Source organism: Arthrobacter burdickii (assembly GCF_030433645.1).
Classification (GTDB): domain Bacteria; phylum Actinomycetota; class Actinomycetes; order Actinomycetales; family Micrococcaceae; genus Arthrobacter_D; species Arthrobacter_D burdickii.
This window is the reverse complement of the sequence record NZ_JAROCG010000001.1, coordinates 1-57,671: the sequence shown is the minus strand read 5'-3', so window position 1 is coordinate 57,671 and position 57,671 is coordinate 1. Positions and strand designations below refer to the sequence as shown.

Annotated in this window: 41 protein-coding genes and 3 tRNA genes (1 of these 44 running past the window's edge); 27 read left to right on the top strand and 17 right to left on the bottom strand. The window is 69.2% G+C overall.

Going from position 1 to position 57,671, the window contains the following annotated elements; genetic code table 11:
• Window positions 1–518, top strand: partial view of a phosphoenolpyruvate carboxykinase (GTP) gene (locus P5G52_RS00220; protein WP_301223992.1) — the end only. It extends 1,366 nt beyond the left edge of the window; the window shows 518 of its 1,884 coding nt (coding positions 1,367–1,884); the start codon falls outside the window, past its left edge; its stop codon occupies window positions 516–518.
• Window positions 519–626: 108 nt separating this feature from the next.
• Here P5G52_RS00220 and P5G52_RS00215 read toward each other — a convergent pair whose 3' ends face one another.
• On the bottom strand, window positions 627–2,033 hold the full coding sequence (locus P5G52_RS00215) for a phosphomannomutase/phosphoglucomutase (RefSeq protein ID WP_301223991.1): 1,407 nt from the start codon (window positions 2,031–2,033) through the stop codon (window positions 627–629).
• 94 nt (window positions 2,034–2,127) lie between these two features.
• Between P5G52_RS00215 and P5G52_RS00210 the strand changes: the two genes are divergently transcribed.
• Window positions 2,128–4,242: a RecQ family ATP-dependent DNA helicase gene (locus tag P5G52_RS00210; protein WP_301223990.1), complete on the top strand. Its 2,115-nt coding sequence runs from the start codon at window positions 2,128–2,130 to the stop codon at window positions 4,240–4,242.
• Window positions 4,243–4,337: 95 nt separating this feature from the next.
• On the opposite strand, the gene P5G52_RS00205 is transcribed toward P5G52_RS00210, so the two are convergent.
• A tRNA-Ser gene (locus P5G52_RS00205) sits at window positions 4,338–4,425 on the bottom strand.
• A 132-nt stretch (window positions 4,426–4,557) separates the two neighbouring features.
• On the bottom strand, window positions 4,558–6,645 hold the full coding sequence (locus P5G52_RS00200) for a prolyl oligopeptidase family serine peptidase (protein WP_301223989.1): 2,088 nt from the start codon (window positions 6,643–6,645) through the stop codon (window positions 4,558–4,560).
• 89 nt (window positions 6,646–6,734) lie between these two features.
• On the opposite strand from P5G52_RS00200, the gene P5G52_RS00195 reads away from it, so the two are divergent.
• Window positions 6,735–8,780 (top strand): FAD/NAD(P)-binding protein, encoded by a 2,046-nt coding sequence (locus P5G52_RS00195; RefSeq protein WP_301223988.1) that lies wholly within the window; start codon window positions 6,735–6,737, stop codon window positions 8,778–8,780.
• Between the two features lie 125 nt (window positions 8,781–8,905).
• Here the strand turns inward: P5G52_RS00195 and P5G52_RS00190 are convergent, their stop codons facing one another.
• Window positions 8,906–13,447: an ExeM/NucH family extracellular endonuclease gene (locus P5G52_RS00190; RefSeq protein WP_301223987.1), complete on the bottom strand. Its 4,542-nt coding sequence runs from the start codon at window positions 13,445–13,447 to the stop codon at window positions 8,906–8,908.
• Between the two features lie 367 nt (window positions 13,448–13,814).
• Window positions 13,815–13,902 (bottom strand) — tRNA-Ser (locus P5G52_RS00185).
• Window positions 13,903–13,961: 59 nt separating this feature from the next.
• Between P5G52_RS00185 and P5G52_RS00180 the strand changes: the two genes are divergently transcribed.
• Together P5G52_RS00180 and P5G52_RS00175 are read left to right on the top strand one after the other, a co-directional pair.
• A complete protein-coding gene (locus P5G52_RS00180; RefSeq protein ID WP_301223986.1) occupies window positions 13,962–14,936 on the top strand; it encodes an NAD(P)H-quinone oxidoreductase in 975 nt (324 codons plus the stop codon).
• Between the two features lie 149 nt (window positions 14,937–15,085).
• On the top strand, window positions 15,086–15,919 hold the full coding sequence (locus tag P5G52_RS00175) for a carbon-nitrogen hydrolase family protein (RefSeq protein ID WP_301223985.1): 834 nt from the start codon (window positions 15,086–15,088) through the stop codon (window positions 15,917–15,919).
• A gap of 265 nt (window positions 15,920–16,184) precedes the next feature.
• Here P5G52_RS00175 and P5G52_RS00170 read toward each other — a convergent pair whose 3' ends face one another.
• Window positions 16,185–17,885, bottom strand: a complete 1,701-nt coding sequence (locus P5G52_RS00170; protein WP_301223984.1) for a flavin monoamine oxidase family protein — start codon at window positions 17,883–17,885, stop codon at window positions 16,185–16,187.
• On the bottom strand, window positions 17,882–19,387 hold the full coding sequence (locus tag P5G52_RS00165) for an amino acid permease (protein WP_301223983.1): 1,506 nt from the start codon (window positions 19,385–19,387) through the stop codon (window positions 17,882–17,884). The genes P5G52_RS00170 and P5G52_RS00165 overlap by 4 nt, the downstream gene beginning before the upstream one ends.
• 108 nt (window positions 19,388–19,495) lie before the next feature.
• On the opposite strand from P5G52_RS00165, the gene P5G52_RS00160 reads away from it, so the two are divergent.
• Window positions 19,496–21,112, top strand: a complete 1,617-nt coding sequence (locus tag P5G52_RS00160; RefSeq protein WP_301223982.1) for a PucR family transcriptional regulator — start codon at window positions 19,496–19,498, stop codon at window positions 21,110–21,112.
• Here the strand turns inward: P5G52_RS00160 and P5G52_RS00155 are convergent.
• Window positions 21,109–22,203: an FUSC family protein gene (locus tag P5G52_RS00155; RefSeq protein ID WP_363321852.1), complete on the bottom strand. Its 1,095-nt coding sequence runs from the start codon at window positions 22,201–22,203 to the stop codon at window positions 21,109–21,111. The genes P5G52_RS00160 and P5G52_RS00155 overlap by 4 nt on opposite strands.
• A gap of 119 nt (window positions 22,204–22,322) precedes the next feature.
• Here P5G52_RS00155 and P5G52_RS00150 point away from each other — a divergent pair, with 119 nt between their 5' ends.
• From P5G52_RS00150 to P5G52_RS00130, 5 genes are all read left to right on the top strand, one after another.
• Complete coding sequence (locus P5G52_RS00150; RefSeq protein WP_301223981.1) at window positions 22,323–22,574, top strand: hypothetical protein; 252 nt, start codon at window positions 22,323–22,325, stop codon at window positions 22,572–22,574.
• Between the two features lie 146 nt (window positions 22,575–22,720).
• On the top strand, window positions 22,721–24,997 hold the full coding sequence (locus tag P5G52_RS00145; protein WP_301223980.1) for a carbon starvation CstA family protein: 2,277 nt from the start codon (window positions 22,721–22,723) through the stop codon (window positions 24,995–24,997).
• Window positions 24,997–25,209, top strand: a complete 213-nt coding sequence (locus tag P5G52_RS00140) for a YbdD/YjiX family protein (protein ID WP_301223979.1) — start codon at window positions 24,997–24,999, stop codon at window positions 25,207–25,209. Before P5G52_RS00145 ends, P5G52_RS00140 begins: the two co-directional genes overlap by 1 nt.
• Before the next feature lie 123 nt (window positions 25,210–25,332).
• Window positions 25,333–25,950: a bacterial proteasome activator family protein gene (locus P5G52_RS00135; protein WP_301223978.1), complete on the top strand. Its 618-nt coding sequence runs from the start codon at window positions 25,333–25,335 to the stop codon at window positions 25,948–25,950.
• Between the two features lie 7 nt (window positions 25,951–25,957).
• Window positions 25,958–26,413, top strand: coding sequence for a hypothetical protein (locus tag P5G52_RS00130; protein WP_301223977.1), 456 nt, complete (start codon window positions 25,958–25,960; stop codon window positions 26,411–26,413).
• A 22-nt stretch (window positions 26,414–26,435) separates the two neighbouring features.
• On the opposite strand, the gene P5G52_RS00125 is transcribed toward P5G52_RS00130, so the two are convergent.
• Entirely contained in the window at window positions 26,436–27,995 is a 1,560-nt protein-coding gene (locus tag P5G52_RS00125) for a hypothetical protein (protein ID WP_301223976.1), read from the bottom strand.
• A 121-nt stretch (window positions 27,996–28,116) separates the two neighbouring features.
• On the opposite strand from P5G52_RS00125, the gene P5G52_RS00120 reads away from it, so the two are divergent.
• Together P5G52_RS00120 and P5G52_RS00115 are read left to right on the top strand one after the other, a co-directional pair.
• Window positions 28,117–28,956: an aldo/keto reductase gene (locus P5G52_RS00120; protein WP_301223975.1), complete on the top strand. Its 840-nt coding sequence runs from the start codon at window positions 28,117–28,119 to the stop codon at window positions 28,954–28,956.
• A gap of 216 nt (window positions 28,957–29,172) precedes the next feature.
• The gene (locus P5G52_RS00115) at window positions 29,173–29,415 is read left to right on the top strand and encodes an acyl carrier protein (RefSeq protein WP_301223974.1); all 243 of its coding nucleotides are present in this window, start codon (window positions 29,173–29,175) and stop codon (window positions 29,413–29,415) included.
• A gap of 109 nt (window positions 29,416–29,524) precedes the next feature.
• On the opposite strand, the gene P5G52_RS00110 is transcribed toward P5G52_RS00115, so the two are convergent.
• The 4 genes from P5G52_RS00110 to tmk form a co-directional block, all read right to left on the bottom strand.
• A tRNA-Thr gene (locus tag P5G52_RS00110) sits at window positions 29,525–29,600 on the bottom strand.
• Window positions 29,601–29,710: 110 nt separating this feature from the next.
• Window positions 29,711–31,300, bottom strand: coding sequence for an alpha/beta hydrolase (locus P5G52_RS00105; protein ID WP_301223973.1), 1,590 nt, complete (start codon window positions 31,298–31,300; stop codon window positions 29,711–29,713).
• Window positions 31,297–32,490, bottom strand: coding sequence for a DNA polymerase III subunit delta' (locus P5G52_RS00100; RefSeq protein ID WP_301223972.1), 1,194 nt, complete (start codon window positions 32,488–32,490; stop codon window positions 31,297–31,299). The genes P5G52_RS00105 and P5G52_RS00100 overlap by 4 nt, the downstream gene beginning before the upstream one ends.
• Window positions 32,487–33,134 carry a dTMP kinase gene (gene tmk / locus P5G52_RS00095; protein ID WP_301223971.1) on the bottom strand — a complete coding sequence of 216 codons (648 nt, stop codon included), beginning with the start codon at window positions 33,132–33,134 and terminating at the stop codon, window positions 32,487–32,489. The genes P5G52_RS00100 and tmk overlap by 4 nt, the downstream gene beginning before the upstream one ends.
• A gap of 79 nt (window positions 33,135–33,213) precedes the next feature.
• Here tmk and P5G52_RS00090 point away from each other — a divergent pair, with 79 nt between their 5' ends.
• A complete protein-coding gene (locus P5G52_RS00090; RefSeq protein WP_301223970.1) occupies window positions 33,214–34,398 on the top strand; it encodes a trans-sulfuration enzyme family protein in 1,185 nt (394 codons plus the stop codon).
• 116 nt (window positions 34,399–34,514) lie between these two features.
• Window positions 34,515–34,841 carry a DUF2516 family protein gene (locus P5G52_RS00085; protein ID WP_301223969.1) on the top strand — a complete coding sequence of 109 codons (327 nt, stop codon included), beginning with the start codon at window positions 34,515–34,517 and terminating at the stop codon, window positions 34,839–34,841.
• A 4-nt stretch (window positions 34,842–34,845) separates the two neighbouring features.
• Here P5G52_RS00085 and P5G52_RS00080 read toward each other — a convergent pair whose 3' ends face one another.
• Window positions 34,846–35,646, bottom strand: a complete 801-nt coding sequence (locus P5G52_RS00080) for a class I SAM-dependent methyltransferase (protein ID WP_301223968.1) — start codon at window positions 35,644–35,646, stop codon at window positions 34,846–34,848.
• A 139-nt stretch (window positions 35,647–35,785) separates the two neighbouring features.
• Here P5G52_RS00080 and P5G52_RS00075 point away from each other — a divergent pair, with 139 nt between their 5' ends.
• The gene (locus tag P5G52_RS00075) at window positions 35,786–36,532 is read left to right on the top strand and encodes a phosphoglyceromutase (protein WP_301223967.1); all 747 of its coding nucleotides are present in this window, start codon (window positions 35,786–35,788) and stop codon (window positions 36,530–36,532) included.
• A gap of 95 nt (window positions 36,533–36,627) precedes the next feature.
• On the opposite strand, the gene phoU is transcribed toward P5G52_RS00075, so the two are convergent.
• Window positions 36,628–37,287: a phosphate signaling complex protein PhoU gene (gene phoU, locus P5G52_RS00070; protein ID WP_087073018.1), complete on the bottom strand. Its 660-nt coding sequence runs from the start codon at window positions 37,285–37,287 to the stop codon at window positions 36,628–36,630.
• 170 nt (window positions 37,288–37,457) lie between these two features.
• On the opposite strand from phoU, the gene P5G52_RS00065 reads away from it, so the two are divergent.
• Window positions 37,458–38,681 (top strand): sensor histidine kinase, encoded by a 1,224-nt coding sequence (locus tag P5G52_RS00065; RefSeq protein ID WP_301223965.1) that lies wholly within the window; start codon window positions 37,458–37,460, stop codon window positions 38,679–38,681.
• Entirely contained in the window at window positions 38,678–39,358 is a 681-nt protein-coding gene (locus P5G52_RS00060) for a response regulator transcription factor (RefSeq protein WP_301223964.1), read from the top strand. The genes P5G52_RS00065 and P5G52_RS00060 overlap by 4 nt, the downstream gene beginning before the upstream one ends.
• A gap of 191 nt (window positions 39,359–39,549) precedes the next feature.
• Here the strand turns inward: P5G52_RS00060 and P5G52_RS00055 are convergent, their stop codons facing one another.
• Window positions 39,550–40,080, bottom strand: a complete 531-nt coding sequence (locus tag P5G52_RS00055) for an AsmA family protein (protein WP_301223963.1) — start codon at window positions 40,078–40,080, stop codon at window positions 39,550–39,552.
• Between the two features lie 257 nt (window positions 40,081–40,337).
• Here P5G52_RS00055 and P5G52_RS00050 point away from each other — a divergent pair, with 257 nt between their 5' ends.
• From P5G52_RS00050 to glgX, 6 genes are all read left to right on the top strand, one after another.
• Window positions 40,338–40,820 (top strand): CarD family transcriptional regulator, encoded by a 483-nt coding sequence (locus P5G52_RS00050; protein ID WP_028280415.1) that lies wholly within the window; start codon window positions 40,338–40,340, stop codon window positions 40,818–40,820.
• A 70-nt stretch (window positions 40,821–40,890) separates the two neighbouring features.
• Window positions 40,891–41,655, top strand: coding sequence for a 2-C-methyl-D-erythritol 4-phosphate cytidylyltransferase (ispD, locus tag P5G52_RS00045; protein WP_301223962.1), 765 nt, complete (start codon window positions 40,891–40,893; stop codon window positions 41,653–41,655).
• Window positions 41,656–41,761: 106 nt separating this feature from the next.
• Complete coding sequence (gene ispF, locus P5G52_RS00040; RefSeq protein ID WP_301223961.1) at window positions 41,762–42,292, top strand: 2-C-methyl-D-erythritol 2,4-cyclodiphosphate synthase; 531 nt, start codon at window positions 41,762–41,764, stop codon at window positions 42,290–42,292.
• 26 nt (window positions 42,293–42,318) lie between these two features.
• The gene (gene cysS, locus P5G52_RS00035; RefSeq protein ID WP_301223960.1) at window positions 42,319–43,794 is read left to right on the top strand and encodes a cysteine--tRNA ligase; all 1,476 of its coding nucleotides are present in this window, start codon (window positions 42,319–42,321) and stop codon (window positions 43,792–43,794) included.
• A 122-nt stretch (window positions 43,795–43,916) separates the two neighbouring features.
• The gene (gene rlmB, locus P5G52_RS00030) at window positions 43,917–44,900 is read left to right on the top strand and encodes a 23S rRNA (guanosine(2251)-2'-O)-methyltransferase RlmB (protein WP_301223959.1); all 984 of its coding nucleotides are present in this window, start codon (window positions 43,917–43,919) and stop codon (window positions 44,898–44,900) included.
• Complete coding sequence (glgX, locus tag P5G52_RS00025) at window positions 44,897–46,996, top strand: glycogen debranching protein GlgX (protein WP_301223958.1); 2,100 nt, start codon at window positions 44,897–44,899, stop codon at window positions 46,994–46,996. Before rlmB ends, glgX begins: the two co-directional genes overlap by 4 nt.
• A gap of 87 nt (window positions 46,997–47,083) precedes the next feature.
• On the opposite strand, the gene glgP is transcribed toward glgX, so the two are convergent.
• Window positions 47,084–49,696 (bottom strand): alpha-glucan family phosphorylase, encoded by a 2,613-nt coding sequence (gene glgP / locus P5G52_RS00020; RefSeq protein ID WP_301223957.1) that lies wholly within the window; start codon window positions 49,694–49,696, stop codon window positions 47,084–47,086.
• A 135-nt stretch (window positions 49,697–49,831) separates the two neighbouring features.
• On the opposite strand from glgP, the gene P5G52_RS00015 reads away from it, so the two are divergent.
• Genes P5G52_RS00015 through glgB form a run of 3 tightly spaced genes read left to right on the top strand, consistent with a single transcriptional unit; the run spans window position 49,832 to window position 57,449 of the window.
• Window positions 49,832–51,871: an alpha-1,4-glucan--maltose-1-phosphate maltosyltransferase gene (locus tag P5G52_RS00015; protein ID WP_301223956.1), complete on the top strand. Its 2,040-nt coding sequence runs from the start codon at window positions 49,832–49,834 to the stop codon at window positions 51,869–51,871.
• Entirely contained in the window at window positions 51,871–53,640 is a 1,770-nt protein-coding gene (treS, locus tag P5G52_RS00010; RefSeq protein ID WP_301223955.1) for a maltose alpha-D-glucosyltransferase, read from the top strand. Before P5G52_RS00015 ends, treS begins: the two co-directional genes overlap by 1 nt.
• Window positions 53,637–57,449, top strand: a complete 3,813-nt coding sequence (gene glgB, locus P5G52_RS00005; RefSeq protein WP_301223954.1) for a 1,4-alpha-glucan branching protein GlgB — start codon at window positions 53,637–53,639, stop codon at window positions 57,447–57,449. Before treS ends, glgB begins: the two co-directional genes overlap by 4 nt.
• Window positions 57,450–57,671 lie beyond the last annotated feature (222 nt).

The following is a 57,671-nucleotide window of genomic DNA, read 5'->3' as shown; positions in this document are numbered from 1 at the left end:
GCATCTTCATGGGTTCCACCCTCTCCTCGGAGACCACGGCCGCCGCCGCCGGGGAAGTGGGCCGGGTCCGCCGGGATCCGATGGCGATGCTGCCCTTCATCGGGTACGACGCCGGGGACTACCTGCGTCATTGGCTGACCCTCAGTGCGGCGGCGGACCAGTCCCGCCTGCCCAAGATCTTCCTGGTCAACTGGTTCCGCCGCACCGCATCCGGCGGGTTCGCCTGGCCCGGGTTCGGCGACAACTCCCGTGTGCTGAAGTGGGTCATCGAACGCCTCGAGGGCACCGCGGACGCCGTCGAGACCCCCATCGGGTACGTCCCCACCGGGGATGCCCTGGACCTCACCGGCCTGGACATGACCCCTGCCGAGGTAGAGGCCGCCGTCCATGTCGACGCCGTCGAATGGGCCCAGGAACTCCAGGCCATCGAGGAGTGGTACGGCCGCTTCGGCGAATCCCTGCCCGAGGAGCTCAAGGGCCAGCTCGAGGAACTCAAGGAACGCTTCCACACCGTCTGATCCAGTGGGCTGATCCGGCCAGGGATCCGGCTTCCGGAGACGCGAAAGGCCCCTTCCATGCGGAAGGGGCCTTTCGCCGTTCTGGCGCGTTCGGCCGTCCCGGGACGGCTATGCGCGGATCACGGCGAGGACGCGCTGGACGAGGTCCTCGAGCGTCTCCGGGTCCACGGCCTCGGCATTGAGGCGGAGGTAGGGCTCGGTGTTCGAGGGGCGGAGGTTGAACCACCAGTTGCCGTGGTCGGGAGTGAAGGTGAGGCCGTCGAGGTCGTCGACCACCACGCCGTCCTGCTCGAACTCGGCACGGGCGCGGGCAATCGAGCCCTGGAGGTCCGCCACCTTCGAGTTGACCTCGCCCGAGGAGAAGTAGGGTTCGTACTCGCGCCCGAGCTCCGAGAGCGGGCCGTCCTGCTCGCCGAGGGCGGCCAGGACGTGCATGGCGGCCAGCATGCCGGTGTCGGCGTTCCAGAAGTCACGGAAGTAGTAGTGGGCCGAGTGCTCACCGCCGAACACTGCGCCCTCCTTGGCCATGACGGCCTTGATGAAGGAGTGGCCCACGCGGGTGCGGACAGGGCGGCCGCCGTCGTGCCGGATCAGTTCCGGGACGGCCCGGGAGGTGATGAGGTTGTGAATGATCACGGGCTCGGACTCGCCGGCAGCCTGCGCACGCGCGATCTCCCGGCGCGCAACCATCGCGGTGATGGCGCTCGGCGAGACCGGCTCACCCTTCTCGTCGATGATGAAGCAGCGGTCCGCGTCACCGTCGAACGCGATCCCGATGTCCGCCCCGTGCTCGACGACGGCCGCCTGCAGGTCGCGCAGGTTCTCAGGCTCCAGCGGGTTGGCCGGGTGGTTGGGGAACGAGCCGTCGAGCTCGAAGTAGAGGGGGACGATCTCGAACGGCAGGGCCGGCAGGAGGCGGTCGCCGAGGACGGCGGGAGTCGTCAGGCCCGCCATGCCGTTGCCGGCGTCGACCACGACCTTGAGCGGCCGGGACGAGGAGAGGTCCACCTGGGTGCGGAGGAACCGTGAATACTCTTCGAGGATGTCCCGCACGCTGGTCTCGCCCCGGACCTCGACGGCCGGGATGGTGCCCTGCGCGAGGTAGCGTTCGGCCCGTTCCTGGACGTCCTTGAGGCCGGTCTCGGACGAGACGGGGACCGCTCCGGGGCGCGTCATCTTCATGCCGTTGTACTGGGCGGGGTTGTGGCTGGCGGTGAACGTCACGCCGGCCGCGTTCAGGGTGCCGCTGGCGTAGTACAGCTCGTCCGTGGAGATGAGGTCGAGGAGGACGACGTTCGCACCGCGCAGGGTGGCACCTTCCGAGAAGGCCTTCGAGAATTCGGGGGACGACGGGCGCATGTCACCGCCGACGAGGACGGTTTCCCCTGCGAGTTCCAGCGAGTCCACGAAGGCTGCTCCGACCGCGCGGACCGAGTCCACGGTGATGGTCTCGCCGACGATGCCGCGGACGTCGTACGCCTTGAAGGATGCAGAAAGATCGAAGGTTGTATTCACGTTCCGAAGTGTATCGGGTGGTGTCGCGGCGCGGGCCGTCCACAGGGGAGACCCGCCCGCAGGGAGTGGGGGAGGCGGCTGGGATACTGGGGAAATGTCGCCGACCACCACACTCAACGAGCAAGCAACCTCCCTCCTGCACACCCTCGTCGGGTCACCGGACGCGCAGTTCCACGAGGGGCAGTTCGAGGCCATCGAGGCCCTCGTGGAGGGCGGGCGGCGTGCGCTCGTCGTCCAGCGGACGGGATGGGGCAAGTCTGCCGTGTACTTCGTGGCGAGCCTGCTGCTGCGCGCGCGGGGTGCGGGTCCCACACTGATCGTCTCGCCGTTGCTGGCTCTCATGCGGGACCAGGTCGCCGCCGCGGCACGGGCAGGTGTCCGCGCGGAAGCGATCAACTCGGCCAACCAGACCGAGTGGCAGGACATCACCGCCAAACTGGAGGCCAACGAGGTGGATGTCCTCCTCGTCTCGCCCGAGCGCCTCAACAACCCGTCCTTCCGGGAGCTGCACCTGCCCGAACTCATGCGGCGCACCGGCCTGCTCGTCATCGACGAGGCGCACTGCATCTCCGACTGGGGACACGACTTCCGGCCGGACTACCGGCGCCTGCGCGAACTGATCCTGGGGCTCCCGCAGGGCGTTCCCGTGCTGGCGACCACGGCGACGGCGAACTCCCGCGTGGTGAAGGACGTCGAGGAGCAGCTCGGGGCAGGCGGCACGGACGTCTTCACGCTGCGCGGCGAGCTGGCGCGCAAATCGCTGCGGCTCGGGGTGCTCCGCCTGCCGAGTCCGCGGTCACGCCTCGCCTGGCTGCTGACGCACCTGTCCGACCTGCCGGGCAGCGGCATCATCTACGCCCTGACGGTCTCAGCTGCGGAGGACACCGCGCGCCTGCTGCGCGAGAACGGGCATGCCGTCCGCGCCTACACGGGCCGCACGGACCCGGCAGATCGCGAGGCCGCGGAGTCGGCCCTCAAGAACAACGAGGTGAAGGCACTCGTGGCGACGAGCGCCCTCGGCATGGGCTTCGACAAGCCCGACCTCGGCTTCGTGGTGCACCTCGGCGCCCCGTCCTCGCCGGTCGCCTATTACCAGCAGGTGGGACGCGCCGGCCGCGGGACGCCGAACGCCGATGTCCTGCTGCTGCCCGGCGCGGAGGACCGCGACATCTGGGAGTACTTCGCCACCGCGTCGATGCCCTCCCAGGATGCCGCGCTGCGGGTTCTCGACGCACTGGAACCCGGTGTCGTCCTGTCCACGCCGGCGCTCGAGACACGGGTCAACCTGAAGCGCTCGCCCCTCGAACTCCTCCTCAAGGTGCTCGACGTCGACGGCGCGGTCCGCAAGGTCACCGGCGGGTGGGAGAGCACCGGTACGTCCTGGACCTATGACGCCGAGCGGTACCGCCGCATCAGCGAGGCCCGCGTCGTGGAACAGCGGGCGATGCTGGATTACGAGAACACGACGGGTTGCCGGATGGAATTCCTGTCGAGGTCCCTCGACGATCCCGCCGCGACGCCCTGCGGTCGCTGCGACAACTGCGCGGGCCCCTGGTACTCCGACGAGGTGGCACACGAGGCGTCCGATTCCGCGAGCCAGGCGCTCAGCAGGGTGGGCGTGGAGCTGGAGCCGCGCGGCCAGTGGCCCAGCGGCATGGACAAGCTGGGAGTGCCCCTCAAGGGGAAGCTCAAGCCGGGCGAGGTCAGCCTGTCCGGTCGGGCCCTGGCCCGCCTGACGGACCTCGGCTGGGGCAACCGGCTCCGGGAGCTGATGGCGGACGCGACGCCCGACGCGCCGCTGGATCCGTCGATCGTCGAGGCCGTGGTGCGGGTCCTGGCGCAATGGGGTTGGGACGAGCGGCCCGTCGCCGTGGTCAGCGTGCCGTCACGGCGGCGTCCGCAACTCATCGGATCCCTGGCGCAGGCGCTCGCCGGGGTGGGGCGGATTCCCTACCTGGGGCAGTTGACCACGCCGCACGGCTTCCCGCAGGGCCAGCCCGGAGGCAACAGCGCGTTCCGCCTCGCCTCCGTCTGGGACCATTTCGCCGTTCCACCGGAGGGTGCCGCCTGGTTCGCAGCGAACCCCGGACCCGTCCTGCTCGTGGACGACTTCGCCGACAGCCGGTGGACCATCACCGAGGCGGGCAGGGCCCTGCGTGCTGCAGGAGCCTCGGGTGTGCTTCCGTTCGCCCTGGCGCTGAAGGCCTAGCCGGACGGGTTGCGGTGCGACGGGGCTGGTGTGGCGGGGCCGTTCCGGCAGGGTCCGGAACGCAAAGGACCCCCTGTTTCCAGGGGGTCCGTTCGCGGAGACGGGGGGATTTGAACCCCCGGTAGGCTTTAGGCCCACACTTCATTAGCAGTGAAGCCCATTCGGCCGCTCTGGCACGTCTCCATCGGCTATCTCTAGCCTCCCAAGGTTACCCAGAAGGGGAGGGCAAGAGCAAAACGCCCCGTCCGGTCCCGGCCGTGCCGCGCAAGCGCCGGCAGGACGGCCCCGGCAGGACGGCGCCGGCAGAGCGATCCGTCAGAGCGAGCCGGTGAGTGCCCGCCACAGGAACTCGAAGCTCATGGCGTGCATCCTCGCCGCTTGCCGGTTGTCGGACGCTCCGGCATGTCCACCCTCCAGCGCCTCGTGGAACCAGACGTTCTGGACGCCCAGGTCCTTCATCCTCGCCGCCATCTTGCGGGCCTGCACGGGGCCTACCCGGTCGTCACTCGTCGCCGTCCAGATGAGGGTCTTGGGATACGCCACGTCGTCCCGGAGGAGGTGGTAGGGCGAGAACGTCTGCACGTACTCCCATTCCTCGGGCTTGTCGGGGTCGCCGTACTCGGCGATCCAGGAGAACCCGGCAGACAGCTTCGTGTAGCGGCGCATGTCCAGCAACGGAACCCCGCATGAGATCGCGCCGAACAGGTGCGGGTACGTGGTGAGCATGTTGCCGACGAGCAGCCCTCCGTTGCTCCGGCCCGTGCAGCCCAGCAGTGCGGGCGAGGTGACACCCCGCTGCACCAGGTCGCCGGCGATGGCGGCGAAATCCTCGTAGGCGCGGTGGCGGTTGGCGTGCAGTGCGGCGGAATGCCACCGCGGTCCGTACTCTCCTCCACCCCGGATGTTCGCGAGGACGTAGACGCCGTGCCGGCCGTCCTCCGTGGTGCGTTCGAGCCAGCCCCGGCCGATCACGCCGCTGTAGGCGGGGGTCATCGAGTGCTCGAACCCGCCGTAGCCGGACAGCAGGGTGGGGTTGCCGCCGTCGAGCTGCAGGTCCTTCGGCGCGATCTGGAAGTAGGGAACCCGTGTGCCGTCGCTCGATACCGCGAAGTGCTGCTCGACGCTGAACCGGTCCTCGGCGAAGTAGGACGGTGAGGACTTCACGGCGGTGGAATCTCCGCCGATGGTGCCGCGGTACAGCGTCGACGGGGTCAGGAAGCCTGTGGCGACGAGCCAGTAGTCGTCGCCGGCGTCGTCGTCCTCGTCGTCGACCGCGTACGCGTCCACCGAGTGGAGGGGCGGGCAGGCGTCCAGGAGGTCGGCGGCCCAGTCCCTCGCCGGGTCGATGATGCGGATCTCCGAGGACACGTCGTGGAGCAGGTTGAGCAGGAGATGGTTCCGTGTCCAGCTCCAGGACTGGAGGGACGTCGAGGCGTCCGGGGCGAAGACCGTCACGAAGGAGCGGTCCCCGCCGAGGAAGGACGCGAGGTCGATGACGAGCAGGGATCCCGCTCCGTACGTGCTGCCTGCGGCGGTCCAGTCCGTGCGGGGCCGGACGATCAGCCATTGCCGGTGCAGGGAGATGCTGGCGTCCTCGGGGACCTCGATGAGGCGCCACCCGCCGTCCTGCCGCAGGTACGTCCGGCGGGTGTAGAAGTCGATGGTGTCGACGGCGAGGTCACGCTCGAAGCCGGGCGTCGGATCGTGCACGACGAGGGCCATCATGTGGTCCTGGTCCACCTCGAAGTACTGCTCGGCCGACGCGAGGTCTCCGCCGCGCGGCAGGATCCGGACGGTCCGGGGGTAGGAGCTGGACGTCATGGAGCCCGGACCGAAATCCGTGCCGACGTACAGGGCGTCCGGGCCGGCCCAGCTGATCCGGCTCTTCGCCGTCGGGATGTCGAAGCCGTCGTCGACGAAGGCCAGCCTGCCGAGATCGAACTCGCGGTAGCGCGTCGCGTCCCCACCGTCCGGGGAGAGGGCGACGAGGACCCGTTCGTGGGGTGCGCCCTCAGCCGGACGAAGGAAGAGGGCGCCGGCCCACACCCACTCGGTTCCCTCGGTGGCGCTCAGCGCGTCCACGTCGAGAAGGAGTTCCCACGCGGGGTCCTCCGAGGCGTAGCTGTCCCACGTCGTCCGGCGCCAGATGCCCTGCCGGTGCTCGGCGTCCCGCCAGAAGTTGTAGTAGAAGTCGCCGTGCTTGCCCGCCATCGGGATGCGGTCAGTGGAGTCGAGCACCTCGAGGATGCTCCGCTCCCGCTGCTCGAAGTCCGGTGTCACGAGGGCGTCCTCGGTCAGCGCGTTCTCGGCGCGCACCCACTCGAGCTGCCGGTCGCCGTAGATGTCCTCGAGCCAGAGAAAGGGGTCGTCCGTTGTCGCGGTGGTGTCCGTCGCGTGCGTCATGGGCCCATCCTATGCAGGGCCCGGGAAGCACAGCACTGCGCAGAGGTCCCCCGGCCGGGGGCAGCGGCCGAGTTGGATAGTCTTGACGGGTGAAGAACCAGGAGGCAACGCAGGTCGCCGTCGTCGGAGGCGGGCCCCGCGGCACCTCGGTGGTGGAGCGACTGATCGCGAGGCACAGGGCTCTCGGTGACGCTGCTCCGGACATCGTCGTACACCTCATCGAGCCCCACGAGCCCGGTCCTGGACACATCTGGAGGACCGACCAGTCACGGCTCTTCCTGATGAACACTCCGTCCCTCTACCCCACGGTGGTACCCGTCGGCTCCGTCGCCGGGAGTATCGCAGCAGGACCGGTGGCGGTGTCCTTCGACGAGTGGCGCGTTCGTGCCACGGAAGGACTCGTTCCCGGCCTCGGCGACGCGGACGTCGAGGAGTGCACGAGGCTCACCTCGAGGGACTTCCCGAGCAGGGCGCTGTACGGGCGGTACCTCACCTGGGTGTTCGGGCAGGTCGTGCGACAGGCCGGTCCCGGGGTCAGCGTGATGCATCACCGCAAGGAAGCCGTCGGCATCGGGCCCGCCGGTGACGACGCCGGTGCAGATACCGGTGCAGATACCGGTCACGATGCCGGTGACTCCAGCCGCGGCGCGGCCGAAGCGGATGGGACGAATCGTAGCGGCGCTGCAGCCGGGGCTGCGCGTCGCTGGCGGATCATCCTCGACGACGGGTCACAGCTCGAGGTCGACGACGTCGTCCTGGCTGTCGGCCACCTCGCCGCCACCCTCACCCCCGAGCAGGAGAAGCTGCAGGACGCTGCGGCCCGCTACGGGCTGCAGTACTGGGCGCCCGCTGTTCCGGCGGACGTCGCCTGGCACCGGCTGCCCGCCGGGAAGACGGTGCTGATCCGCGGGCTCGGGCTCAACTTCTTCGACGCCATGATCCAGCTGACGGAGGGCCGTGGGGGACGGTTCTCGCAGCGGGACGACGGCCGGCTGGACTACGAGGCATCAGGCAGGGAGCCACGGCTCGTCGCGGCCTCGCGGCGCGGAGTGCCGTATCGGGCGAAGGCCGAACTCGACTCCTACATCCCGCGCAGCGTCACACTGCGCTTCTGCACACCCGACCGCGTGCTCGCCTTCCGGAGGTCGGGCGTCCAGCCAGGCTTCGATCACGACATCTGGCCCCTGCTGCACCGCGACGTGCTGTGGGCCTACTACTCGACGCTCTGCCGTACCGAAGAACGGGCGCTCCAGTCCTGCGACGCGTTCCTCGAGGAACTCGACGGGGCCCTTGCCCTGGAGGGCTCCGGGTGGGAAGCAGCAGCCGGTGCCGTCGTCGCGCGCCGGGTACCGGAGGCCCTGCGCCTGGACGTCGAAGCCCTCGCGCACCCGTTCGCCGGGCGCCGCTTCGAGGACGGCGAGGAGTTCTCCGCGGCCGTGCTCGCCTACCTCGACGCCGATGCCGCCGGTTCGGCCCGGGGCGAGGACGACCCGCTCAAGATGGCGATCGGCGCCATGAACGCCGGCCGGTCGGTCATCAAGCAGGCCGTAGCGGACGGCGGCATCTCCGCGACGTCCTGGGACGCGGAACTGCGGGGATGGTTCGAACCGCTGGTCGAGGGTCTCGCGAGCGGGCCGCCACCGGTGCGCATCGCCCAGCTCGCGGCGCTCGTCCGTGCGGGGATCGTGCGCTTCGTCGGGCCGAACCCGAGTTTCGGCTTCGACCCGGACGAGGGACTCTTCCGCGCCACGTCTCCCTGGGTCCATGGCGATTCGTTCTCGGGGCGCTACCTCGTGGAGGCGATGATGCCCGCCAACCGGGTCTCGACGAGCCTGTCCCCGCTCATGCGCAGCCTCCTGGCCACGGGCACCGTCCGGCCCAGGACCTCGATGGCCGAAGACGGGGTCCCGGTGACGTCAGCCGGGCTCGACGTCACCGCGCCTCCCTACCGCGCCGTCGACCGTACCGGCAAGGAACAGGAATCACTCTTCGTGATCGGTCTCCAGCTCGCATCGGTGCAGTGGGGGACGGCCATCGCGGCGGAGGCAGGAGCACCCCTGGAGGCCGGTGGCAGGACCCTGCTGGACGCCGACGCGATCGCCGGCGCCATCCTGACGCGGGCCGCAGCCGCCTGACACGCACCCTGCGGGAACCGGACGCGGCGCGACGCTCCCGAATGCGGGTCCGACGCCGAAAAAGGGGACCTTCACCATGCGGTGAAGGTCCCCTTGATTCTGCGGGCCGGAGCCCCGCGACCTACCTAGCCCTCGAGGCAGCGGTGGTAGTTCGCCAGGTGCGCACGGTAGCTCGCCCAGCTGCCGCTGTTCGCGCCCTCGGACGGCAGGGCCGGCTCGGAGCAGGCAGGCTTGCCCGGCTTGATGGGCTTGCCGGGCTTCTCCGGCTTGCCCGGCTTGGGCGGTTCGACCGGAGGAACCGCTTCGACCGCGACCGGAAGGGTCACCGTCGTCCCGCTGGGTGCCGCCGTCAGGACGATGCGTCCCTGCCCGCTCGCAGTGGCCGGAACGGTGAGGTCCACCGTGGCACTCCCGCCGGTGACGGGGACGGAACCCAGCGGCGTCGTGGTGCCATCGGCGGCCACGAAGCCGGCAGCCAGCGTGGTGTTTGCCGGGCTGCCGAGCGACGTCAGGTCCAGCTTCGACACGGTGAACGACACGGCGGCGCCTGCCTTCACGGTGGTCGGAGCGCCCTGCACCTGGACGCTGCGACGGTCGAAGGACGGCGACAGCGGGCTGTTGGCCCGGATGTAGTCGATCCAGGCGTCACGGTCCACCAGGCCGGACTCACGGGTGTCGGCTCCTTCACGGAACACCGTGAAGTTGTCGCCACCCTGGGCCAGGAAGCTGAACGTGCCGATCCGGTAATCCTTGGCGGGATCGAGGGGTGCGCCGTCGATCAGGACGGACGTGATCCTCGAGCCGCGCGCGAGGGCCGGATCGTAGGTGACACTCACGTTGTCCGAGAGGCCGAGGGCGAGGAAGGCCCGCGAGCTCCCGTCCGGCTGCCACTGCTGCTCGAGCATCGCCTTGAACTCCGCACCGGTCAGGGTGGTCGTCCAGAGGTCGTTCACGAACGGCAGCACCGCATTGGCCTCGGCGAAGGTCACGACGCCGTCGGGAGCGAAGTAGAGCTCGTTGCGGAGGCCACCCGGGTTGACGACGCCGATCTGTGCTCCGCCGCGCTCGGCGGGGGAGAGGCTGGCCCGCAGGGAGTCGGCCACGAGATTGCCCAGCGTCGATTCCGAGGTGCGGTCATCACGCGTGGTACCGGTGAAGGCCGTCGTGATGTCCCTGGTGACCGACCCGACGGGCTGGCTGCCGATGACCGACGCCTGCGCGATGGCCGCGTCGACGATGCTCTTGACCTCGGCGACCCTCGGGAAGGCGCCCACGAGCGCGGCGTCCGCGTCGGTGGTCCGGGCGACGTTGCGGGCCGTGTAGGACAGCACGTCTCCGGTGGCGGTGTCGACGGTCAGCGTGATCTGGCCGATGAACTCACCGTAGGAACCGGTCTGCAGGATCGGGCGGGTCTCGCCGGAAGCTCCCGGAACGGGTGCGTCCCAGGCGTACTGCTTGTGCGTGTGGCCCGTGAAGATCGCGTCCACCAGCGGGGTCGTCTCCGTGACGATCCGGGCGAACGAACCGCCGGCGGCAATCTCCTGCTCGAGCGTCGCGCCCTCGACGACGCCGTCACCGGCGCCCTCGTGGTACTCGGCGACGATGACATCGGCGAGGCCCTGATCCTCGATCTCCTCCGCGACGCGGTTGACCGCTTCCACGGGGTCGCCGAAGTCGACGTTCGCGATGCCGCCGGGACTGACGAGCGTCGCCGTCTCCTCGGTGACGACGCCGATCACTGCGACATCGACGCCGTCGACGGTGATGATCGAGTATTCATCCAGTGCGGGCTCGGTGGTGCCCTTGGCGTAGACGTTCGCACCGAGATAGGGGAAGTCCGCCGTGTCGGCGACGCGTCCGGTCAGGTCCCCGAAGCCCCTGTCGAACTCGTGGTTGCCCACGGCCGATGCCCGGAGGTCCAGCGCGTCGAGGACATCGAGGGTCGGCTTGTCGTCCTGCAGGGCGGAGGCGAACAGCGACGCACCGATGTTGTCACCGGCCGAGAGGAAGGCCGTCTTGTCCTCGCCGAACTCGGCGCGCAGCTTCTCGACCGTGCCCGCGAACCGGACCGTGTTGGCGTCGATCCGACCGTGGAAATCGTTGATGTTGAGCAGGTTGAGCTCCGCGGTCGTGTCGGCCGGTGCGAGGTTCATGCCGACGATCACGGGGTCGTGGTCGCTGGCGCGATACGGGTCGGCTACGTAGTAGTCGGTGACGTTGTTGTTGAAGCGGCTGTACTCGAGGGCGACCGACTCCGCCGAGTTGATGTTCCACGTGTCCACGCCCGTGACGGTGGCGTCCGCCGCGGGTGACGCGAGGACGTGGTCGAGGGATCCGCTGAGGCCCGAGAAGACGTAGGAGTACTTGCCGTCCTTCTTGCCCTGGTCGACATACCCGGCGTCGTAGAGGACCTGCATGGGGTCCTCCATCGTGTAGGCGTTGAAGTCGCCGGTCAGGAAGACCTTGTCGGTCTTCGCCGCCGCCTTCATGGAGTCGGCGAAGCCCACGAGGGCCTGTGCCTGGGCGACGCGCGCGGCGTTCCAGGCGCCCTGGCCGTCACCGGTGTCGGCGTTGCCGCCGGAGCTCGGGCCGGAGCCCTTGGACTTGAGGTGGTTGACGATCGTGAGGAAGGTCTCCGCGTCGCTGCCGCCGACCGGTTTGAAGGCCTGTGCGAGGGGCTTGCGGGCATTCGAGAACACCACGTTGTCGTTGAGGATGACCGACTCGCCGACGGGTTCAGCGACGGCCTTCTTGTAGATCAGCGCGGTGCGGATGAAGTCCTCGTCGGCGAGGGCGGGGACGGCCGCGGGGGAGCGGACGTAGTCCCAGGTGCCGGGGGCCTTCTCGTTCAGCGCCTCGACGAGGGTGGCGAGGGCGAAGTCGCGGTCCTTGCCGAACTTGGCGGAGTTCTCGACCTCCATGAGGGTGACGACGTCGGCGCCGAGGCCATTGATCGCGGCGACGATCTTCGCTTCCTGGCGCTCGAGGTTCTCCTTGTTCGCGGCGCCGCGGGAGTCGCAGCCGCCGTCGATGGTGATCGGGTTGCCGGCGCGGTCCGTGAAGTACTTGCACCCGGTGAGCTCCTCACCGGTGGTGGGGAAGTAGTTCAGCACGTTGAATGAGGCGATCTTCAGGTTGCCGCCGACCGGCTGGGGCGCGGCCGGGCGCTCGCCGGCGAACTGCACGGGCTGTGCGTCGGGGGTCGCGCCGTTCAGTTCAGAGAGCGGCTGGAACTTCCACGCGCTGTTGCGGTAGTCGAGGACCACCGGAGAGGTGAACGCAGCGCTGTAGCCCACGCGGACCGGCTGGGACGCCGTGAGGTACGGGAGTACCTTGCCGCGGTTGGCCTGGGTGAAGAAGTTGGTCGTGGCGCCGTCGTCGAGCCGGATGCTCCGGGCTGCGTTGTCGGCGATGACCGCTGCATTCTCGGGGGTGCCCGGACGTGCGACGTCGGTGGGCTGGAGGAGGCGCTCGGTGCCGGCCGCGAGGGTGACCTCGCCGTACTGGTTGAGCGTGTAGTTGTCGGCGACCGTGTAGGCGCCGGAGGGCTGGAAGAGCATGCCCTCGACGGCTTCACGTGCGGCGTCGGTGGCGGGCAGGGCGATGCTGGAGGCCTTGGGCTCCTCGGCTGCCTCGGTGAGCTTCGTGGTGCCGCCGGCGGGGACGGTGAGCTGCGTCAGGTTGAAGAACTCCCCGGCGGTACCGGTGACTTCGACGTAGTCACCCACGGCCACGGACGCGACCGTGTCGGGGGAGAAGACGAAGATGGCGTCCGACGCGGTCTGATCGGCTGCTGCCGAACTGCCCGCGGTCTGGAGGTAGAAGCCGGCGAATCCGCCCGTGGGGTATGCGGCGGTGACCTTGCCGCGCGTGGTGACCGTCTGGCCGGAGAGCGGCGTGGCGGTCCCGGTGCCCTGGATGTCACGGATGGGGACGACCGCGCCCGGCGTGGGAGGAACCGTCGGGGTCGGAGTCGGCGTCGGCGTCGGCGTCGGCGTGGAGCCTCCGGTCGACGCGCTGTTCATCGGCGTCGTGTCCTGCAGCGTGAAGTCGGCACCGTTGTTGTCCGTGTCAGCGAAGCCGGTCCGGTTGGCGGACTTCGTGCTTCCGGCGCCGGGCGTCGGTGCGGCCGTGCCTTCGAACGCGTTGGCCGTGCCATAGCCCAGGGCATCGACGACGCCGGGCGTGCCGACGATGCTGCCGATGCGGAGGGCACCGACGGTCGCGGCCTGATCGGACAGCACGAGGACGCCGCCGGCGGCGCCGGGGTTGAGGCCCGTCGCGAGGTCAGGGGTGGGCAGAGCTGACCCGGCGGTGCCGTTGGAGCCACCCTGGATCAGGAAATAGCCCTTGGCCGGGATGGTGCCCCGAAGCGCGGTCGCAGCGGGTGTCGCGGGGGACCCCGGCGCACGGTACTGCAGCGACCAGCCGTCGAGGCTCACCGGTGCGTCGGTCGGGTTGTAGAGCTCCACGTACTTGTTGGTGAACGGCGTCCCCGCGGAGCCACCCGACAGATAGGCCTCGTTGATGATGACGCCGGTGGCTGCGGCAGATGCCGTTGCCGGTGGTGTCTCCACGGCGTTGGCCGGCAGTGCGATCATCGGTGAGGCGATCAGCCCCACCGACAGCGCCGCACCGAGCGCTCCCTTCCATGACGAATAAACCATTCGTTCGTTCTTCTCCTTGACGATGGCTGCCCAGCAGCCGCGAGTGAAGCCCGCCGACCGTCGATGGGCGGCGCGTTGGCAAAAGCACCATATGTGACACAGGTGACAATTCCGTCCCCGGGAGGAGCCAACCAGAACATCGTTAACAATGGGTTACTAAAAGACCAGAGGGCCCGGAACAACAGGAGCTATCGGCAGGGATCTGTGGACGCATCGCGCTGTCTTCCTGCACCCTTGAGCGTTCCGTCCACCGGCGTGTCCGTCGCATCATGCCGGGCGCGTCCCCGACGAAGCACGGATCTCCCGGTCGGCGTCCGCTTTGTCCCGAAAAGAAAGGAGGCCCCGCCGTGCGGGGCCTCCTGATGGGCGGAAGGTAAGGGATTCGAACCCTTGAGACGGGGTAACCGCCCACTGGTTTTCAAGACCAGCTCCTTCGGCCGCTCGGACAACCTTCCCGCCGCTAGTGTTTCACGAAGGGCGGTGACGCCCAAATACCGAGGGACGGGAGGATCGCATGCGCGCAGTGGTGATCGAGGGGGCAGGCGGGCCGGAGGTCCTCTCCGTGCAGGAGGTCGACGATCCGGTGCCGGGTGCGGGCGAGGTACTCATCGACGTCGTCGCGGCCGGGCTGAACCGGGCCGATGTGCAGCAGCGGCGCGGCTACTATCCGCCGCCCGCGGGTGCGTCCCCGGTGCCCGGCCTCGAGGTGTCCGGCACCATCGCGGACGCGGGCGACTCGCAGTTCGCCGAAGGGGACGCCGTCGTCGCCCTGCTGGCGGGTGGAGGGTACGCGGAGAAGGTGGTGGTGCCGGCCGGGCAGGTGGTCCGGGCACCGGAGGGCGTGGACCTCGTGGAGGCCGCCGCGCTTCCCGAGACCGCCGCGACCGTGTGGTCGAACCTCGTCCTGCAGGCCGGCCTCGCGCCGGGCGACGACGTCCTGATCCACGGGGCGTCAGGTGGCATCGGCGTGATGGCCATCCAGGTGAGCCTCGCCCTGGGGGCGGTGCCGCATGTGACCGCCGGGTCCGCCGCGAAGCTCGACGTCGCCCGCTCCCTCGGCGTACGGACCCTCGTCAACTACCGGGAGCAGGACTTCGTCCAGGAGTTGATGGCGGCGACCGACGGCCGGGGTGCCGACGTCATCCTCGACGTCGTGGGCGCGAAATACCTGGCACGCAACATCCAGGCCCTCGCGACCGGCGGGCGGCTCGTCGTCATCGGACTGCAGGGCGGAGCGACGGCCGAACTCGACCTCGGAGCGCTCATGGGCAGGCGGGCGAGCATCGCGGGAACCACCCTGCGGGCACGGCCCGTCGCCGAGAAGGCAGCCATCATGGCAGCGGTGCGCGAGAGTGTCTGGCCGCTCGTGGCGACCGGCGCCGTTCGGCCGTTCGTGGATCGGACCTTCCCCCTGGCGCAGGTGGCCGAGGCCCACGCCTATTTCGACGCCGGGGAGCACACCGGCAAGATCCTGCTGCTGATGCCCTAGGAGCACCGCGCGCGTGCAGCCACCGCGGGCGATGTGCCCGGAGGCTCCTGCCCGTGGGACGAAACGACCCGGTCAGCGGATGCCGCGCCGATTAAACTGGGGAGAGCACCCCGGACTCTTCCGGGGCCGTCACAACCGAGGTGGTACCGATGCTGCTGTCCGTCCTGCAGGCCCATGCCGAAGTCCTGAACGTCGAGGCGAATCTCCGGACCATCGACGAGGCAGCCGGGCGTGCCTCGCAGGCAGGGGCGGACATCCTCCTGACGCCGGAGCTCTTTCCGGTCGGGTATGCACCCCAGCGCCTCGCCGCCGAACTGGATCCCGCGGTGCTGCCGGGGGTTCGGCAGCGCCTTGCCGGGATCGCACGGCGGCACGGCATCGGCCTGGTGTACAGCCTTCCCGCCACGCCGGAGGAGCTAGGGGACACCTCCGACGGCAGCTCCGACGGCAATGGATGGCAGATCACGGCCACCCTCCTGGACGCCGACGGGGTTCCGGTCCTCCACTACGGGAAGGTCCACCTCTTCGGCGCGGAGGAGCGTGCGGCGTTCGTCCCCGCCCAGGATCCTCCCGGCGTCGTCGAGTTCAACGGAGTCCGGACGTCCCTGCTGATCTGCTACGACGTCGAGTTCCCCGAGGCGGTGCGGGCCGCAGCCACGCGGGGCGCGGAGCTGCTGCTGGTACCGACCGCCCTGTCCGCCGGGTTCGAGTCCGTGCCGCAGGTCATCATCCGGTCCCGTGCACTGGAGAGCCAGCTCGTCGTCGCGTACGCGAACCACAGCGGCCGCGAGGACGTCTACGACTTCGAGGGCGGAAGCGTCGTCGCCGGGCCGGATGGTTCCCTGCTCGCCGCGGCCGGACACGCCCCCACCCTCCTGTTCGCCGAGATCGCCCCGGACGCTGTGCGCGCCGCGCGCGACGACGTCCCCTACCTCCGGGAGCGCCGCCCCGAGGTGTACAGGACCTGGGAGAACAGCGCCTGAACGACAAGGGGCCTTCCGCGGAAGGCCCCTTGTCGTTCCTCGTCGGGATGCCCCTACATCCCGGGCCGGCGGGGGAGCCGGCCTAGTCCGTCTCCGGGCCGAAGCAGTACTCGCAGCGGGGCGCACAGGGCGCATCCGCCGGCAGAGTGCCGTCGTCGGCGGACGGTGCCGGTGAGGGGCTAGCTGCGGGAGCGGGGAGGACGGACGACAGCATGGGGGAGCCTTTCGTTCTGGGGTGGGTGTTTCCGGCGCGCTGATGACGAGGTCAGTCGAGGCTGATCGGCCCGATCGCGTCGAGCAGGTCACCGGGACCTGGATTGCCCGGTGCGGACGATCCGCCCAGGTGGTTCACCACGCCCCACACGGCATTCAGGCCCGTCGTCACGGCGCCTTCCGCCCAGCCGGCGGTGAAGGAGATGTCGTCACCGGCCAGGAAGATGCCACGCTGGCCCTCCGGGAGGGCGTCCTGCTTGAAGTGCGTGAACAGCCGCTGCTGGTACCGGTAGTGGCCCGGCAGGTTCGCCTTGAAGGCGCCCATGAAGTTCGGATCCGCCTCCCATGACACGGTGATGGGCTGTCCCACGATGTGGCTGGCGATGTCCACGCCCGGGTAGATCTGCTCCAGCGAGTGCAGCATGAGTTCCACGCGCTCGTCCGCGTCCAGGGCCAGCCACTTCAGCGCGTCGTCGTTCCAGGTGTAGGACAGCAGGATGACCGCGGGCTTGTCCGGTCCGTTGTCCAGCAGGTAGGTGGCGCGGTTCAGCCGGTCGGTCAGGGTCATGGACAGGACTTCCTGGCCCGTCTCCGGATCGATGTCCTTCCAGAAGGGCCGGTCCACCATCACGAAGGTCTTCGACGACTGCATGTAGTGCGACCGTTCCATCGCGGTCCAGAGGTCGGCAGGGAACAGCGCTTCCTGGGTGTGGATCCGGGTGGACAGCAGCCAGGACTGGCACGTGGTCACGACGGCCGGATAGCTGGCTTCGCGACCCCACCGTTCGCGGATGCGCAGGTCGCCGTCAGGGTCCCGGCTGATCCTGCCCACGGCGCCGTGGGGTGAACCCGAGTGCAGGGACGCGAGGGAGGTCCCCTCCGGCCAGTGCCTCATCCCCGACGGCGCGTGGTGCCACAGGGCCTCCGGCAGGCGCTGCGCTCCTCCGCGGATGAGGCGGTGCTGGTCGTCCGCGTCCGTGTAGACCACCCGGAGGATCTCCAGGATGGAGTTGGGGAAGTCCGTGTCCCAGCCTCCGGTGCCGAAGCCCACCTGCCCGAAAGCCTCCCGATGGGCGAACCCTGCCTCCTTGAAGGCCTTGCTCGCGGCGATGAAGCCGTAGAAGGTCTGCTCGTCCATTCGCGGCAGCAGGTCGTTCCAGAGTTCCTTGATCCGGCCCGTGTCCCGCGAGCGGATGGCATCCTGCATCTCGGTGAATCTGGCGCCGTCGTTGATTGCTGCCTTCCAGGCGTCGGCCACCTCCTGGAAGAAGGGAGGAAGGTCCTCCGGTGTGGTGGCGTAGTGCTTCTTACCGGCCAGTTCGATCACGGTGCTGGAGGAGGCCGACGAGAGCGGGTTGGGGAAGGCCTCGGTCTCCACTCCCAGCAGGTCCACGTAGTGGTAGAAGGCCCTGCCGGACACGGGGAAGCGCATGCCCCCCAGGTCCGCCACGACGCCGGGCGCCGCGGGGAAGGCCGCTGTCCGGAGGCGTCCGCCGATCTGGTCCGCCTCGTAGACCACCGGCCGGAGCCCCAGCTTCATCAGCTCGTAGGCCGTGACGAGGCCGGAGAGTCCGGCGCCGATGACCGCGACCTCGGTCCCGAGCAGTTCCTCCGGGACCGACCCCAGGCCATCGGGGTGGGCGAGGTAGTGGTCGTAGCTGAACGGGAAGTCCGGGTTCAGCATGGTGATCGGGGAGGCTGCCTGGCGGTCGGCCGCGAGATCGTCGGCCGGGAGTTCGGTGGCGGTGGTCACGAGTGCGTCTCCTTGATGGTCGAGGGCTTGGCGGTCAGTGTGCGGTACTCCAGTTCGCTGAGGGCCGCGACCTTGGAGTGCCGGCGCCCGTAGCCGACGTAGATGGCGATGCCCACGAGCATCCACACTCCGAAGACGAGCCACGTGGCGGCGCCCAGGTTGGCCATGAGGTAGGCGCACATCAGCGTTCCCAGTACGGGTGTGACGGGGTAGAACGGGACGCGGAAGCTGCGCGGGAGGTCCGGCCGGTTGCGGCGCAGGTAGACCACCGCGACGTTGACCAGCGCGAACGCGAAGAGGGTGCCGATGCTGGTCGCGTCGGCAAGCTCTCCGAGCGGGACCAGTCCCGCGGTCACGGCGACGACGGTGCCGACGATGAGCGTTCCGGCGACGGGTGTCCCCGTCCGGCGCGAGACCCGCCCGAAGACGGGGGGAACGAGTCCGTCGCGGGACATCGACAGGAGGATGCGCGTCTGGCCGTACAGGACGGTCAACACGATGCTCGCGATCGCGAGCACGGCACCGGCGGAGAAGACGAGGGCGATCCAGGGCCGGCCCGTGAGCTCCTGCAGGATCTGCACCAGGGCCGCTTCCGTTCCGTCGAACCAGCCCCACGGGCGCGCCCCGATGGCGGCGACGGCGACGAGGACGTACACGCTGGTCACGATGAGCATGGACAGCAGGATGGCACGGGGGAGATCGCGCTTGGGGTTCCGGGCTTCCTCGCCGGCAGTGGAGGCGGCATCGAAGCCGATGTAGGAGAAGAACACGCGGGAGGCCGCGGCCGAGACGCCGGCCGCACCCATGGGCAGGAGCGGCTCGAAATTGCCGGCGTCGAAGGCGGTGAAGGCCACCGCGCAGAAGAACAGCAGGATGCACACCTTGATGACGACGATGGCCGTGTTGATCCGGGCGCTTTCACGCGCTCCCCGGACCAGGAGCACCATGGAGAGCAGCACGATCGCCATCGCGGGGATGTTCACGACGCCGCCGTCGCCCGGGGGCTGGGACAGTGCAGCGGGCAGGAACTGGCCGAACCCGGCCAGCGTCTCGTTGACGTACTGGCCCGCGCCGACCGCGACGGCGGCGACGGACACCGCGTACTCGAGCACCAGGCACCAGCCGCAGATCCAGGCCATCCCTTCACCCATGGTCGCGTAGGAGTACGAGTAGCTGGAGCCGGCGACGGGCACCAGCCCGGCCATCTCGGCGTAGGAAGCGGCGGAGAACAGCGCGGCCAGGCCGGCGAGGACGAAGGATATCCAGATCGCCGGACCTGCCAGCGGAACCGACTCGCCCAGGATCACGAGGATGCCCGTGCCCAGCGTGGCACCGACGCTGATCATGGTCAGCTGGAGAACCCCGAAGCTGCGCACGAGCGGCGCACCTCCGCCATCACTTCCGGCTTCGCCGACCATCTGGTCGAGAGGTTTACGCCGGAGCAGCTGGGCACCCAGGCCCGGCCGGCCTTCGCCCGGGATGGTTGTCTTCTCAGCGTTCATAGGCACAGTCACCTGTGGACGTCCCTTCACAGTAGTTTCTTTCCGGGAACCACCATGGCATGTGAGCCGAGTCTCACCCTGGTGCAAAATGACCTAGAGTGGTTGCTCATGGGACGTATTACACCGGACGAGCAGGTTCCCGCTCCGGCTCGCCCGGGTTTCGTCACGCTCGAGCAGTTCGTCGAGCAGCTGCGGCCCGAGTTGAGACTGCTCCACGATGGCGGCAGCGGCCAGGAGCTGCTCCGATGGGTCGAGCCGAGCGAACTCGAGGATCCGACGCCGTACCTTCCCGAGGGCGAGTTCCTGCTGACCTGCGGGTTGCCTTTCCTGGGGGACGGCGGGTCGGAAGCCGGCGTGGACGCCTACGTCCGGCGCCTGGTGGACGCCGGCGTCCCGGCCCTCGGTTTCGGGATCCAGCCCTACTTCGACGCGGTTCCGGAGGTGCTGGTGAGCGCCTGCCGACGCCGGAACCTGACCTTGTTCGAAGTCCCCTCGACACTGCCGTTCGCGGCCATCGGACTCGAGTTCTCGCAGCTGCTCGAATCCGAGAACGCCCGGGCGTTCCGTCAGCTGGCGGACACCAACCGGCAGCTCATGCGGGCGGTGCTCTCCCCGAGGCCGGAACACGAACTCCTCGGTGCGCTGGTGCAGAAGGTGCCCGTGTGGGCCCTCCTGGTAGGGACGGACGGGCGGATCCGCGCACGCGGGAACACCCCGGAGATCGACCCTGCACTGCTGGCGCCTCTGGTGGAGCGGCTGTTCTCGGGTAGCGGACCCCGTGTGGAGATGGACGGCTTCGACCAGCCGGGTTCCGCGCTGGTGTACGGACACCCGTTGCGGAGCACCAAGGACGCCAACCTCGGTGCCCTGATCCTCGGCTGTGACGCACCCCTGACTGCCGCCCAGAACAGCGTGGTCCAGGCGGCGATCGGCCTGCTGGAGCTCCTGGTGCGGCAGAGGACCAGCGGCTCTTTGGCCCCGAGCCAGCTGGCGACAGCCGTCCTGCTGCATCCCGACAGCCTCACGAACGGTGATACCCGGCACCTGAACGTGCTCAAGGACCTGCTCGCCCAAAGCCTGTCCTCGACACGGTCCGCGCCGATGCGGGTGGTACAGGGCATCAGGGTAGATCCCGCCGATGGTCTTCCGGGTGACGGCCCCATCCGCGAGCTGCTGCAATGGCGGCGCCTGTTCGACACCAAGCTGGTGGAGATCACGGACTACGGTTTCACCGCGATCACGCGGCTTCGGGTGGACTCGTCGCTGCTGGCCGATGTCGAGAGGATGGGCTGGCGCCTCGTCGTGGGCGAGGGGACGGAGCTCTCCGGCCTGGCTGCCGCCTACCAGCGGGTCAGCTCCCTGCGCGCGCGTGTGCAGTCCAGCGGAAGGAGTGTCCGGGCGGAGGACGTGACGTGGTCGGTGGCAGGGCTCCTGGGCCGTGAGGCAGGAACCGCCCTGGCAGAGCGCCTCCTGCACCCGGTCCTCTCCTTGAAGCCGCACCGCCGCGACCCCCTGCTCGCAGTCCTGAACGGCTGGCTCCATGAGAACGGCAGCTGGGACGGAGCTGCGAAGCGCCTGCAGCTGCACCGCAACAGCGTACGGCGGCAGATCGGCGTGCTGGCCGAACTGCTCGGCATGGACCTCGGGAGCGCGCAGGTCCGGGCTGAACTGCTGATCGCCCTCCAGTACCTGGACGAGGTGAACCCCGCCCCGGCGACGGACTAGGCGCCGCGCGCGGAAAGCTGCACGGCACGCTGCCGGAGATGCAGGGCCAGCACGAGCGCGATGCCGACCACGGCCCCGATGAGGGTCTCGACGGCACGATCCGCGAGGAGCACAGCCGGATCGCTCGGGTGCGCCAGTTCCGTGCTGACCAGGGCGAGCGGCGTGACGAACGCCTGCGCGAGGGCGTACTGCCGCAGGATGAACATCTCGGCCGCGAACTGGGCGACGGCGATGACGAGGACGAACTGCCACGCAGCCAGCCCCGGCAGGAGGATCAGCGCCGTCAGGACGAGCCCGGCGACCGTGCCGAGAATCCGCTGCAGCCCCCGGTTGGTGCGCGCCCGTGCCGTCTGTCCCACAAGGGGCACGGTCGCGGCGACCATCGCCCAGTAGGTGTGGCCGATCCCGAGCGCCGTGGCCGCGCTGCCGGCTAGCAGGGCTGCGACGACGTACAGGGCCGACTCCCGGGCCAGTCCTGCCAGGTGCCGCGCCGTGGGCCGGTCCGCCGCCGGGCGATGCCAGCCCGTGCGGTGGCGTGGCCAGAGTGCGCCCGCCTGCCCGAGGAGCACCGCGAACGCGACGGTGGCGACCGCCGTACCGAGTCCCTGCAGCAGCGGTGGCTGCTGGGGGACGGAGGCGATCGCCGCGAAAGCGAAGATGTGGAACAGGGAGCCTCCCGGCCGGAGGCGGAACAGTCCCGCCGCGAAGGTCCCGAGTCCGGCGACCGCGCTGGTGAGCAGGACGAGTCCCCAGGGTCCGACGTCGCCGCGCGAGGCCAGTGCGGCTGCCAGGATCACGGCGAGCATGAGCCCGCCGCCGCGGATCTGGGTGGCAAGGCGCTGGCGGTGCGGTTCGTTCCGCCCGTAGATGCCGGCGAAGGCCCCGAACGTGGCGAAGACGGCGAGATCGAGGCGTCCGATCAGCAGCACCACGACCAATGGGACGCCCACTCCGATCGCGCAGCGGAGTGCCGGGTGGTGGTCGTTGGCGGAGGGGGTGATGCTCACCAGGTCGCGGAGGAGGTGCACGGACTGCGGGCTTTCGGTCGGAGGAATCGACGGCGCCGCTGGCATCGGATGGCGGGAAGCCATCGATCAACCCTACTCCCGTCCGGGCCCGGCCGGGTGGCGCGGAAGCATCATCAGCATGCTTTCGATTGCGTCGTAGCTGTGGAAAGGTTGCAGGACAGGCAACCGGAAGGAGCAGCACAGTGAGCACGCATCACGGCCACGACGGGGACGAGGGCGGACTGTCGCAGGCAGCCGACAGCTTCGCCGAGAACCTCGGCGACCAGGTACCCGACGGCATCGACAACGGACCGACCGCCGACGCGGACGAGCCCGCCGACAGCCGCACCAGGACGCACGCGAGCATCAGCGAGGGCATGAACGCCAACGACGACGACGAGCCGCCGGCCGTGCTCGGCGACGACGACGACGGCCCTTCCCGCAGGTCGTCCTGACCGGCCGGGTCGGGGAGCGCCGGCCCACCTGCCGCAGGGGCGGGTGCGTTCGGCGCATTCCGTTGCACAGCAGCCTTGCCATGTGACGCGGCGCTCACTACGTTGCTACCTTCGTGTGCATCACACTCTCGCACCCGAGGAGCATCATGAGTAAGAAGCAGAACGGAGCCCACCGGCACGCCGACGTGCTGGTGACGGATCCGGACCTGCCCGCGGTCGCCGTCGATCCGCAGCAGGCTGAAGCAGAGGACCGCCGGTGGACCCCGGCGAAGATCGCACTGTGGGTAGGTGTCGCACTCCTGGGCGGTATCGCCTGGACCATCCTGGCCATCGTCCGGGGCGAGACGGTGAACGCCATCTGGTTCGTCTTCGCCGCCGTCTGCACCTACCTCATCGCCTACCGGTTCTACTCCAAGTTCATCGAGCGGAACCTCCTGAAGCCCGATGACCGGAGGGCGACCCCCGCCGAGTACAAGGCCGACGGCAAGGACTACGCTGCAACGGACCGCCGCGTCCTGTTCGGCCACCACTTCGCCGCCATCGCCGGCGCGGGTCCGCTGGTGGGGCCCGTCCTCGCCGCGCAGATGGGCTACCTGCCCGGGACCCTCTGGATCATCATCGGCGTCATCTTCGCCGGGGCCGTCCAGGACTACCTCGTGATGTTCTTCTCCATGCGCCGGGGCGGACGCTCGCTCGGCCAGATGGCGCGCGAGGAGCTCGGCGTCATCGGCGGAACCGCGGCGCTGATCGCGACCCTCACGATCATGATCATCATCGTCGCGATCCTCGCCCTCGTTGTCGTGAACGCCCTCGGTGAGAGCCCATGGGGTGTCTTCTCCGTCTCCATGACCATCCCGATCGCGCTGTTCATGGGCGTGTACCTGCGCTACCTGCGCCCCGGCAAGGTCACCGAGGTCTCGCTGATCGGCTTCGTCCTCCTCCTGCTCGCCATCATCGGCGGCGGCTGGATCGCGGAGACCGGCTGGGGCGCCGAACTGTTCACGCTGGACCGGATCACGATCGCCTGGGGCATCATCATCTACGGCTTCATCGCCGCCGTCCTGCCCGTCTGGCTCCTGCTCGCTCCGCGCGACTACCTGTCCACGTTCATGAAGATCGGCACGATCGTCATGCTCGCCGTAGCCATCGTCATCACGCGTCCCGAGATCAGCGTCCCGGCCGTCAGCGAGTACGCCCGCTCGGGCACCGGACCGGTTGTCGCGGGCTCGCTGTTCCCGTTCCTCTTCGTCACCATCGCCTGCGGTGCCCTCTCGGGCTTCCACGCCCTGATCTCCTCCGGCACCACCCCGAAGATGATCGAGAAGGAGCGCCAGACGCGCTTCATCGGCTACGGCGGCATGCTCATGGAGTCCTTCGTCGCGATCATGGCGCTCGTCGCCGCCCTGTCGATCGACCGGGGCATCTACTTCGCCATGAACTCGTCTGCCGCGGCGACCGGCGGCACCGTCGAGGGCGCCGTGGCATTCGTCAACGGACTCGGCCTCACCGGGGTCAGCCTCACGCCCGACGTCCTCTCGACACTGGCCTCCAACGTGGGCGAGGAATCGATCGTCTCCCGGACCGGCGGAGCCCCGACCCTCGCGGTCGGCATTGCGCAGATCATGCACGGCGTCTTCGGCGGTACCGGCATGATGGCCTTCTGGTACCACTTCGCCATCATGTTCGAGGCGCTGTTCATCCTCACGGCGGTCGACGCCGGAACCCGCGTCGCGCGCTTCATGCTGCAGGACAGCATCGGCAACTTCGTGCCCCGCTTCCGCGACACCTCGTGGCGCGCCGGAGCATGGATCTGCACGGCCATCATGGTCGCCGGCTGGGGAGCAATCCTCATCATGGGCGTGACCGATCCGCTGGGCGGCATCAACACGCTCTTCCCGCTGTTCGGCATCGCCAACCAGCTGCTCGCGGCGATCGCGCTCGCGGTCTGCATGGCGATCTGCGCCAAGCGCGGACTCTTCCGGGTCCTCTGGATCCCGGCACTTCCGCTGGCCTTCGCCGCCGCGGTGACCATCACGGCGTCGTTCCTGAAGATCTTCTCGCCGGTCCCTGCCATCGGCTACTGGGCGCAGAACGCGGCGTTCCGCAATGCCCTCGCCGCGGGCGAGGAGAGCTTCGGCACCGCGAAGACCGTGGCCGCGATGGAGGCCGTGGTCCGCAACACCTCCATCCAGGGCACGCTGTCGATCATCTTCGTGGTGCTGTCGATCATCGTCATCGTGACGGCGATCCTCGCGACCATCAAGGCCTACCGCGACGGTGGCGGCACGGAGACCGAGGACTCCCCGGTGGCGTCCCGCATCTTCGCGCCGGCCGGCCTGGTGGCGACTCCGGCCGAGAAGGAGCTGGAGGCGCAGTGGGCCGCCCTCGAGCCGGGCAGGCGCCCGGCGCGGACAGGACACTGATGAGCAGCGTGCCGCACGTCCTGCACCGGGCCAGGGACACCGCGCGCGAGCTGGCCTGGCTGTTCAAGGGGGTCATGGGGGAGAACGCCTACCAGGCGTACCTCGACCACCACGAGCGCACCCATCCGGGCGAGCCGCCCATAACCGAGCGTGAGTTCTGGCGGGACAAGACCGACCGCCAGGACGCCAACCCCGAAGGCCGCTGCTGCTAGGCGGCCCGGCACGAAGCCCGGCGCATCCGCGAGGAGCGCCGGGCTTCGTCGCGTCCTGAGCTTGTCGTGGGCAAGGCCGGATCCGGTGTGCCCGGCGCGCGGCGGTTGTGGGAGCATAGCGTCATGACGGAACAGCAGCCGGCCAGTCCCTTCGACCCCGCTCCCGGTACCGTGCACGACGCCCCGGGCAACGCCCAGGCGGGCACGGCAGGGGACGGCGCGACGGAGGGCGCTCCGGGCGCGCGCCCCACATCACTCGCGGAGCTCGTGGACGAACCCGCGAAGGTCATGCGCATCGGCACCATGCTCAAGCAACTGCTCGAGGAGGTCCGCACTGCGCCGCTCGACGACGCCGGCCGCACCCTGCTCGCCTCCATCCACGAGCGTTCGGTCAAGGAACTCGAGGACGGCCTCGCACCCGAACTGGTCGAGGAGCTGCACCGTATCAACCTGCCCTTCGGCGACGACTCCGTACCGACCGACGCCGAACTGCGCGTCGCGCAGGCCCAGCTCGTCGGCTGGCTCGAAGGCCTGTTCCACGGGATCCAGGCGGCGCTCGCTGCGCAGCAGATGGCTAATCAGCAGCTGGCCGCGCGGCTCCAGCTGCGCCAGCTCCCTCCCGGCACCGTGATCGCCCCCGGAGTGGTGATCGGCGAGGACGGTGAACCACGGCGCACTCCGCCTGTCCGCCATGCCCAGGCGGCCCCGGCGGACAGCCACGGGCCCGGCCAGTACCTGTAAGGCCTACGTGGCATTCTTCGCGGCGGCGCGGCAGGGACGGAAGGACGATGCCGAGCTGGGCACAGGGGTGTGGAGGCGGGCGCACGACCGTTTCCGCCGGGGCCTCGATCGGTACCACCAGATCCTCGAAGGCATCGAGGACGACGACGTCTACAACGAACTCGTGGTCGTCGCCAACGACCTCGGCGCCATGCTGCCCCGCGTGCGGGCGATCTGCGTGAGCGCCCAGGCATCCTCCCCGAGTAACGGCCTCGACATCCCCGGCGCGCTCCTGCAGGTTCATCGGGCGCTGTCCCGCGCGGGCAACACCCTCGCGACGACGGCGGAGGCAGCCGCGATGACGAGGCTCGACGGCGAGCGGTGGGGCATCGCCTCCTCGGGGCTCGACAACGTGCGGCGTCGGGCTCAGCTGGTCGCCGACGACGTCGAGGAGGCGGAGCGCTGCATGCCGGGCGCCCGGTAGGTCGGCCGTAAGCAGGACACCCTCAGTAGTACAGCAGGGTGCTTCCCGGTGCGACCGCGATGTCCCAGACCTCGAATTCCTGCCCGCCGCACATGCCTCGCTCGCCGGTCGGGACCGCACGGATGAACGGCGTCGGCCGGCCCTCGTCCACGTAGGGGTAGCCGCGCTCGTTCAGGACGGTCAGCACCCGCCGGTCCGGAGGGTCGCCGACGCCGGTCCGGAGGGACGATGCCCGCTGGTACGCCGAGAAGCCGTCGGGCCAGCGGATGAGGACCGCGCGGGAGTTGAACTCGAACCAGACGCATGCCTCCCCGTCCTGAGCGCTCCCCTGGAACGTGCCGAGCTGGTGCGCCGGCAGGTTCTGCGCGTCCCGGCCCGGCGGCGGCCGGATGCCGATGATCGCGTCCGGGTCCAGGGACCCCGGCGCCTCACCACTGGTTGCCAGCCGGAGTTCCTCGACCGGCAGCGCCCGAAGGTCCTCCCGCAGTTCATCCGGCAGGGGAACGGGATCGCCGGTGACCGTCGTCGCCTCCGGGGACCGACGATCGACCAGCGTCAGCACCGAGCCGTCACCCTCGATCGGGGCGAGGTGGCCGTCGGCGTTCCGAACGAGGAACAGAAGCTGGTGGGGCGGGAAGAAGTCCCGGGTGTGGGGGCGCTCGAGGGTGCTCCGCCCGGTCATGTCCAGGGTGAGGACGTCCCGCGCCGCCTCGCCCTTCACCATCTGCACCACGGATGCGCGTCGAAGGATCCGTATCTGGCCCTCGACCAGCGTCGGCTCCACCCGGGACTGCACCACGACGGCGACGACGTCGGCGAGGGCGAACAGGCGTGCCGTCTCCTGGGCGGGGCTGGGGGCCTGGCGCGGGACCAGGGCCAGGGCGAGCGCGGCGAGCGTCAGGAGGCAGGAGCCGCCGACCATCGCCTGGCTCCTCCGGTTCCGCGCCGCGCTCCCGCCGCCAGGTGGGGAGGCCGGGTCCGAATCCCCGGAGGTTCCCGGCAGCGTGCGGGCATCGGCTGGGAAGCCATCGGTCGCCGCGGCAGCGAACGGCAGATCAGGGGTGCTGAAGACGAGATCCTCCGCCGTCACGGCGCGGGCCGGGTCGGCGGCGGCGAGGACGGCGGCGAAAGCCTCCGCCGATGCCGGTTCCGGGAACAGCAGGCGTGCACAGGCGGCTTCGACGACGGGGAGCAGGCCGGCCTCTTGCTGCGAGGCACGTGCGGCCTCCCCGGCGCTGAGACCATCCCAGTGACAGAGCAGGAGGAGTTCGCGCTCGCCGGGGGACAGCGATGCCAGGGCGTACTGCAGGTCCGGGACGCCCTGGACCCGAGGAGGAAGCGCCGGCGGCAGGTACCGTTCGAGGGCTGCGTGCGCCGTCGCCAGCACCGGAAGGCGCCCGGGGATGCCGTCGAGGGGAATTCCACCAGAGGGATCGCGTGTCGCGGGGCTTCCGGCGTCCAGCGCCTCGACCGCCTCGAGCGCCACCTCCGAGGCGAGCCGCGTGGACAGCGAGCGCCGATAGGCGTACCGGTAGGCGTCGTCGTGGAGGGCCGCCCGCACCCTGTCTTCCGTTGCCTGCATATCCCGCCACCAGCCGACATCCGACCTGCGCGCTCGGGTTCTGTCGGACCAAATGCTCCGCAGGCTGATAGTTGTCAGGGGGAACAGAAATAAATGGGAGCCGCCGCTGGTTCCCGCCTGTATGACTACTTCACCAAATCTTACGCTCAACGACGGCCACGAGATCCCGCAGCTCGGGTACGGAGTGTGGCAGGTCGAGGACACCGTTGCCGAGGATGTCGTGGGCCGGGCCTTCAAGGCGGGGTACCGCCACATCGACACCGCCAGGATCTACGGCAACGAAGCCGGTGTCGGCCGTGCCATCGCCGCTTCGGGCCTGGGCTCCGACGAGATGTTCATCACCACCAAGCTGTGGAACGCGGACCAGGGCTACGACAGCACCCTCAGGGCGTTCGACGAGTCGATGGAACGCCTCGGACTCGAGACCCTTGACCTCTACCTCATCCACTGGCTGCAGCCCAAGCAGGGCAAGTACCTCGACACGTGGAAGGCCTTCATCGAACTGCAGAAGCAGGGGCGCGTGAAGAGCATCGGTGTCTCCAACTTCACCATCGAGGCGCTCACCGAGATCATCGACGGGACCGGCGTGGTTCCCGTGATTAACCAGGTCGAGACCCACCCGTACCTGAACCAGTCCGAGCTCCGGGCCTTCGAGGCCGAGAAGGACATCCTGCACGAGAGCTGGTCGCCCCTCGGCTCGGGCAAGGGACTGCTCGACGACGCCGTGCTGCAGGACATCGCCCAGAAGCGAAACGCCACTCCCGCGCAGGTCGTCCTCGCCTGGCACCTTGCGCTCGGCAATGTCGTCATCCCGAAGTCGGTCACCGAGTCCCGCATCGTCGAGAACTGGGAGTCCCTGGACGTGACGCTCGAGGACGAGGACATCGAGGCCATCAACGGACTCGACAAGGGCCCCGCGGGACGCATCGGCGCCGACCCGGCGACGTCCGACTTCGCCTAGCCCCATCCCTGGCAGACAGCACCTGCCGACCGAGAGGAGCCTCCCGGCGCTGCCGGGAGGCTCCTCCGTTTCCGTAGGGCCCGTCCCATGGGTCCGGGCTAACAGACTCTCCGCACGCTGGCGAGGGGTCCGGGTGCGGGGAATTCCCCGTTGCCGATCAAAATCAGCGCGACCTAGCCTGTCACCACCTGTTCATACCAAGCATGGAGGTGCCTCATGGCCACTGGCGAAACCGGGTTCGACGACGTCTCGTTCGACCTCATCTCACTGCAGTACCACTCGCTGAAGGCCGGGCACGATTACGGCCAGTACGTCCGGGACGCCCGGAACGCCGGACGCGACGACATCGCCGACTTCTTCGAGCAGGTGATGTCCGAGGACTCCGAGCGCGCCGTCCGTTGCCACGCGTTCCTCGGCGAACTCACCAAGTCCTCGGAGTCCGGTCCCGCGATGAGCTGACCGGAGGCGGACCACACTGCGGCGAGTACCTCCGGGTGCCCGCCGCGTTCGTCGTGCCGGGGTACCCGGGCACGAAAAAGCCCCGGCGGCGTACCGTCCGGGGCTTTCGTGGAGCCTCCTGCCAGAGTCGAACTGGCGACCTTCTCATTACGAGTGAGACGCTCTACCGACTGAGCTAAGGAGGCAATGCTTCTTGGTCCGGGCGATGCCCGGGGCCGATCCACAAGCTCCAACTTTATAGGAGGTTCCGGCCCGGGGTCAAAATGGGTACGTCCGGGGCACGGGCGCACTGCGGTCAGCAGCGCGCGCCGTCCTCCGGGACCGTTCCGTCGGTGAAGTAGGAATCAACGATGTCCAGGATGCAGTCGTTGGACCGGCCGTATGCGGTGTGTCCTTCGCCCTCCCACGTGACGTGCACGCCGGACTCGAGCTGCTCCGCCAGCGCTGTGGACCACTCGTAGGGGGTAGCAGGATCGCCCGTGGTGCCGATGACGAGGATGGGGTCCGCGCCCTCCGCCCGCGCGGGGGCCGGTACGAGGACCGGTGCGTACTTCCACGGCGCACAGGTGAGACCGCCGTAGGCGAGGAACCGGCCGAACGTGGGCGACGTGGCGATGAGCTCCCGCTCGTCCGCCCGCATCTGGTCCGGGTCGCTGGTCATCGGGTAGTCGAGGCAGTTCACGGCGAGGAAGGCCGCCGACGAGTTCGTCGCGTAGGTACCGTCCGGCTCGCGCTCGGCCGAGAGGTCGGCGAGGTACAGCATGCTGGAGGCGTCGCCGTCCAGCGCCGAGCTGACCGCTTGGGTCAGGGTGGGCCAGTTCCCGTTGTCGTAGAGCGGCAGGATGAAGCCCTGGACGAAGGTGAGGACCGGCACGAGGCGGCCGTCCTTGGCCTTCATCGGTTGCCGCTCGACGGCGGAGAACAGGTCCTGGATCTGGCGCACGCCGTCGTCGACCGTTCCCGGATAGGGGCACTCGGCGCCCTGCTGGCAATCGGCGACGTACGCGCGGACTGCCTTCTCGAAGCCGGCCGCCTGACCGAGCGTGACGTCCTCGCTGCTGAGCGACGGATCGATGGCGCCGTCGAGGACGAGGCGCCCTACCCGTTCGGGGAACAGATCGGCGTAGGTCGCGCCCAGTTGCGTCCCGTAGGAGAAGCCGAGATAGTTCAGTTTCTCGTCGCTGACGACCGCGCGCAGGATGTCCATGTCGCGTGCCGCCGACTCGGTGTCCACGAATCCGAGGAGTTCTCCCGTGCGCTGGGCGCACAGGTCCGCGTACTCCTTCGCGTCCGCCACCATGAGCGCCAGGAGCTCGTCGTCCGTCGCGTCGGACGGGTAGCTCTCCTGCCGCGCCGCATCGGCTTCCTCGTCGGTGTAGCACTTCACGGCGCTGGACCGGCTGACCCCTCGGGGATCGAACCCGAGGATGTCGTAGTCCTCGCGCAGCCGATCACTGGCGACGTAGTCCAGCGAGTCCTTCACGATGTTGACGCCGGACCCGCCGGGCCCTCCTGGGTTGACCAGGATGGTGCCCTGGGCCTCGCCCGTGGCGTCGGCCCGGATGGCAGCGATGTCGATGCTGCTGCGGCCCGGGTCGCTGTAGTCCAGCGGCACCTCGACCGTGGCGCAGGAGAAGGACACCTCGCAGGTCTCCCACTGCACCTCCTGCGTGTAGAAGCCGCGGAGGTCCTCGTCGATCTCGCCGATCGCGGCGGGTTCGGCTGTCTCCACGCCGGAGACGGGGGACTCCGTCCGGTTCTCGGGGGCGAGCAGCGAGCACCCGGACAGGCCGAGCACGACGGCGGCGGCCGCCAGGGCGCTGACGGCACGACGGCGGGGAGTCCTGCCGGGAGAGGGGAGTCGGTGGAGCGGCCCGAGGGTCATCGGTCGAGGTCCTTCCGGGACAGGAGGCTCACGGTCATCGCTTCGATCGCGAGGAGCGGGGAGACATTGGTGCTGACGAGCCTCGTGCGGACCTCGTTGATGGCCTCGAGCCGCAGGAGCGTGTCCTCCGCGCTCTCCCGGCGGGCGAACTCCTCGAGCTCGGGCCGCAGGGGCTCGTTGACGAGCGACTGCCCGCTGGACACCTGCAGCATGAGCACGTCCCGATAGAAGGAGATGAGGTCGGTCAGGGCTCGGTCGAAGTAGTCGTTCTTGGACCGCTTGGCCCGCCGCGTCTGGTCCTCCTCGAGGCGCTTGATCTGCGCCCGCATGGACGGCGGCAGGGTGCCGGTCTCCGGGGCACCGAGGGTTGCGAGCAGGGCAGCCCGCTCCTCGGCGTCGCGCTGCTCGAAGGAACTCTGGGCTTCCGCCTCGGCCAGCTTCACCAGGTCCGCCGCCGCGCGCATGGCGCCGGCCACGGAGCGCAGCGTCAGCGGCAGCCGGACGATCTGGTTGCGTCGTTCCCGCGCACCCTCATCGGTAGCAAGCCTCTTCGCCACCCCGATGTGGCTCTGGGCCGCCCGCGCCACCGCTTCCGCCGTCGCGGGGTCGATGCCGTCGCGGGCCACGAGCAGGTCCGCCACATCCTGGACGGGCGGCAGCCGGAGACCCACCGACCGGCAGCGGGACCGGATGGTGACGAGCACGTCGCCCGGGCTGGGCGCGCAGAGCAGCCAGATGGTCCGCGGTGGCGGCTCCTCGATGGCCTTGAGCAGCACATTGGTGCTGCGCTCCTGCATGCGGTCGGCGTCCTCGACGATGATGATGCGCCAGCGCCCCGTCGAGGGCTTGTCCTGCGCCTTGCGGACGAGTTCGCGGGCCTCGTCGATGCTGATGGTCACCTTCTCCGTGGTGACGTTGGTGAGGTCGGCGTGTGTGCCGGAGAGGACGGTGTGGCAGGCCTTGCAGGTGCCGCAGCCCCGCTCGTCGAGCGCCTCGCGCTCGCAGAGGAGAGCGGCGGCGAAGGCGCGGGCCGCGTTGGAGCGACCGGAACCCGGCGGGCCGGTGAAGAGCCAGGCGTGGGTGGGGGCCCCGGACTGGGCGGCGCGGCGCAGCTGCTCCACGACCTGCTCCTGCCCGCGCAGCTCCGCCCACACGCCCGTCGTGGGAAGGCCGTGCGACACAACGCTCATGCAGTGACCCGGGGCAGGGCGTCGAGGATGGCACGGTGGAGTTCTTCGGGTGGAGCGGACGCGGCCAGCACGAGGTAGCGTCCGGGCTCCTGGCGCGCGAGGTCCAGGAAGGCGGACCGGATGCTGGCGTGGAAGCCGTCGGGCTCGGATTCGAGCCGGTCCTCCGGTGCGGCTCCGGCGGTGCGGCGGCTGCGGCCCTCCGCCGGGTCGACGTCGAGCAGCACGGTGAGGTCGGGGCGGAGGCCGTCGGTGGCCCAGAGGTTCACGTCGAGGACGGTCTGCGGTCCGAGCCCTCGGCCCGCTCCCTGGTACGCGACGGAGGAATCGATGTAGCGGTCGCACACCACGACCTCGCCGCGCTGCAGGGCGGGGACGATCACCTGGTGCACGTGCGCCGCACGCGAGGCCGCGAACATCAGGGCTTCGGTCCGGGCATCGATATCGCCGTGCCCGTGCTCGAGCACGAGCGAGCGCAACGTCTCCCCGATCGGGGTGCCGCCCGGCTCACGCGTGCGCACCACGGTGCGGCCGATGTCCTCGAGAGCGCGGCACAGCAGTGCAGCCTGCGTGGACTTGCCGGCACCGTCGCCGCCCTCGAGTGCGAGAAAGAGCCCGGGAAGGCCGTGCGGGAGGGGAAAGGTCACGGGCCAAGCCTACCGAGTGCCGACGACCTTTCCCGGTAACACTTGCAGGGGCCGTCGCGCCCGGCACTAGGCTCATGCCATGCAACTCGAGCGCTCCGACCTCGCCCCGGACACCCTCACCGTCGCCGCAGGACGTCCTCCCCGCGAGCACGATGCGCCCGTCAACCCTCCGATCGTCCTCTCGACGACGTACCACGAGACACGCGCGCCGGAGGCGGGCGACCGTATCTACGCACGCGGGTCCAACCCCACGTGGGACCCCTTCGAGGAGGCCCTGGGCGCTCTCGAGGGCGCGGACCTCCCGGCCCTCGTCTTCGGCTCGGGACTCGGTGCGGCCGCGGCCGCACTGTCCCTCGTGCCCACCGGGGGTGCCGTGGTCATGCCCCGCCACGCCTATGCGGGCTCGATCAGCCTCGCCGCCGACCTCGCCGCACAGGGCCGCTTCGAACTGCGCACCGTGGACATCGCGGACACCCCGGCCGTCCTCGCGGAACTCGACGCGCTCGCCGCCCGGTTCGACGCCGGCCAGGTGATGCTGTGGCTCGAGAGCCCCACGAATCCGATGCTCGAGGTCGCCGAGCTGTCCGTGCTGACCGATGCCGCCCATGCGACCGGCGCCGTCGTCGTCGCGGACAACACCTTCAACACGCCCATCGTCCATCGGCCGCTCGAATCCGGGGTCGACGTCGTGCTCCACTCGGTCACCAAGTGGCTCGCCGGCCACTCCGACGTCGTCCTCGGGGCGCTGATCACCTCGGATGCGGCACTCCGTGACCGGCTCCTGGCGCACCGGACCCTGCATGGCGCCATCGCGGGTCCGTTCGAGGTGTGGCTCGCCCTGCGCGGACTGCGAACACTCGCCCTGCGCATGGAGCGGAGCCAGGGGACCGCGGCTTCGCTGGCACTCCGGCTCGCGGACCACCCCGCCGTCCGCCGCGTGCGCTACCCGGGCCTCCCCACGGATCCGGGGCACGAGCGCGCCGCCGCGCAGTTCAACGGCTTCGGTGGCATCGTCAGCATCGAGCTCGACGACGTCGCCACGGCCGATGCCCTCGTCGCCGCCGTCCGGCTGTGGCTGCCGGCCACCTCGCTCGGCGGAGTGGAATCGCTGGTCGAACGACGACGGCGGCAGCCCGCCGAACCGGTCACGGTACCGGAGGCCCTCGTGCGCCTGTCCGTCGGCATCGAGAACCCCGAGGACCTGTGGGCGGACCTCGACTCCGCGCTTCGTGTCGCGGCCGGCCCGCGCGACGGCGGGCTCTGACCCTCCGGAAGCACGGATAGGCCGGCAGCCCGTTCACGCAGCGCGTTCACACAGGCCGATATCGTCGGCCGATATCGCCGGTGCACCGCCGCAGGCAGGCCCGGTAAGCTGGGTCCGTGGCTCTCGTTATCGAAATCCAGCATTACCTGTACCTCGCGCTCGGCCTGATCGCCCTGGGCATCGAGGTATGGGCCTTCTCCGACTGCGTGCGACGTCCCGGAACGGCCTTCGAAGCCGCCTTCAAGCGCACCAAGGGTTTCTGGCTCGCCCTCACCGGCGGTGCTGTCGTCGTCGGCCTGCTGTCCGCACTCGGAGGCGGCGGCTTCAACCTCTTCCAGATCGTCGCCATCGTCGCGGCGTGCGTGTACCTCGCGGACGTGAAGCCGGCCGTCAGCCAGACCTCGGGCCGCGGCGGCAACTACGGCCCCTACGGACCCTGGTAGGACCCTAGCCGGGCCTCACGGCCTCCCACGCCACGGTGATCTCCCCGAGGCGCCAGCGTGATGCGCCGTCCAGCAGCGGCCAGCCATCCGCCTTGAGCGCACCGCACATCGCCACCCACCGCTGCCGATGGCCGAAGGACGCGAGGGCCGCGGCATCGAGCCAGGCCCGGTCCAGGGCCCGAAGGTAGGCGTGGACCGGTTCGCCCTCCACGTTGCGGTGGATCAGTGCCTTGGGCAGCCGTTCCGCCACGTCGGAGGGGAGGGTGAACGCCCCGAACCGCAGCGAGATGCTCAGCGACACAGGCCCGCCGGTATCGAGGGCAGCCCACGTGGACCGCCGCCCGATCTCGTCGCACGTCCCGTCGATGAACAGCCCGTCGGGTGCAAGCCGGGAGCGGACCTCGTCCCAGTACGCCGCGTACTCGTCCTCGCCGTACTGCCGCAGCACGTTGAACGCGCGCACGAAGACCGGCAGCCGGCCATCCAGCGGAAGCTCGAAGCCGCCCTGCCGGAACGTCAGCCCGGGCCGCGCGAGAGGTTCGGCCGCGGCTACGCGTGCCGGGTCGATCTCGATCCCGACCACCTCGACGTCGTCCCGCACGGAGCGCAGGCGCGTGAACAGTTCGACGGCGGTGACCGGAGCCGCGCCGTACCCGAGGTCGACCACGAGCGGAGCGGCGGCTCGACGGAGCCGGTGCCCCTGGGGGCCGGCGAGCCAGCGGTCCACGCGGCGGAGCCGGTTGGGGTTCGTGGTGCCGCGGGTGATGGTCCCGAGCGGCTTCGGGGGACGGGGACGCGGGGGCACCCATCAAGGCTAGGGCACTCGCCCGACCGCACTGCCGATAGCACTGTTCGAGCGGAGCGCTCGACGGCACCGCTTAACAGTCGCGGACCAGGGGCGGGCCGGAATGACCGGCGCAGCGCGATACGGCAGACTAGGAGCCATGACCTACACACTGATCCTGCTGCGCCACGGGCAGAGCGAATGGAACGAGAAGAACCTCTTCACCGGCTGGGTGGACGTCGCCCTCACGGAGAAGGGCCGCGAGGAAGCCACCCGCGGCGGCCAGCTCCTGACCGAGGCCGGCATCCTTCCCGACATCGTCTACACGTCCCGCCAGAAGCGCGCCATCATCACCGCGAACCTCGCGCTGGAAGCCGCCGACCGCAGCTGGATCGACGTCAAGCGCAACTGGCGCCTCAACGAGCGCCACTACGGCGCGCTGCAGGGCAAGGACAAGGCCCAGACCCTCGCGGAGTACGGCGAGCAGCAGTTCATGGAATGGCGCCGGTCCTACGACACCCCGCCGCCGCCCCTCGACGACGCCAGCGAGTACTCGCAGGCCAATGACCCCCGCTATGCGGACCTCGGCGACGACGTCCCGCGCACCGAGTGCCTCAAGGACGTCCTCGAGCGCTTCCTGCCGTACTGGGAGTCGGACATCACCGCGGACATCAGGGCCGGCAGGACCGTGCTGATCGCCGCCCACGGCAACTCCCTCCGCGCCCTCGTGAAGCACCTCGACGGGATCAGCGACAAGGACATCGCGGCGCTGAACATCCCCACCGGCATCCCGCTCGTCTACGAGCTCGACGAGGACCTCAAGCCCGTCAAGGCCGGCGGCACCTACCTCGACGCCGACGCGGCAGCCGCCGCCATCGAGGCCGTGGCGAACCAGGGCAAGCACTAGCACCTCGCCTCGACGGGAACGATTCTCTGCGTTGAACGGAACGACGGCGGCCCCGAGGGGCCGCCGTCGTTCCGTTCAACGCAGGTTCAGGAGGGTCAGTTGAGCGGAGCGCTGGGCTGCCACTCGCCTGTGACGAGGTAGGTTACCTTGCGGGCCACCGAGACGCCGTGGTCCGCGAAGCGCTCGTAGTAGCGGCTGGCGAGGGTGACATCGACGGTCGTCGGCGCGGTCTCGTTCCAGTCCTCCGCGGCGACGGCCTTGAAGACGCCGGCGTGCAGTTCGTTGACGCGGGTGTTCGCGGCGTTGATCTCGTTGCTCAGCTCGAGGTTGCGGGTCTCGAGGAGCTCCGTGACCTTTGCAGCGATCTGGACGTCGAGCTCGGCCAGTTCGTCGAAGGTCGGCCGGATGGTCTCCGGGATCACGTTCGCGGGGTACCGCAGGCGCGCGAGCTGCGCCACGTGGCGGGCCAGGTCGCCCATCCGCTCGAGCGACGCGCTCATCCTCAGCGCACCCACGATCATGCGGAGATCGGAGGCCACCGGCCCCTGGAGGGCGAGGATGTCGATGGCCCGTTCGTCGAGGGAGTTCTGCAGGAAGTCGATCCGCGCGTCGGCGGCGATGACCTCCTGCGCGAGCTCGGTGTCGGCACCCTGGAAAGCGCTGTTGGCTTTCTGGATGGCCTCGGACACCAGCTGCGAGATCTCGATCAGCTCCTCGCCGATCTGGTGTAGCTCGGCCTGAAAAACCTTACGCACGTGGGCGTCCTTCCCTGGAAGTATCGGTTCAACCGTTGTCACAGTTCTGCCGACGAGCATTCCAGCCAGCGGTGAACTGTTTCCCCGCTTTATGTGAACGTTAGTTGAACCCCTTACCTATTGCCACCGGATGGGCCTGGGCCCGAAATCGCAGAGCATAAGCTAGGTCCGTGGACCCCCTTCTCCTGACGCTCGTGGCCGGGCTGGTAGGCCTGGCCCTCGGCGTGAGCGGCATGGCAGCGTTCCGGGCGAGCGAGGCGCAGCGACTCCGGCTCCGCTACGAGGACGAACCCTCGCTGCCCGACGGCGCGGCCGAGGTTCTCTCGATCATCGGACGCGCCTACGTCATCGTGGACGCGATCGACGGCGTCGTGCGGGCGAGTCCCGCCGCCTACGCCTTCGGCCTCGTCCGCGGACACACCGTGGTCCATTCCGAACTGCTCGACCTCACGGCACGCGTCCGGCGCGACGGCGTCATCGAGCAGGAACAGCTCGAGCTTCCCCGCGGCCCCTTCGGACAGGGGACCATCGTGGTGCAGGTCCGCGTCGCCGCCCTCGGCACCGAATACATCCTGATCCTCGCCGACGATCGCACGGAGATCACCCGGAGCGAGGAGATCCGCAACGACTTCGTCGCCAATGTGTCCCACGAGCTGAAGACACCGGTGGGCGCGATCTCCCTCCTCGCGGAGGCCATCGACGACGCCGCCGAGGACGAGGTGGCCGTGCGCCGCTTCGCCCAGCGCATGCACAAGGAGTCCGGCCGCCTGTCCGCTCTCGTGCAGGACATCATCGAGCTCTCCCGCCTGCAGGGCGCCGACGTCGTGCGTCGCGGGAAGCCCGTGGACATCAACGCGGTCATCGTCGAGGCCGTGGACCGCAACAAGCTGCCCGCCGAGAGCAAGCAGATCGACATCGTCGTCGGCGGTTCGGTCTCCCTCCCCGTGTACGGCGATCACGATCTCCTGATGACGGCCTTCCGCAACCTCATCGACAACGCCATCCGCTACTCGCCGGAGGGTACCCGCGTCGGGGTGGGCGTCCGGTCCCGGGACGGCCTCGTCCAGGTCTCGGTGACCGACCAGGGGCCGGGGATCACGCCCGAGGAACAGGAGCGCATCTTCGAACGGTTCTACCGCATCGACGCCGCGCGTTCCCGCCAGACCGGCGGCACCGGCCTGGGGCTCAGCATCGTCAAGCACGTCGTGTCCAACCACGGCGGCGAGGTGACGGTGTGGTCGCAGGCAGGCCAGGGAAGCACCTTCACCGTCCGCCTGCCCGAGATGGAGAGCGCCCTCGACGACGGCGCTGCCGGGTCGACAGGGCAGCAGTCCGACCGGAAGACCGTCAAGAAGGGCAGCGCCGCTGTCCAGGAGCAGGGAGTCAAGGCGTGAGCCGCATTCTGATCGTCGAGGACGAGGAGTCGTTCAGCGACCCGCTGTCCTACCTCCTCGGCAAGGAAGGCTTCGAGGTGTCCGTGGTGGACAACGGCCTCGACGCCGTCACCGAGTTCGACCGCGCGGGCGCGGACCTCGTGCTGCTGGACCTCCAGCTTCCGGGACTGTCCGGTACGGAGGTCTGCCGCCAGCTGCGCCAGCGCTCCAACGTCCCGGTCATCATGCTCACGGCCAAGGACGCCGAGATCGACAAGGTGGTGGGGCTGGAACTCGGCGCCGACGACTACGTCACCAAGCCGTACTCGTCGCGCGAGCTCGTGGCCCGCGTCCGGGCGGTGCTCCGGCGCCAGGGCGAACCCGAGGAGCTCGTCTCCACCACCGTCCAGGCCGGGCCTGTCCGGATGGACGTCGAACGCCATGTGGTGAGTGTCGACGGTGAGCAGGTCGCCCTCCCGCTCAAGGAGTTCGAGCTGCTGGAGATGCTGCTCAGGAACTCGGGCAGGGTCCTGACGCGCGGCCAGCTGATCGACCGCGTCTGGGGGTCGGACTATGTGGGGGACACGAAGACCCTCGATGTGCACGTCAAGCGGCTGCGCAGCAAGCTGGAGCCGGATCCCTCGAACCCCCGCTACCTCATCACGGTCCGCGGCCTCGGGTACAAGTACGAGCCCTGAGCCGCACCCCGCGTTGTCCTCCGGCTCGAGCCGCGAGACGACAGGAATGACCGGCCGAGGGCCCTGTGCGCGGTTCTTTCTGTCCTCTCGGCCGCCTTCACAGCGAGCGGAGTCGTGGAGAGACGGAAATGCCCGCCTCCGATCGATCGGAGGCGGGCATGTCCATCGGGTGGAGGTGCTGGCGGGGAAGGCTACTCGCCTTCGGCGGCTTCCTCGGTCGCGGCGGGCTCGCTCGGCCGGGGGGTGTATCCGCCGGGTACGTACTCGCGGTATTCCTCCAGCGTCCCGTCGAGCACCGGTACCTCGAAGGTCGCCTCGTCGCCCTGGACCGTGAAGTCGACGTCGATCAGCGAGCCCGGGATGTCCGGCAGTCCTTCGAGGGTGCCGTCGTCCGCAGACTCGTCCTCGAACCTGAACTCGCCCTGGCCCTCGATGGTGACGCTGGTGGATGCGCCGCCGGCCTGGATGGAGAGGTCGACCGGCTCGTCGCTCGTGTTGAACACGGTGCCCACCAGGCGGCCTGCGGTCTCGTCGTCGCGCCCGACCACCAGGACGTTGCGCAGCTGCACCGATCCGAGGTCCTTCACGATGCCGTCCGACGCCGCGTACCGCGTCGTCGTCGACTGCTCCGTGGTGAAGCTGCAGCCGGAGACACCCAGCATCAGCAGCACGGCGCCGGCAGCAACGGCCTGCTGCGCTCGGTTCTTCGGTGCACAATTCACAGCACAAACTCCTGGGGTTCAACAGGCGGGACAAGGGTGTGATCCGGTGCGGACCTACCCAACAGACTATCGGCAATGCCGCGGAATCGTGGTGTTGGTTTCGTCGGCCCGGGAGCACTCGGATCACCAAAAGCTCTCCCCGTCAAGAGGCGAATGATAGCCAATTGAGCTTGATTCGGCCCTCTGACCTGCGAAAACGCATCGTCGGGCGTGTCGTTGCCGTGATAAACTGATTGACGGGAAAGGGGAAAGTCCACATGGTTTTTGAGGTCGGCGAAACAGTTGTTTACCCTCACCACGGCGCAGCGAAGATCGAAGAGATCAAGATGCGCGTCATCAAGGGCGAAGAGAAGATGTATCTCAAGCTCAAGGTGGCACAGGGTGATCTGACGATAGAAGTACCAGCAGAGAACGTTGACCTCGTAGGGGTTCGTGACGTAGTCGGCAAGGAGGGCCTCGAGCATGTGTTCGACGTCCTGCGGGCCGAATTCACGGAAGAGCCCACGAACTGGTCGCGCCGCTACAAGGCGAACCTCGAGAAGCTCGCCTCGGGCGATGTCATCAAGGTTGCAGAAGTAGTCCGCGACCTCTGGCGCCGCGACCACGACCGCGGCCTGTCGGCCGGTGAGAAGAGGATGCTCGCGAAAGCGCGGCAGATCCTGATCTCCGAGCTCGCCCTGGCGGAGAAGACCGACGAAGAGAAGGCCGCAAGCGTTCTCGACGAGGTCCTCGCCTCCTAGGAGACGGGCTCGACGCGAAAGAGGGACCCCCGGGTCCCTCTTTTTTGTTGCCCTGTCATAGGGTGACGGAGTGTCCGAGAAGAATTCACAGTCCGTCCGAGCCGAGGTCGGCGTCGTCCTGGTCGCCGCCGGGTCCGGACAGCGGCTCGGGCAGGGCATCCCGAAGGCGCGCGTGCTGTGCGGTGGGCGGACCCTCCTCGAGCATTCGCTGGAGTCCGTCGTCGCGTCGGGCGTCGCGGCGTCCGTCGTCGTGGTCGTTCCCGCAGGCGACGCCGTCCTATCCGCTGTCGTCGACCAGGCGGGGCGGCGCACCGCAGGCGATAGGACGGTGCGGATCACGGCGGTGGCCGGTGGGGCAACACGGGCCGCCTCCGTGCGTGCGGGCCTCGATGCGCTGCCTTCGTCAGCCGGCGTCGTCCTGGTCCACGACGCCGCCCGTGCGCTCACCCCGCCCGCGGTCTTCCATCGGGTCGCCGCCGCCGTCCGTGCAGGGTCGCCCGCGGTCATCCCGGTGCTGCCCGTGGTGGACACGGTGAAGGTCGTGACGGGCGACGTCGTCACGGCGACGCCCGACCGTGCCGTCCTGCGCGCCGTGCAGACCCCCCAGGGGTTCGACGCCCGCGCGCTGCGGGCAGCCCATGCGAGCGCCACCGCATCCGACCCCGGTGTCACGGACGATGCGATGCTCCTGGAGGCCCAGGGCGCCACGGTGCGAGTCGTGGAGGGGGACGCCCTCGCCTTCAAGGTCACCACGCCCCTGGACCTCGTCATCGCCGAGGCGGTCCTCGCCGCACGGCAGCCCGCGACGCATCCCGGTTCGCCGCCCGAGACATAGCCCGAGACATAGCCCGGGATACAGCCCGGGATGTAGCCCGGGACCCCGCCACGCCGCCCGCGGCACCCTGACGCCCCACTCCCACCGCCGACCAGCAGGAGCAGCCGTGTACCTCAGTGAACACCTCCACCTACCCCGCACCGGGATCGGTGTGGACGTCCATGCCTACGCATCCGACGGGGACCCCGCGCCGCTGTGGCTCGCGGGCCTGCTGTGGGAGGGCGAGCGCGGGCTGTCGGGCCACTCCGACGGCGACGCCGTCGCGCATGCGGCAGCCGACGCGCTGTTCTCCGCCGCGGGTGTGGGGGACCTCGGCACGCACTTCGGCACCGCGCGACCCGAGTACGCCGGCGCCTCGGGCTCCACCCTGCTGTCGTCGGCCGCCGCGATCGTGCGGGACGCCGGATTCGACATCGGCAACATCGCGGTCCAGCTCATCGGGAACCGCCCGAAGTTCGCGCCCCGCCGCGCCGAGGCGGAGGCAGTCCTGTCCGATGCCGCGCAGACACCGGTCAGCATCTCGGCCACCACCACCGACGGACTCGGGCTCACCGGCCGGGGAGAGGGTGTCGCAGCGATCGCGACCGCCGTCGTCGTGCGGTCCTCGTCCCGGGTGGCGGTTCGTCCGGAAGGCTGACGGAACCCGCCGGGTAATCTGGAGCGGTGAGCCTGCGATTCTATGACACCGCCCGCGCCGAGGTGCGCCCCTTCGAGCCACTGGAACCGGGCAGGGCGAGCCTCTACTACTGCGGCGCCACGGTGCAGGGCATGCCGCACGTCGGGCACGTGCGGTCCGCGATCGCCTTCGACCAGCTGACCCGGTGGCTGGAGGCGCGGGGACTGCGCGTCACCGTCGTCCGCAACGTGACGGACATCGACGACAAGATCCTCGCCAAGTCCTCCGACTCGTTCCGCGAGGGCGCCGCCGACCGTGATCCGTCGGTGGTGCCGGAGGAGCAGTGGTGGGCCCTGGCCTACCGGTTCGAGCAGGAGTTCCAGCGCGCCTACACGGCCCTCGGCGTCCGTCCGCCCACCTACGAGCCCCGTGCCACCGGCCACATCCCCGAGATGCACGCACTCATCCAGCTCCTGATCGACCGCGGCCATGCGTATCCGGCGTTGGACGACTCCGGGGACGTCTACTTCGACGTGCGCTCCTGGCCCGCCTACGGCAGCCTGACCCGGCAGGACATCGACGACATGCAGGCCGCGCCCGACGCCGACCCGCGGGGCAAGAAGGATCCGCGCGACTTCGCGCTGTGGAAGGGCTCGAAGGACACGGATCCGGCCACGGCATCGTGGACCAGCCCCTGGGGCGCCGGGCGTCCGGGCTGGCACCTCGAATGCTCCAGCATGGTCACCAAGTACCTCGGCACCGAGTTCGACATCCATGGCGGGGGTCTGGACCTGCGGTTCCCCCACCACGAGAACGAGATGGCCCAGTCCCAGGCTGCTGGACACGCCTTCGCGCGCTTCTGGATGCACAACGGCATGGTGACGTACGGCGGCGAGAAGATGTCGAAGTCGATCGGCAACACCGTCAGCCCGCAGGAGATGGTCGACGCCGCCGGCCCCCGGGTGGTCCGCTACTACCTCGGGCAGGCCCACTACCGGTCGGTGCTCGACTACCGGGAGACGTCGCTGCAGGAAGCGGGTGCTGCCGTGTCCCGGATCGACGGATTCATCGCCAAGGCCTCCGCCCGTCTCGCGGGACTTTCCCCGGCACCCGGACCGGCTGGCGCAGCCGACCTGCCGCAGGCCTTCGCCGAGGCGATGGATGACGACCTCAACGTGCCGCAGGCCCTCGCCGTGCTCCACACCACGGTGCGCAGCGGCAACACGGCCCTCGCGGCGGGGGACGACGACGCCGTCCGCAGCAGCCTCGCCGCCGTCCTCGCGATGACCGCTGTCCTCGGGCTCGACGACGCCGGGGACCCGGCGGTCACGGGGACCGGGGCGGAAGGGGGAGTCGGTAGGGCGCTCGACGCGCTCATCGGAGACCGGCTGGCCGAACGCAGCGAGGCCCGGAGCGCCCGGGACTGGGCGAGGGCGGATGCTATCCGCGACGCCCTGGCGGCCGCCGGAATCACCATCGAGGACTCCGCGGAGGGCGCGCGCTGGGCACTCTCCGGGGACTAGCACGCCGGGCGCGGGCCCGGGTCCGTCCGCCCGTGGCGCCCGTATTCCGGCCGGTGCCGGTATACGGCATCGGCTCCGCGTAAACTGGGGGAGATTCTTCTTCTATATAAAGGTGTTCTTCCATGGCCAGTCACGGACGTCCAGGCGCGGTTCGCAAAACGAAAAAGGGCCCCACCATCGGCACCGGCGGACACGGACGCAAGTCGCTCGAGGGCAAGGGCCCCACTCCCAAGGCGGAGGACCGCCCGTACCACAAGGCGTTCAAGAACAAGGAGCTGTCGGAGCGCTCGGCTGCCAAGCGTGCCGGCGGCAAGAGCGCCGGAACGGGCCGCACCAAGGGCAAGGCCGCCGAAGAAGTCGTCACCGGGCGCAACTCCGTCGTCGAGGCTCTCCGCGCGGGCATCCCGGCCAAGGCCCTCCACGTCGCCATCCGCATCGAGATGGACGACCGCGTGCGCGAGTCGCTGAAGATGGCCGCCGAGCGCGGCATCCCCGTGATGGAGACCGGCAAGCCGGAACTCGATCGCATGACGGACGGCGCCGTGCACCAGGGCCTCATGCTGCAGATCCCGCCCTACGAGTACGCCGACGCGCTGGACCTCGTCGACGAGACGATCGATCGGTACAAGCGGGGACACATCGGGAACGCGCCGCTCTTCGTGGCCCTCGACGGCATCACCGACCCCCGCAACCTCGGAGCCATCATCCGCTCGGCGTCCGCGTTCAGCAGCCACGGCGTCATCGTGCCGGAGCGCCGCTCGGTCGGAGTGACGGCGTCGGCCTGGAAGACCAGCGCCGGTGCGGCCGTCCGTGTCCCCGTTGCACGCGTCGGCAACCTCAACTCGGCGCTGAAGTCCTTCAAGGACAAGGGGATCTTCGTCCTCGGGCTCGACGGCGACGGCGACGTCTCGCTCCCCGCGCTGTCCCTCGGGCGCGACCCGATCTGCATCGTCGTCGGCTCGGAGGGCAAGGGTCTCTCCCGGCTCGTGCGCGAGAACTGCGACCAGATAGTCTCCATCCCCATCGACTCCGCCATGGAGTCGCTCAACGCGTCGATGGCGGTGGGAATCACGCTGTACGAGGTGTCGCGCCAGCGGTCGGCGTGACGCAACCCGCACAGGCGCTGCCGCCCGACTCCCGCGAGTTCCCGCTCGGGCTCCACGCCACGAGGGGGACCTGGATCCGGGACGCGCACGCCAACGCTGCCGTCTGGGCTCCAGCAATCGACTCCATGGACGTCCACTGGCAGCGGGCCGACGGTTCGTGGACCTTCGAGACGCTCGTAGGGCTCGACGGCGGCGTGCACCACGGCGTCGTGGGGCCGGTCGCCCCGGGCGCCCTCTATGCGTTCTGGCCGACGGGCAAGGAACTCCCGGGCACGGTCGGAGAGGCACAACTGCTCCTGGACCCGTACGCGCGCGCAGTGGAGACCATACACACTGCCTCCGGGACCGACGAGCCGCCGTCGCGCGCCTACTACTCCGTCTTCCTCCAGCACGTGTTCGACTGGGGGAAGAGCGAGCGCCCGTTCACGCCCTGGCGCGACACCGTCATCTACGAGGCCCACGTCAAGGGCCTGACGAAGCTCCATCCCGACGTGCCGGAAGACCTCCGGGGCACCTACGCCGGACTGGGGCACCCGGCCATGATCGCGTACCTCCGGGAGCTCGGGATCACCGCCGTCGAACTCCTGCCCATCCACTTCTCCATCGACGAGCCGCACCTCGAGCCACTCGGACTCAGCAACTACTGGGGCTACAACACCCTCGGGTTCTTCTCCGCGCACACCGGCTACGCCACCGCGGCAGCACAGGCGGCAGGACCGGCAGCAGTGCTCGACGAGTTCAAGGGCATGGTCCGCGCACTCCACGAAGCGGGCCTCGAGGTTCTCCTCGACGTCGTGTACAACCACACCGGGGAGGGCCCGCAGTACCGTCCTGCCCTGTGCTGGAGGGGTCTGGGGGACAGGGACTACTACCGGCACGACGCCGCGGGCCGGTACATCGACACCACCGGCTGCGGCAACAGCCTGGACTTCTCGCAGCCACGGGTCGTGGAATTCGCGCTTGATTCGCTGCGCTACTGGGTCGAGGAATGCCAGATCGACGGGTTCCGCTTCGACCTCGCGGTCACCCTCGCACGGGACGAGCACAACGCCTTCACGCCGCGGCACCCCTTCCTCGTGGCAGCCGGCGCCTCCAAGGCGCTGCGCGGGACCAAGCTCATCGCGGAGCCCTGGGATCTCGGGCCCGATGGCTGGCAGACAGGGCGGTTCCCGGTCGGCTGGGCGGACTGGAACGACGGCTTCCGGGACACGGTCCGCGATTTCTGGCTGCGGGACGTGGAGTCGATCGCGGCCGGCGGCACGGGGTCCTCGCCTGCGCGGCTGGCCGGCAGCCTCGCCGGGTCGGCCGAGACGTTCGCGGCGTCCGGACGGAGCCCGCTGGCCTCGATCAACCTGGTCACGGCCCACGACGGATTCACGCTCGCCGACCTCACGGCGTACGAGCGGAAACACAATGAAGCCAACGGCGAGGGCAACCGCGACGGCTCCAACGACAACCACAGCTACAACCACGGCGCCGAGGGGCGCACTGAGGACGAGGTCATCCTCGCGGCGCGCGAGAAGAGCGCCCGCAACCTCATGGCATCGCTTTTGATCTCGCTCGGTGTTCCGATGATCACGGCCGGGGACGAGTTCGGCAGGACGCAGCACGGCAACAACAACGTGTACTGCCAGGACAACGAACTCGGCTGGATGCACTGGCCCGATGATGCGTCCTCCCGGCGCATGCTGGACGCGACGCGCACGCTGCTGTCCATCCGCCGGGACTTCCTGGCGAGGCAACCCTCCACGTTCCCGTCCCGCGGAGAGCAGTCGATGCTGCTCTGGTTCAATGCCGCCGGACTCCCGATGACGGCCCACGAGTGGAACGACCCAGGGACGCGGACGGTCCAGCTGCTCCTCGGCTCCACGGGCGGGACGATCAACGGACTCGTCGTGATCAACGGCTCCCCCCGTGAGACGCGCATCCATCTCCCGTCGGCCTGGATCCTGCAGGGGCAGGGCGTCGAGGGGGAGCAGCCACGCTGGTTCAGCCAGACCTTCGACTCGGCCGGTCGCGAGCCGTCGGGTGCCCAGCTGCGGTCGGGCGACGCCGACACCGTGGCGGGTATCTCGGTGCGTATCTACCGCTGCTGACCCGCCCGCAGCCAGTACGAACGAAGCCCGGGACCGCACGGTCCCGGGCTTCGTTCGTGTCGACCGCCCCGTCGGGGGCGGGGACGGTCAGGCGTTGACGACGAGCCCGAGCTCGGCCTTCGTCGCGAGGGTCGAATGCTTCGGGAGCACGCGCACCGTGTACCCGAAGGACCCGGAGTGGTCGATGCGGATTCCGCCTGTGAAGAGGTAGCGCCCGCTCCCGAGGTTCTCGGCGACGTCCAGGTCCTCGACCGTCACGTCGCTCAGCTCGTCGCTGTCGAGGGCCCGGCCGTAGGCCACCTCGACCGCGACGTCGTCGGGATTCAGCCCGCCGAGCGCCACGTAGGCATTGACCGTGAGCGAGTCGCCGATCTGCGGGTCCTCCGAGACGCCCGTGGAATCGACGTGTTCCACCTGGACGGCGGGCCAGCTGCCCTGGACGCGTGAGCGCCAGGCGGCCGTCCTCTTCGCGAGGGCGAAGGAGTCGGCTGTGGCGGCCTGTCCGGAGCGCCAGGCCGGGCGGTACAGCTTCTCGACGTAGTCCTGCAGCATGCGCTCCGCCGACACGGCGGGGCCGAGGGTCGCCATCGTGTGCTTGATCATGGCGATCCACTGGTGCGGGACCCCGTCGCGGGAGGGCTCCGACGGGCCGGCGGCTCCTGCTCCCTCCGCGGGCACCAGCGAGTAGAAGCGCGGGCCCACCTGGGTCTCGAGGAGGTCGTACAGCGCCGCCGCCTCGATGTCATCGCGCTCGTCGGCCGAGGCGCCGTTGTTGGCGGTCGGGATCGCCCAGCCGTTGTCGCCGTCGTACATCTCGTCCCACCAGCCGTCGAGGACGGACAGGTTCAGGCCGCCGTTGATGGCGGCCTTCATCCCGGACGTGCCGCACGCCTCGAGCGGGCGCAGCGGATTGTTCAGCCAGACGTCGCAGCCGGGGAAGAGCGTGCGGGCCATGGCGATGTCGTAGTTGGGCAGGAAGACGATGCGGTGGCGCACCTCCGGGTCGTCCGTGAAGCGGACGAGGTCCTGGATCATGCGCTTGCCCTGCTCATCCGCGGGGTGCGACTTGCCGGCGATCACGAGCTGGATCGGGTGCTCCGGGTGCAGGAGCAGCGCCTTGAGGCGGGCCGGGTTGCGCAGCATCAGCGTCAGCCGCTTGTAGGTCGGGACGCGGCGGGCGAAGCCGATGGTGAGGACGTCCGGGTCGAGCACCGAGTCCGTCCAGGCCAGTTCGGCGTCGGCGGCGCCGCGCTTCTTCCAGGAGGAACGCAGGCGCTGGCGCACGTCGTCGACCAGGTTGGAGCGCAGGCTGCGGCGCAGGGCCCAGATGTCCTTGTCGGGGACGTCGTAGACCTTGTTCCACTGCGGATCGAGGATCGATTCGGCGCCGAAGTTGGCGCGGGCGAAGTCGGCGATCTGCGGGTCGACCCAGCTCGGGACGTGCACGCCGTTGGTGACGGAGGTGATGGGGACCTCGCGCGTGTCGAACCCCGGCCAGAGACCGGAGAACATGCCCCGCGAGACCTCGCCGTGCAGCTTCGCCACGCCGTTGGCGCGCTGTGCCAGGCGCAGGCCCATCACGGCCATGTTGAACTTCGACGGATCGCCGTCGGCGTAGTTCTCGGCACCGAGGGCCAGGACGCGGTCCGTGGGCACGGACGGCGCCAGGCCGGCGTGGAAGAAGTGCTCGATCTGGGACCGGTCGAAGCGGTCGATGCCTGCCGGGACCGGCGTGTGCGTGGTGAACACCGTCGACGCGCGGCCTGCCGCCAGCGCCTCCTCCCAGCTCATCGGTGACTCGTTCGAGGGGTCCATCAGTTCGCGGATGCGCTCGATGCCGAGGAAACCTGCGTGGCCCTCGTTGGTGTGGAACACCTCGGGAGCGGGTGTGCCGGTGAGCCGCTGGAAGATGCGGAGTGCCTTGACGCCGCCCATACCGAGGAGGAGTTCCTGCTGCAGGCGCTGGTCCCCACCGCCGCCGTAGAGGCGGTCGGTGACGTTGCGGGCCGCCTCGTCGTTCTCGGAGACGTTGGAGTCGAGGAGCAGCAGGGGGACGCGGCCGACGTCGGCGCGCCAGATGTGTGCGGACAGCTGCCGGCCGTTCGGCAGGGGCAGCACGACCTTCGCGGCGGAGCCGTCCTCCTCGCGGAGCAGTGTCAGCGGCAGGCCGTCCGGGTCGAGAACGGGATAGGTCTCCTGCTGCCAGGCATCACGGGAGAGGGACTGCTTGAAGTAGCCGGCCTGGTAGAGCAGTCCGACGCCGATGAGGGGCACGCCGAGGTCGGAGGCGGACTTCAGGTGGTCGCCGGCCAGGATGCCCAGGCCGCCGGAGTACTGGGGGAGGACGGCGCTGATGCCGTACTCGGGGGAGAAGTAGGCGATGCTGCGGGGGGCGTCGTCGCCGAGACCCTGGTACCAGCGCGGCGCCGTCAGGTAGTCGTCGAGGTCCGCGCCGAGCTCCTGGATGCGCTGCACCAGCTTCTCGTCGGCGGCGAGCTGGTGCAGTTTCTCACGGGTGACGGAGCCGAGGAAGGCCACGGGGTCGTGGTCGCTCTCCTCCCATGCGGCGCGGTCGATCTCCTCGAAGAGACGCCAGGTCGGCAGGTGCCACGACCAGCGCAGGTTTCCCGCCAGTTTGCCGAGCGGAGCGATGTTCTCGGGGAGGACGGTTCGGACGGTAAATCTGCGGATTGCCTTCACTCCGGTTACGCTAGCGCACTTGCCCGGCTGCGCGGGAGGGCGCACCGCGCAATCGCTTACGTAATACGAAGCCCTGGATGATGTTACGCAAAGCCCCCTTAGCATTTCGGCCCATTACTCGCTAACGTCGTACGGGTGACGACCACTACCGAGCAGAACCGAAATGTCCAGTATCCCGAGGGACTCCGTTTTGGCCGCATCCCCATCACGGCCGTGACGCCTGTTATCGAGGGCGGCCGCTTTCCTGCCAAGGGGATCCCCGGCTCTGACATCGCCGTGGGCGCAACCGTGTTCCGGGAGGGCCACGACCAGCTGGGCGTGTCAGCCGTCCTCTACGACCCCCGCGGCAAGGAGGTGCAGCGCGTCCGCATGACGCCGGTGGGATCGGGGCTGGACCGCTGGGCCGGCATCCTGACGCCGCGTGCCAAGGGGCTGCACACCTTCACCATCGAGGGTTGGTCCGACCTCTTCGGCACCTGGGAGCACGATGCGACGATCAAGATCGCCGCAGGGGTCGACGTCGAGTTGATGCTGGCAGAGGGAGCTGCCCTCTTCACGCGGGCGGCCGGGGAGCGCTCGGCACGCGACGCCGCACTCTTCCGCCGTGCCGCGGACGCCCTCGCGGACACGTCCCAGAGCGTCGAGGCGCGCCTCGCCGCCGGGTTGTCCCTGCAGATCCACGAGGCGATCGCACGGCAGCCCATCCGGTCGCTGGTCACCGCGTCGCAGGCCTACCCGATCAACGTGGAGCGCGAACTGGCCGGCCGTGCCGCCTGGTACGAGTTCTTCCCCCGATCCGAGGGAGCCACCTACAACCCCGAGACGGCCGAGTGGACGTCCGGCACCTTCCGCGAGGCCACCAAACGCCTCGACGCGGTCGCGGCCATGAACTTCGACGTCGTGTACCTCCCCCCGATCCACCCCATCGGGCGGACGCACCGCAAGGGGCCGAACAACACCCTGACCGCGGGCCCCGGCGATCCCGGATCGCCCTGGGCCATCGGCTCCGAGGCCGGAGGCCATGACGCCATCCACCCGGACCTGGGGACCTTCGAGGATTTCGACGCCTTCGTGGCCCGAGCCAACGAGCTGAACCTCGAGGTCGCCCTCGACCTCGCGCTGCAGGCCTCACCCGACCACCCCTGGGTGACCTCGCATCCCGAGTGGTTCACCACCCGCGTCGACGGATCCATCGCCTACGCCGAGAACCCTCCGAAGAAGTACCAGGACATCTACCCGATCAACTTCGACAACGACCCGAAGGGCCTGTCGAAGGAGGTCCTCCGGATCGTCCTCATGTGGATCCAGCACGGCGTGAAGATCTTCCGGGTCGACAACCCGCACACCAAGCCGGTGCAGTTCTGGGAGTGGCTGATCGCCCGCGTGAACAAGAAGCACCCGGACGTCATCTTCCTCGCCGAGGCCTTCACCCGGCCGCCGATGATGCATGCGCTCGGCCGGGCCGGGTTCCAGCAGTCGTACTCCTACTTCACGTGGCGCAACACCAAGACCGAGCTCGAGGAGTACTTCACCGAGATCAGCCAGGTCTCGCCCGCCTACTTCCGGCCCAACTTCTTCGTCAACACCCCCGACATCCTCACCGAGTACCTCCAGTACGGCGGGCCGGCCGCCTTCAAGATCCGGGCGGTGCTCGCCTCCATGGCCAGTCCGCTGTGGGGCGTCTACTCGGGCTACGAGCTGTACGAGCACGTCGCCCGTCCGGGTGCCGAGGAGTACATCGACAACGAGAAGTTCCAGTACCGGCCGCGGGACTACGCCGCCGCCGAGGCGGAGGGACGCTCCTTGACGCCGTTCATCACCAGGCTGAACGCGATCCGCAGGGCGCACCCGGCGCTGGGAGACCTCGAGAACCTCACCGTCCACGGCAGCACGGACACGTCCACCGTGGTCTTCGCCAAGCACAAGCAGACGGCGGAGGGCAAGGACACGATCATCGTCGTCGTCAACGTCGATCCGCACAGCACGAGGGAGAGCACGGTGTCCCTGAACCTCAGCCAGCTGGGGCTGGACGCCGCCGACTTCGACGAGAACGGTACCTTCCTGGTGGACGACCTCATCACCGGCCAGACCTTCACCTGGGGCGAGCATAATTACGTCCGGCTCGACCCCCACGTGGAGCCCGCCCACATTCTCTCGATCAGGAGGCAGCGCTAGTGCCCAACCCCTTCCAGCTCAACGCACCCGGACTGGCCCACGACCCCCACTGGTACCGCAAGGCGGTCTTCTACGAGGTCCTGGTCCGCGGATTCGCCGACGCGAACGGGGACGGCTCCGGCGACCTCTCGGGCCTGATCGACAAGCTGGACTACCTCCAGTGGCTCGGCGTCGACTGCCTGTGGCTGCCACCGTTCTTCAAGTCCCCGCTGCGTGACGGTGGCTACGACATCTCGGACTACTACGACGTCCTGGACGAGTTCGGCTCCCTGGGCGACTTCAAGCGGCTCGTCGCCGAGGCCCACGCGCGCGGCGTGCGGGTCATCATCGACCTGCCCTTCAACCACACCTCGGAGCAGCACCACTGGTTCCAGGAGTCCCGCAGGGACCCCGAAGGCCCGTACGGGGACTTCTACGTCTGGAGCGACACGGACGAGAAGTACCAGGACGCGCGCATCATCTTCGTGGACACCGAGGAATCGAACTGGACGTTCGACCCGGTGCGCCGCCAGTTCTTCTGGCACCGGTTCTTCAGCCACCAGCCGGACCTCAACTTCGAGAACCCCAAGGTGCAGGAGGCCATCTTCGACGTCGTGAGGTTCTGGCTCGACCAGGGCATCGACGGCTTCCGCGCTGACGCCATCCCCTACCTTTTCGAGGAGGAGGGCACCAACTGCGAGAACCTGCCGAAGACGCACGAGTTCCTCAAGCGGCTCCGCGCCATGGTGGACGAGAACTACCCGGGCCGGGTCATCATCGCTGAGGCGAACCAGATGCCGGACGAGGTCGTCGAGTACTTCGGCGACGAGGACAGCCCCGAGTGCCACATGTCCTTCCACTTCCCGATCATGCCGAGGCTCTTCTACGCGCTGCGCGACCAGAAGGCTGCGCCCATCATCGAGACGATGAAGGAGACCCCCGACATCCCGGCCGGCGCCCAGTGGGGCACCTTCCTCCGCAATCACGACGAGCTCACACTCGAGATGGTCACCAGCGAGGAGCGCGAGGCGATGCTCGGCTGGTACGCGCCGGATCCCCGCATGCGCGCGAACGTCGGCATCCGCCGACGGCTGTCCCCACTGCTCGACAATTCGCGGGCGGAAGTGGAACTGATCCATGCCCTGCTGCTGTCCCTGCCCGGCAGTCCGTTCCTCTACTACGGCGACGAGATCGGTATGGGCGACAACATCTGGCTCGAGGACCGTGACGCGTCCCGGACCCCGATGCAGTGGAACCCGGACCGCAACGCGGGCTTCTCCCCGGTGGACCCCGGCAAGCTGTACCTCCCGGTCGTCCAGTCGCTCGTGTACCACTACAACCACGTGAACGTCGAAGCGCAGATGGCGACGTCGAGTTCGCTCCTGCACTGGGTCCGGCAGATGCTCGCGGTGCGCAAGGCCCACCCGGCGTTCGGGCTCGGCACCTACCGCAACGTCCCCGTCGATTCGGAGCACGTCCTGGCGTTCCTCCGCGAGGTCGACGCCGACAACGCCGAAGGCGAGCCCGCCGAGTCCGTCCTGTGCATCTTCAACCTGTCGCAGCACCCCGTGGCAGTGAAGATGCGCCTCCCGGAATTCGCCGGCCGTGGCCTGCGGGACCTCTTCGGCGGGGCGATCTTCCCGGCCTTCGCCGAGGACGGCGAGAACACGCTGACGCTCGGCAGCCACGACTTCTTCTGGCTGCGCGTGCGTTCCGCAAGTTCCAACACGTCGTCCCCCCACACGGAAGCGATGCCGGTCATCCCCCTCCCGGAGGCGATCCGATCATGACGACCCACACCCCCTTCATCCCGGAGATCCTCACGGAATGGCTTCCAGCCCAGCGGTGGTTCCCTGCCAAGGAACCGTCGGTGGACCTGACGGTCGTCGGCGGGACGGTCCTGGAGGACCCTGCCGGTGCTGCCGGCTTCGAGGTGCATTTCCTGGCCGTCGACTCCGGACGGCGCACCGACGTCGTCAGTGTGCCGATCAGCTACCGCAGCGAACCGCTCGACGACGCCGCGTCCGGCCTCATCGGCCGGGTCGAGCATCCCGACCTCGGTCCGCAGTGGGCCTACGACGCGACCCACGACGCCGACTTCGTGCGTCTCTGGGTCGACTTCCTCCTGCGCGGCGCCAGCACCCCCGACGGGAGGCTCTCGGGCGTCGTCATCAAGGCACCCGATCACCAGGAGCCAGGCACGGTGCAGCCCGTGAAGGTGCTCCAGGGTGAGCAGTCGAACACCTCGGTCGTGTACGGCACCGGCCCCGGGTCCATGATCGTGAAGTTCTTCCGCGTCCTCGCCGCCGGTGAGAGCCCCGACGTGCACATCAGTGCAGGGCTCACGGCCGAGGGGTCCACCGACACCCCGGACACCTTCGGATGGATCACGGGCACCTGGCAGGAACCGCACGGGGAACCCGGCCACCACGTGACGGGCCACGTCAGCGTCCTGCGGGACTTCGTCGAGGGAAGCACCGATGCGTGGCGCACGGCGTCCCAGGCGGCGTCGTCCGCGACGGACTTCACCACCCAGGCACGCGGCCTCGGCCAGGCCGTCGCCCGGATCCACCGGCAGCTCGAGGGCGCATTCGGCAGCCGCACGGCGAGTGACGCCGAGGAGAAGGAGTTCAAGGACGCGCTTGCGCAGCGCATCCGCTGGGCCTGGGAAGAGGCGGGCGACGCCGTCGGGCCCCTGGGCGCCGAGGTCGACCGCATCATCCGCGACGTCGAAAGCCTCGGGGACATCCCGCCCCTGCAGCGCATCCACGCCGACCTCCACCTGGGTCAGGTCCTCCAGTCCCCCGACGGCACATGGCTCATCATCGACTTCGAGGGGGAGCCCCTCCGGCCCACCGCGGAGCGGAGCGTCCCCGACGTCCCACTGCGCGACGTCGTCGGCATGGTCCGCTCACTGGAGTACGCCGCGGCCTCCCGCGGGGCTGCTCCGGTCGGTTCCCCCGAGGCTGCCGAGACCGAACAGTGGTCGGACGCAGCCCGCGATGCCTTCCTCGAGGGGTACGCGGAGGAGGCCGGGGCACCCGTAGACACGACGGGTCCGCTGTTCCGCGCCCTCTGGCTCGACAAGGCCCTGTACGAAGTCGTCTACGAGATCCGCAACAGGCCGGACTGGGTAGAGATGCCCGTCCGGGATGTCCGACGCGCACTGGGTGCACAGCCCGGAGCGGACGCTACGAAAGCAGCTGACATGAACCCCCCGAAGAACTCCGGCCCGGACGAGGGCACAGGCGAAGAAACCATCACAGGCAAGGCGGCCAAGGCCGTCGCGGGCACGGCGAAGGCCGTGGCCGGCAAGGCGAAGAGCGCGACGGCAGGACTGGCCGTGAAGGCGAAGGAGGCCGTAGCCTCCTCCGGGCAGGACGACGACCCCGAGACGTCCACCGCCTCGACGGACCTGACCCCCGTTCCGGTCGACCCGTCCGTCCTCCACCAGGTCTCGGAGGGCAGCTACTACCAGCCGCACGCCGTGCTGGGCGCGCACCTCGGCAACGACGACGTCGTGACCATCCGGACACTGCGCCGCCTGGCCCGGTCCGTCGCCGTCATCACCGCCTCCGGGCGCACCGAGCTGCACCACGAGCACAACGGCATCTGGGTCGGTGCCCTCCCCGCCGAGAGCCCCGGGCATGTGCCCGACTACCGGCTCGAGGTGGCCTACGGCGGCGAACCGGAGGTCGTCGACGACCCGTACCGGTTCCTGCCGACGCTCGGCGAGATCGACATGCACCTGATCGGTGAGGGCCGGCACGAGACACTGTGGACCGCGCTCGGTGCGCACGTCCGCCACTACTCGTCCGTCCTGGGCGACATCGATGGAGTGTCTTTCGCGGTCTGGGCCCCGAACGCCCGCGCCGTGCGCGTCATGGGCGACTTCAACGGCTGGGACGGAACCGTCAACGCCATGCGCGCCCTCGGCAGCTCCGGCATCTGGGAGATCTTCATCCCCGGGGCAGGGGCGGGCACCTGCTACAAGTTCGAGATCCTCGGCAACGACGGGCACTGGCGCGAGAAGGCCGACCCGATGGCGCGAGGCACCGAGGTCCCGCCCCTCACGGGGTCGAAGGTCGTGGAGTCGACCTACGTCTTCGGCGACGACGAGTGGATGGAGGCGCGTGCCGCCGGCGATCCCCACAACGGCCCGATGAGCGTCTACGAAGTGCACCTCGGGTCCTGGCGCCAGGGATTGGGCTACCGGGAACTCGCCGAGCAGCTCGTGGAATATGTGTCCTGGCAGGGCTTCACGCACGTCGAGCTCATGCCTGTCGCCGAGCATCCCTTCGGCGGCTCGTGGGGCTACCAGGTGACGTCCTACTTCGCGCCGACCTCGCGCTTCGGTTCGCCCGACGACTTCAAGTACCTGATCGACAGGCTGCACCAGGCCGGCATCGGCGTCATCATGGACTGGGTTCCCGCCCACTTCCCGAAGGACGCATGGGCGCTGGCCAACTTCGACGGCGGCACCCTGTACGAACACGGGGACCCGTTCCTCGGGGAGCACCAGGACTGGGGCACGCTGATCTTCGACTTCGGCCGCCGTGAGGTCCGCAACTTCCTGGTCGCCAATGCCCTCTACTGGCTCGAGGAATTCCACATCGACGGGCTGCGCGTCGATGCCGTCGCGTCGATGCTCTACCTCGACTACTCCCGCGAGGAAGGCCAGTGGCGCCCGAACAGGTTCGGTGGCCGCGAGAACCTCGAGGCCATCTCCTTCCTGCAGGAGGTCAACGCGACCGCCTACAAGAGGGCGCCGGGCATCGTGATGGTCGCGGAGGAGTCGACGGCGTTCGACGGCGTGACCAGGCCCACCAGCTCGGGAGGCCTCGGCTTCGGCATCAAGTGGAACATGGGGTGGATGCACGACACCCTGCAGTACATCTCGGAGGACCCGATCAACCGGGTGCACCACCACGGCAAGGCGACGTTCTCCATGGTGTACGCCTACACCGAGAACTTCATGCTCCCCATCAGCCACGACGAAGTCGTGCACGGCAAGGGTTCCCTGCTGCGCAAGATGCCGGGCGACCGGTGGCAGCAGCTGGCCAACGTCCGCGCGTACCTCGCGTTCCAGTGGGCCCACCCCGGGAAGCAGCTCATCTTCATGGGATCGGAGTTCGCCCAGGAATCCGAGTGGGCCGAGCACCACAGCCTCGACTGGTGGCTCACCGACACCCCGTCGCACAAGGGTGTCCAGGAACTCGTCCGCACTCTCAACACGATCTACAAGGAGACCCCGGCGCTGTACGCGCGGGACAACGAGCCGGCCGGCTTCCAGTGGATCGACGAGAACGACGGCGAGCACAACACGCTGTCCTTCATCCGCTGGGACCACCAGGGGAATCCGCTCGTGTGCATCGCCAACTTCGCCGGTGGCCCGCACGAGGGCTTCCGGGTCGGACTGCCCTGGGCGGGGGAGTGGACCGAGGTCCTGAACACCGACTCCGAGGAGTTCGGCGGGTCGGGCGTCGGCAACCGCGGCCTCGTGACCGCCCAGGAAGGCGCGCACAACGGTCAGCCGGCATACGGCGACGTGCGGGTTCCGCCTCTCGGAGTGCTCTACCTGAAGCCCGCCGCCTCCTGATCGGCGGCCGGCAGTCCCGGCGGTAGACCCCCTTCCAGGAGGGGGTCCACCGCCGTTTTACATTCAGGACCGACCGGTGCTACTGTTTATATCCGCGCTGATGAAGACATTTGATCGGCCGACAACCACAGAACCAAGGCTCACCTCCTATCCGCATGGACTGGAACGGGGCCGAGGGAAGCGGGAACCGGCCGATTTGGAGAAACGGAAGCAGCGCGGTAA

Excerpts from the sequence above, each read along its gene's own strand:
- P5G52_RS00075 (WP_301223967.1), top strand. The coding sequence starts at position 35,786 with ATGACCTACACACTGATCCTGCTGCGCCACGGGCAGAGCGAATGGAAC.
- P5G52_RS00165 (WP_301223983.1), bottom strand. The coding sequence starts at position 19,387 with ATGAACGCTGAGAAGACAACCATCCCGGGCGAAGGCCGGCCGGGCCTG.
- P5G52_RS00050 (WP_028280415.1), top strand. The coding sequence starts at position 40,338 with ATGGTTTTTGAGGTCGGCGAAACAGTTGTTTACCCTCACCACGGCGCA.
- P5G52_RS00155 (WP_363321852.1), bottom strand. The coding sequence starts at position 22,203 with ATGGCTTCCCGCCATCCGATGCCAGCGGCGCCGTCGATTCCTCCGACC.
- P5G52_RS00120 (WP_301223975.1), top strand. The coding sequence starts at position 28,117 with ATGACTACTTCACCAAATCTTACGCTCAACGACGGCCACGAGATCCCG.
- P5G52_RS00200 (WP_301223989.1), bottom strand. The coding sequence starts at position 6,645 with ATGACGCACGCGACGGACACCACCGCGACAACGGACGACCCCTTTCTC.
- P5G52_RS00175 (WP_301223985.1), top strand. The coding sequence starts at position 15,086 with ATGCTGCTGTCCGTCCTGCAGGCCCATGCCGAAGTCCTGAACGTCGAG.
- P5G52_RS00115 (WP_301223974.1), top strand. The coding sequence starts at position 29,173 with ATGGCCACTGGCGAAACCGGGTTCGACGACGTCTCGTTCGACCTCATC.
- P5G52_RS00105 (WP_301223973.1), bottom strand. The coding sequence starts at position 31,300 with ATGACCCTCGGGCCGCTCCACCGACTCCCCTCTCCCGGCAGGACTCCC.
- P5G52_RS00180 (WP_301223986.1), top strand. The coding sequence starts at position 13,962 with ATGCGCGCAGTGGTGATCGAGGGGGCAGGCGGGCCGGAGGTCCTCTCC.
- P5G52_RS00100 (WP_301223972.1), bottom strand. The coding sequence starts at position 32,490 with ATGAGCGTTGTGTCGCACGGCCTTCCCACGACGGGCGTGTGGGCGGAG.
- P5G52_RS00210 (WP_301223990.1), top strand. The coding sequence starts at position 2,128 with ATGTCGCCGACCACCACACTCAACGAGCAAGCAACCTCCCTCCTGCAC.
- P5G52_RS00135 (WP_301223978.1), top strand. The coding sequence starts at position 25,333 with ATGACGGAACAGCAGCCGGCCAGTCCCTTCGACCCCGCTCCCGGTACC.
- P5G52_RS00090 (WP_301223970.1), top strand. The coding sequence starts at position 33,214 with ATGCAACTCGAGCGCTCCGACCTCGCCCCGGACACCCTCACCGTCGCC.
- P5G52_RS00140 (WP_301223979.1), top strand. The coding sequence starts at position 24,997 with ATGAGCAGCGTGCCGCACGTCCTGCACCGGGCCAGGGACACCGCGCGC.
- P5G52_RS00160 (WP_301223982.1), top strand. The coding sequence starts at position 19,496 with ATGGGACGTATTACACCGGACGAGCAGGTTCCCGCTCCGGCTCGCCCG.
- glgB (WP_301223954.1), top strand. The coding sequence starts at position 53,637 with ATGACGACCCACACCCCCTTCATCCCGGAGATCCTCACGGAATGGCTT.
- rlmB (WP_301223959.1), top strand. The coding sequence starts at position 43,917 with ATGGCCAGTCACGGACGTCCAGGCGCGGTTCGCAAAACGAAAAAGGGC.
- P5G52_RS00125 (WP_301223976.1), bottom strand. The coding sequence starts at position 27,995 with ATGCAGGCAACGGAAGACAGGGTGCGGGCGGCCCTCCACGACGACGCC.
- P5G52_RS00145 (WP_301223980.1), top strand. The coding sequence starts at position 22,721 with ATGAGTAAGAAGCAGAACGGAGCCCACCGGCACGCCGACGTGCTGGTG.
- P5G52_RS00190 (WP_301223987.1), bottom strand. The coding sequence starts at position 13,447 with ATGGTTTATTCGTCATGGAAGGGAGCGCTCGGTGCGGCGCTGTCGGTG.